47 protein-coding genes and 3 pseudogenes (1 of these 50 running past the window's edge) are annotated in these 57671 nt (G+C 61.6%); 19 read left to right on the top strand and 31 right to left on the bottom strand.

Features of this window, described 5'->3' with window-relative positions; all coding sequences use genetic code 11:
* From ACM6I5_RS28000 to ACM6I5_RS27970, 7 genes are all read right to left on the bottom strand, one after another.
* Positions 1–359, bottom strand: the 5' portion of a protein-coding gene (locus ACM6I5_RS28000; RefSeq protein ID WP_017339982.1) for an exonuclease domain-containing protein. The gene continues 184 nt to the left of window position 1, outside the view; 359 of the gene's 543 nt are visible here — the first part of the coding sequence; it begins with the start codon at positions 357–359; its stop codon lies beyond the left edge, outside the window.
* Between the two features lie 71 nt (positions 360–430).
* Positions 431–2392: an acetyl/propionyl/methylcrotonyl-CoA carboxylase subunit alpha gene (locus ACM6I5_RS27995; protein ID WP_414885108.1), complete on the bottom strand. Its 1962-nt coding sequence runs from the start codon at positions 2390–2392 to the stop codon at positions 431–433.
* Positions 2393–2455: 63 nt separating this feature from the next.
* On the bottom strand, positions 2456–3253 hold the full coding sequence (locus tag ACM6I5_RS27990) for an enoyl-CoA hydratase/isomerase family protein (protein ID WP_414885107.1): 798 nt from the start codon (positions 3251–3253) through the stop codon (positions 2456–2458).
* Positions 3250–4407, bottom strand: coding sequence for a citronellyl-CoA dehydrogenase (atuD, locus tag ACM6I5_RS27985; protein ID WP_414878094.1), 1158 nt, complete (start codon positions 4405–4407; stop codon positions 3250–3252). The genes ACM6I5_RS27990 and atuD overlap by 4 nt, the downstream gene beginning before the upstream one ends.
* A 24-nt stretch (positions 4408–4431) precedes the next feature.
* On the bottom strand, positions 4432–6048 hold the full coding sequence (gene atuC, locus ACM6I5_RS27980) for a geranyl-CoA carboxylase subunit beta (RefSeq protein WP_414885106.1): 1617 nt from the start codon (positions 6046–6048) through the stop codon (positions 4432–4434).
* A gap of 3 nt (positions 6049–6051) precedes the next feature.
* Complete coding sequence (locus ACM6I5_RS27975; protein ID WP_414878096.1) at positions 6052–6921, bottom strand: SDR family oxidoreductase; 870 nt, start codon at positions 6919–6921, stop codon at positions 6052–6054.
* Positions 6922–6933: 12 nt separating this feature from the next.
* Positions 6934–8724 carry an acyclic terpene utilization AtuA family protein gene (locus ACM6I5_RS27970; RefSeq protein WP_414885105.1) on the bottom strand — a complete coding sequence of 597 codons (1791 nt, stop codon included), beginning with the start codon at positions 8722–8724 and terminating at the stop codon, positions 6934–6936.
* Positions 8725–8899: 175 nt separating this feature from the next.
* Here ACM6I5_RS27970 and ACM6I5_RS27965 point away from each other — a divergent pair, with 175 nt between their 5' ends.
* From ACM6I5_RS27965 to ACM6I5_RS27955, 3 genes are all read left to right on the top strand, one after another.
* On the top strand, positions 8900–9526 hold the full coding sequence (locus ACM6I5_RS27965; RefSeq protein ID WP_414885104.1) for a TetR/AcrR family transcriptional regulator: 627 nt from the start codon (positions 8900–8902) through the stop codon (positions 9524–9526).
* A 92-nt stretch (positions 9527–9618) separates the two neighbouring features.
* A complete protein-coding gene (locus ACM6I5_RS27960; protein WP_414885103.1) occupies positions 9619–10413 on the top strand; it encodes a substrate-binding periplasmic protein in 795 nt (264 codons plus the stop codon).
* A gap of 100 nt (positions 10414–10513) precedes the next feature.
* Positions 10514–11518, top strand: a complete 1005-nt coding sequence (locus ACM6I5_RS27955; RefSeq protein WP_414878098.1) for a GNAT family N-acetyltransferase — start codon at positions 10514–10516, stop codon at positions 11516–11518.
* Between the two features lie 106 nt (positions 11519–11624).
* Here the strand turns inward: ACM6I5_RS27955 and ACM6I5_RS27950 are convergent, their stop codons facing one another.
* Positions 11625–12173, bottom strand: a complete 549-nt coding sequence (locus ACM6I5_RS27950; protein ID WP_017339972.1) for an RNA polymerase factor sigma-70 — start codon at positions 12171–12173, stop codon at positions 11625–11627.
* Positions 12174–12559: 386 nt separating this feature from the next.
* Here ACM6I5_RS27950 and ACM6I5_RS27945 point away from each other — a divergent pair, with 386 nt between their 5' ends.
* Positions 12560–25558 carry a non-ribosomal peptide synthetase gene (locus tag ACM6I5_RS27945; protein WP_414885102.1) on the top strand — a complete coding sequence of 4333 codons (12999 nt, stop codon included), beginning with the start codon at positions 12560–12562 and terminating at the stop codon, positions 25556–25558.
* Between the two features lie 177 nt (positions 25559–25735).
* A complete protein-coding gene (locus ACM6I5_RS27940; protein WP_017339970.1) occupies positions 25736–26548 on the top strand; it encodes an alpha/beta fold hydrolase in 813 nt (270 codons plus the stop codon).
* 71 nt (positions 26549–26619) lie between these two features.
* Here the strand turns inward: ACM6I5_RS27940 and dsbG are convergent, their stop codons facing one another.
* From dsbG to dsbD, 3 genes are read right to left on the bottom strand one after another with little or no spacing between them, the layout of a single operon-like run.
* Positions 26620–27390, bottom strand: coding sequence for a thiol:disulfide interchange protein DsbG (gene dsbG, locus ACM6I5_RS27935; protein ID WP_017339969.1), 771 nt, complete (start codon positions 27388–27390; stop codon positions 26620–26622).
* Positions 27366–28232, bottom strand: coding sequence for a prolipoprotein diacylglyceryl transferase family protein (locus ACM6I5_RS27930; protein WP_414878101.1), 867 nt, complete (start codon positions 28230–28232; stop codon positions 27366–27368). Before ACM6I5_RS27930 ends, dsbG begins: the two co-directional genes overlap by 25 nt.
* Positions 28232–29968, bottom strand: a complete 1737-nt coding sequence (gene dsbD, locus ACM6I5_RS27925; RefSeq protein ID WP_414885101.1) for a protein-disulfide reductase DsbD — start codon at positions 29966–29968, stop codon at positions 28232–28234. Before dsbD ends, ACM6I5_RS27930 begins: the two co-directional genes overlap by 1 nt.
* A gap of 153 nt (positions 29969–30121) precedes the next feature.
* Between dsbD and ACM6I5_RS27920 the strand changes: the two genes are divergently transcribed.
* The 5 genes from ACM6I5_RS27920 to ACM6I5_RS27900 all read left to right on the top strand — a co-directional run bounded on the left by ACM6I5_RS27920 (position 30122) and on the right by ACM6I5_RS27900 (position 34566).
* Entirely contained in the window at positions 30122–30805 is a 684-nt protein-coding gene (locus tag ACM6I5_RS27920; protein WP_017339966.1) for a response regulator, read from the top strand.
* Complete coding sequence (locus ACM6I5_RS27915; protein ID WP_414878103.1) at positions 30802–32127, top strand: ATP-binding protein; 1326 nt, start codon at positions 30802–30804, stop codon at positions 32125–32127. Before ACM6I5_RS27920 ends, ACM6I5_RS27915 begins: the two co-directional genes overlap by 4 nt.
* Positions 32128–32286: 159 nt before the next feature.
* A complete protein-coding gene (locus ACM6I5_RS27910) occupies positions 32287–32772 on the top strand; it encodes a GNAT family N-acetyltransferase (RefSeq protein WP_414878104.1) in 486 nt (161 codons plus the stop codon).
* Positions 32773–32847: 75 nt separating this feature from the next.
* Positions 32848–34260: an aspartate aminotransferase family protein gene (locus ACM6I5_RS27905; RefSeq protein WP_414885100.1), complete on the top strand. Its 1413-nt coding sequence runs from the start codon at positions 32848–32850 to the stop codon at positions 34258–34260.
* Positions 34261–34341: 81 nt separating this feature from the next.
* A complete protein-coding gene (locus tag ACM6I5_RS27900; protein ID WP_017339962.1) occupies positions 34342–34566 on the top strand; it encodes an MbtH family protein in 225 nt (74 codons plus the stop codon).
* A 403-nt stretch (positions 34567–34969) separates the two neighbouring features.
* Here the strand turns inward: ACM6I5_RS27900 and ACM6I5_RS27895 are convergent, their stop codons facing one another.
* Genes ACM6I5_RS27895 through ACM6I5_RS27860 form a run of 8 tightly spaced genes read right to left on the bottom strand, consistent with a single transcriptional unit; the run spans position 34970 to position 41203 of the window.
* The gene (locus ACM6I5_RS27895) at positions 34970–35872 is read right to left on the bottom strand and encodes a metal ABC transporter substrate-binding protein (RefSeq protein WP_414885099.1); all 903 of its coding nucleotides are present in this window, start codon (positions 35870–35872) and stop codon (positions 34970–34972) included.
* Complete coding sequence (locus ACM6I5_RS27890; protein ID WP_017339960.1) at positions 35873–36772, bottom strand: metal ABC transporter permease; 900 nt, start codon at positions 36770–36772, stop codon at positions 35873–35875.
* On the bottom strand, positions 36772–37608 hold the full coding sequence (locus ACM6I5_RS27885) for a metal ABC transporter ATP-binding protein (RefSeq protein ID WP_414885098.1): 837 nt from the start codon (positions 37606–37608) through the stop codon (positions 36772–36774). The genes ACM6I5_RS27890 and ACM6I5_RS27885 overlap by 1 nt, the downstream gene beginning before the upstream one ends.
* Positions 37605–38531 (bottom strand): metal ABC transporter substrate-binding protein, encoded by a 927-nt coding sequence (locus ACM6I5_RS27880; protein WP_414885097.1) that lies wholly within the window; start codon positions 38529–38531, stop codon positions 37605–37607. The genes ACM6I5_RS27885 and ACM6I5_RS27880 overlap by 4 nt, the downstream gene beginning before the upstream one ends.
* 35 nt (positions 38532–38566) lie before the next feature.
* Positions 38567–39139: a DUF6162 family protein gene (locus ACM6I5_RS27875; protein WP_414885096.1), complete on the bottom strand. Its 573-nt coding sequence runs from the start codon at positions 39137–39139 to the stop codon at positions 38567–38569.
* Positions 39136–39465 carry a hypothetical protein gene (locus tag ACM6I5_RS27870; protein WP_414879288.1) on the bottom strand — a complete coding sequence of 110 codons (330 nt, stop codon included), beginning with the start codon at positions 39463–39465 and terminating at the stop codon, positions 39136–39138. Before ACM6I5_RS27870 ends, ACM6I5_RS27875 begins: the two co-directional genes overlap by 4 nt.
* Positions 39462–40004, bottom strand: a complete 543-nt coding sequence (locus ACM6I5_RS27865) for a thiamine pyrophosphate-binding protein (protein WP_414885095.1) — start codon at positions 40002–40004, stop codon at positions 39462–39464. The genes ACM6I5_RS27870 and ACM6I5_RS27865 overlap by 4 nt, the downstream gene beginning before the upstream one ends.
* Positions 40001–41203 carry a PepSY-associated TM helix domain-containing protein gene (locus tag ACM6I5_RS27860; RefSeq protein WP_414885094.1) on the bottom strand — a complete coding sequence of 401 codons (1203 nt, stop codon included), beginning with the start codon at positions 41201–41203 and terminating at the stop codon, positions 40001–40003. Before ACM6I5_RS27860 ends, ACM6I5_RS27865 begins: the two co-directional genes overlap by 4 nt.
* Before the next feature lie 338 nt (positions 41204–41541).
* Here ACM6I5_RS27860 and leuC point away from each other — a divergent pair, with 338 nt between their 5' ends.
* Positions 41542–42963, top strand: coding sequence for a 3-isopropylmalate dehydratase large subunit (gene leuC, locus ACM6I5_RS27855; protein ID WP_414885093.1), 1422 nt, complete (start codon positions 41542–41544; stop codon positions 42961–42963).
* A complete protein-coding gene (leuD, locus tag ACM6I5_RS27850) occupies positions 42960–43574 on the top strand; it encodes a 3-isopropylmalate dehydratase small subunit (RefSeq protein ID WP_414885092.1) in 615 nt (204 codons plus the stop codon). Before leuC ends, leuD begins: the two co-directional genes overlap by 4 nt.
* 61 nt (positions 43575–43635) lie before the next feature.
* Here leuD and ACM6I5_RS27845 read toward each other — a convergent pair whose 3' ends face one another.
* The 4 genes from ACM6I5_RS27845 to soxR all read right to left on the bottom strand — a co-directional run bounded on the left by ACM6I5_RS27845 (position 43636) and on the right by soxR (position 46894).
* A complete protein-coding gene (locus ACM6I5_RS27845; RefSeq protein WP_017339951.1) occupies positions 43636–44586 on the bottom strand; it encodes a LysR substrate-binding domain-containing protein in 951 nt (316 codons plus the stop codon).
* An 18-nt stretch (positions 44587–44604) separates the two neighbouring features.
* The gene (locus ACM6I5_RS27840; protein WP_414885091.1) at positions 44605–45480 is read right to left on the bottom strand and encodes an alpha/beta fold hydrolase; all 876 of its coding nucleotides are present in this window, start codon (positions 45478–45480) and stop codon (positions 44605–44607) included.
* 239 nt (positions 45481–45719) lie between these two features.
* Positions 45720–46178 (bottom strand): VOC family protein, encoded by a 459-nt coding sequence (locus tag ACM6I5_RS27835; RefSeq protein WP_017339949.1) that lies wholly within the window; start codon positions 46176–46178, stop codon positions 45720–45722.
* A gap of 248 nt (positions 46179–46426) precedes the next feature.
* Positions 46427–46894 carry a redox-sensitive transcriptional activator SoxR gene (gene soxR / locus ACM6I5_RS27830; RefSeq protein WP_017339948.1) on the bottom strand — a complete coding sequence of 156 codons (468 nt, stop codon included), beginning with the start codon at positions 46892–46894 and terminating at the stop codon, positions 46427–46429.
* Between the two features lie 95 nt (positions 46895–46989).
* Here soxR and ACM6I5_RS27825 point away from each other — a divergent pair, with 95 nt between their 5' ends.
* Positions 46990–47355, top strand: a complete 366-nt coding sequence (locus ACM6I5_RS27825; protein WP_414885090.1) for an antibiotic biosynthesis monooxygenase — start codon at positions 46990–46992, stop codon at positions 47353–47355.
* Here the strand turns inward: ACM6I5_RS27825 and ACM6I5_RS27820 are convergent.
* From ACM6I5_RS27820 to ACM6I5_RS27810, 3 pseudogenes are all read right to left on the bottom strand, one after another.
* Positions 47355–47465, bottom strand: a pseudogene (locus tag ACM6I5_RS27820) (sigma-54-dependent Fis family transcriptional regulator); the annotation flags it as partial. The gene ACM6I5_RS27825 and the pseudogene ACM6I5_RS27820 sit on opposite strands and share 1 nt — an antisense overlap.
* Before the next feature lie 191 nt (positions 47466–47656).
* Positions 47657–47781, bottom strand: a pseudogene (locus ACM6I5_RS27815) (alkanesulfonate monooxygenase); the annotation flags it as partial.
* Positions 47769–47885: pseudogene (locus ACM6I5_RS27810) on the bottom strand (alkanesulfonate monooxygenase); the annotation flags it as partial. The pseudogenes ACM6I5_RS27815 and ACM6I5_RS27810, both read right to left, overlap by 13 nt.
* Positions 47886–47997: 112 nt before the next feature.
* Between ACM6I5_RS27810 and ACM6I5_RS27805 the strand changes: the two are divergent.
* The 4 genes from ACM6I5_RS27805 to ACM6I5_RS27790 all read left to right on the top strand — a co-directional run bounded on the left by ACM6I5_RS27805 (position 47998) and on the right by ACM6I5_RS27790 (position 52172).
* Positions 47998–48267, top strand: coding sequence for a hypothetical protein (locus ACM6I5_RS27805; protein WP_414879296.1), 270 nt, complete (start codon positions 47998–48000; stop codon positions 48265–48267).
* A 98-nt stretch (positions 48268–48365) separates the two neighbouring features.
* Positions 48366–48980, top strand: a complete 615-nt coding sequence (locus ACM6I5_RS27800; protein WP_414885089.1) for a LysE family translocator — start codon at positions 48366–48368, stop codon at positions 48978–48980.
* Positions 48981–49140: 160 nt separating this feature from the next.
* Positions 49141–50298 carry a cysteine desulfurase family protein gene (locus ACM6I5_RS27795; protein ID WP_414885088.1) on the top strand — a complete coding sequence of 386 codons (1158 nt, stop codon included), beginning with the start codon at positions 49141–49143 and terminating at the stop codon, positions 50296–50298.
* Positions 50299–50363: 65 nt separating this feature from the next.
* Entirely contained in the window at positions 50364–52172 is a 1809-nt protein-coding gene (locus ACM6I5_RS27790) for an aminopeptidase P family protein (protein ID WP_414885087.1), read from the top strand.
* Here the strand turns inward: ACM6I5_RS27790 and ACM6I5_RS27785 are convergent.
* The gene (locus ACM6I5_RS27785) at positions 52165–53085 is read right to left on the bottom strand and encodes a LysR family transcriptional regulator (RefSeq protein WP_414885086.1); all 921 of its coding nucleotides are present in this window, start codon (positions 53083–53085) and stop codon (positions 52165–52167) included. The genes ACM6I5_RS27790 and ACM6I5_RS27785 overlap by 8 nt on opposite strands.
* A gap of 104 nt (positions 53086–53189) precedes the next feature.
* Here ACM6I5_RS27785 and ACM6I5_RS27780 point away from each other — a divergent pair, with 104 nt between their 5' ends.
* Positions 53190–54188: a zinc-dependent alcohol dehydrogenase family protein gene (locus ACM6I5_RS27780; protein ID WP_414885085.1), complete on the top strand. Its 999-nt coding sequence runs from the start codon at positions 53190–53192 to the stop codon at positions 54186–54188.
* On the opposite strand, the gene ACM6I5_RS27775 is transcribed toward ACM6I5_RS27780, so the two are convergent.
* A complete protein-coding gene (locus ACM6I5_RS27775) occupies positions 54185–54775 on the bottom strand; it encodes a 2-hydroxychromene-2-carboxylate isomerase (protein WP_414885084.1) in 591 nt (196 codons plus the stop codon). The two genes, ACM6I5_RS27780 and ACM6I5_RS27775, sit on opposite strands and share 4 nt — an antisense overlap.
* A 36-nt stretch (positions 54776–54811) precedes the next feature.
* Complete coding sequence (locus tag ACM6I5_RS27770) at positions 54812–55540, bottom strand: SDR family oxidoreductase (RefSeq protein WP_017339938.1); 729 nt, start codon at positions 55538–55540, stop codon at positions 54812–54814.
* A 92-nt stretch (positions 55541–55632) separates the two neighbouring features.
* On the opposite strand from ACM6I5_RS27770, the gene ACM6I5_RS27765 reads away from it, so the two are divergent.
* The gene (locus ACM6I5_RS27765) at positions 55633–56193 is read left to right on the top strand and encodes a TetR/AcrR family transcriptional regulator (RefSeq protein ID WP_017339937.1); all 561 of its coding nucleotides are present in this window, start codon (positions 55633–55635) and stop codon (positions 56191–56193) included.
* A gap of 15 nt (positions 56194–56208) precedes the next feature.
* On the opposite strand, the gene ACM6I5_RS27760 is transcribed toward ACM6I5_RS27765, so the two are convergent.
* A complete protein-coding gene (locus ACM6I5_RS27760; RefSeq protein ID WP_017339936.1) occupies positions 56209–56490 on the bottom strand; it encodes a hypothetical protein in 282 nt (93 codons plus the stop codon).
* A gap of 170 nt (positions 56491–56660) precedes the next feature.
* Positions 56661–57548, bottom strand: a complete 888-nt coding sequence (gene rhtA / locus ACM6I5_RS27755) for a threonine/homoserine exporter RhtA (protein ID WP_414885083.1) — start codon at positions 57546–57548, stop codon at positions 56661–56663.
* Between the last annotated feature and the right edge of the window lie 123 nt (positions 57549–57671).

Below are 57671 nucleotides of genomic sequence, written 5' to 3'. Positions count from 1 at the left end.
TCGCTGTCGAGTTGCAGCGTCTGCCATTCCTGCAGCAGTTGCTTGCGATCGTAATCGCCCCAACTCGCCCAGCCTTCCAGGCGCGAATGATGTTGGCCGAGCCAGCGCTCGAAGGCTGGCCAGACCTCGGTCAGCGGTTGTGCGCTGTCGATACTGGCCTGGGTGATGCGGGTCAGCTCGCGGCAAAACGGCGTGAGCAGGGGCCGGCGCAACGGGCGCACGAAACGCTGGAAATGATCCAGCTCCCGACCCTGGCGGTCCACCAGCGTGGCACCGATTTCGATGATTTCCATTTCCGTAACCGGCCAACCCCCTTCATCGGTGGTGGCTTCCAGATCAATGACCAGCCAGTGAGGCATTGCAGGGTTCCTGGTATCCGCATCCTGATAGGGTTTGAGCGTAGCCAAACCCGGCGGATCCGCCTAGCGGGTTATTCGACCTCCAACAAAATCTGACGATTTTTCACCTGGTCGCCGACCCTGACCTGCAGCCGCTTGAGCACGCCGTCGATGCCTGATTTCAACGGGTGCTCCATTTTCATGGCTTCCAGCACCACCAGCAGCTGGCCTTTGCTGACCATGCTGCCTTCAGTGACCAGCACATCGACGATGGCGCCGTCCATCGGAGCCTTGAGCGTGCCGGAGCTGGCGCTGGCCTCGCTACTGACCAGCGCCTGTGTGCAATCCATCAGCCGCAGACTCCCGGGACGGGTGAAAAGCCAGAGTTGCCCGGCGTCGAGACGGTAGGCATGACGCCGGCGGATGCCATCGATTTCCAGGCTGGCCCAGCGCCCGTCGCACTGGATGACACTCAGTTCGAAGGCCTGTCCGGCGGCTTGAATCCGATAGGGTTCGCCCGGTACCGCGTTCAATTGCACCGGCCAATCCTGATCCTCCAGACCGATGCGATAGTGCAGCGGCACACTGGCGTTATTGCGCCAACCGGCCAGCACGGCGGGATGAGCCTGGGCTGAAGCCTGATAGAACAGCGCAGCGGCAATCGCCAGTTCTTCGGCGCCGGGCACATAAGGATGCAGGCAGGGATGATCGGAAAAATACGTCGGGATGAACCCGGTGCTGAACTCGCCACTGATGAATTGCGAATGTTCCAACAGGCTGGCAAGCAGGCGCTGATTACTGGCAAGACCGAGCAGCACGCTGTCCTGCACCGCCCGCAGCAACTTGCGCCGGGCTTCCTCGCGAGTAGCGCCGTGGGCGATGATTTTGCCCAGCAGCGGGTCGTAGAACGGGCTGACCTGCTGACCCTCGATCAGACCATGATCGATCCGTACGCCGCCCTGCGATGCCGGTTCCCAGGCGGCGATCCGCCCGGTTTGCGGCAGAAACGTCTGGGTCGGGTCTTCGGCGTACAAGCGCACTTCGATGGCATGGCCGCTGAGTTGCACCTGCTCCTGGCGCAACGGTAACGGCAGCCCTTCGGCGACGTGCAGTTGCCAGGCCACCAGATCCAGGCCAGTGATCAGTTCCGTTACCGGGTGTTCCACCTGCAACCGGGTATTCATTTCCAGAAAATAAAACTGTCCGCGCGCATCCAGCAAAAACTCCACGGTGCCAGCGCCGACGTAATTCACCGCGCGACCGGCCTTGAGCGCTGCTTCGCCCATGGCCTGACGCAGCTCGGCGGTCATGACCGGGCAGGGCGCTTCCTCGATGACTTTCTGGTGGCGACGCTGGATCGAACAGTCGCGCTCGCCGAGGTAGATCAGGTTGCCTTGCTGGTCGCCGAACAGTTGAACCTCGACGTGACGCGGGTCGATCAACGCTTGTTCGAGAATCAGCTCGTCGCTGCCAAACCCATGCAGCGCTTCGGAGCGTGCGGTGCGGATCTGCGCCAGCAACTCGCCGGCCTCGTGCACCAGGCGCATGCCCCGCCCGCCACCGCCGGCACTGGCCTTGATCATCAACGGAAAACCGATGCGTTCGGCTTCGCGGCTCAGCGTCGCATCATCCTGCTCGGCGCCCTGATAGCCTTTGATACACGGCACACCGGCGTCGAGCATGGCGAGTTTCGACAGGCGCTTGCTACCCATCAGTTCGATGGCTTCGGGGCTGGGGCCGATGAAGGTCATGCCTGCGTCTCGGCAGGCGCGGGCGAACCCGGCGTTTTCCGAGAGGAAACCGTAGCCGGGGTGGATCGCGTCGGCGCCGGTGCGGCGGGCGGCATCGAGAATGGCCGGGATGTTCAGATAGGATTGCTGCACCGGGGCCGCGCCGATGTTGATGGCTTCGTCGGCGATCTGTACGTGCAGCGCGTCTGCATCTGCGTCGCTGAATACGGCGACGGTGCGGTAGCCCAGGGCCTGGGCGGTGCGCTGGATGCGACAGGCGATCTCACCGCGGTTGGCGATCAGGATTTTGCTGAGTCCGGGCATGGGTTGTTCTCTTGTTTTTGCGGTGAATGTGATGGCCTCATCGCGAGCTTGCCCGCGATGCTTTTAAAGGGCCCACCCCGGTTTACGCTTCTGCACGAAAGCCATGGTCCCTTCGACCCCTTCAGCCCCGGTCACCGCTTCGCTGAACCAATCAGCCGCTTCATCCAGCAGCGCATCCGAAGGCTGTCCGGCACTCGCCAGCAACAGCTTTTTGGTCGTTGCATTCGCCTCCGGCGCGCAGCACAGCACATGGGCCAGGACTTCATCGAGACGCTCGGCCAGCGCTTGCGCGTCATGCTCGACAAAATGCACCAGCCCCATGCGGCGGGCGTGGGTTCCATCAAATCGCGCTGCAGTCAGTGCCAACCGTCGAGCCTGGGTCAAACCGATACGCTGCACCACGAACGGTGCAATCTGCGCGGGCAGCAAGCCGAGGCTGGTTTCCGGCAAACCGAATTGCGCCTGATGATCCGCCAGGGCGACATCGCTGACGCATGCCAGCCCCAGACCACCGCCGAGCACCGCGCCTTGCAGCACCGTGATCACCACTTGTGGCGCGTGTTGCACTTCCTGCAGCAGCGCGCCAAACGCCCGGTTCAAATCGCGGTACGCCGATGGTCCCTGAGCACGGGCATTGGCCATGTCCTTGATGTCGCCACCGGCGCAGAAGTGCCCGCCGGCACCGCCGATCACCAGGGCCCGAATCTCGCGATCATCGCGAACTGCCGACAGCACCGAACGCAACTCGGTGACCATCAGCAAGCTCATGGCATTGCGGCTTTCCGGGCGGTTGAGGGTGATGTGCAGCACACCGTTATGCAATTCGAGCAATAACGTCTGGCAAACCGGCAGGGTGCTCATTTCTTTTTCCCCGGCAGGATGCCCATGAGTTTGCAGATGATCCCCAGCATGATTTCGTCGGCGCCGCCGCCAATCGATACCAGCCGCACGTCGCGGTAGGCGCGGGCCACCGGGTTGTCCCACATGAAGCCCATGCCGCCCCAGTATTGCAGGCAACTGTCGCTGACTTCGCGGCCCAGTCGCCCGGCCTTGAGTTTGGCCATCGACGCCAGGCGCGTGACGTCCTGACCTTTGATGTATTGCTCGGTGGCCTGATAGACCAGCGCGCGCAGGCATTCGACTTCGGTTTGCAGCTCGGCGAGGCGGAAGTGGATGACCTGATTGTCGATCAACGCATTGCCGAAGGTTTTGCGTTCCTTGCAGTACTCGATGGTGCTGTCGATGCAGTATTCCAGGCCCTTGATCATGTTCGCGGCGCCGAACAGACGTTCCTCCTGGAATTGCAGCATCTGCATCATGAATCCCGCACCTTCATGCCCGATGCGGTTGCGTTGCGGTACGCGCACGTTGTCGAAAAACACCTGGGCGGTTTCCGAGCTGCGCATGCCGAGCTTGTCCAGGTGCGAACTGAGGCTGATGCCTGGGGTGTTCATCGGCACCATGATCAGCGATTTGTTGATGTGCGGCTTGTCGTCCGAGGTGTTGGCCAGCAGGCAGATGAAATCGGCGCTCGGCGAGTTGGTGATCCACATCTTGCTGCCGTTGATCACGTAGTCGTCACCGTCCTTGCGAGCGGTGGTTTTCAAGCCGGCCACGTCGGAGCCTGCACCGACTTCCGACACGCCAATGCAACCGACCTGTTCGCCGGTAATCGCCGGCCGCAGGAACTCTTCACGCAGTTCATCGGAGCCGAAGCGTGCCAGCGCCGGCGTGCACATGTCGGTCTGCACGCCGATGGACATCGGGATCCCGCCGCAATGGATGGTGCCGAACTCTTCGGCGGCGACGATCGAATAGCTGTAGTCGAGCCCCATGCCGCCGAATTTTTCCGGTTTGGAAATCCCCAGCAGGCCGAGCTCACCCGCCTTGCGAAAAATGTCGTGGATCGGAAAACGCCCGGCTTTTTCCCACTCATCGACGTGCGGGTTGATTTCGTGCTCGACGAATTGGCGAACGGTGCGGCGCAGTGCTTCGTGTTCCTGGGTGAAGATCATTTTTATTGTTCTCCTCTGGCCGGTTCAGAACCGGGCGACGCCAAAACTGTTGGTTTGCAGCGGCCGCAGGTCGGCCTCATGGCAGATGTCCAGCAAATAGCCGAGCAACGTGCGGGTATCCCGGGGATCAATCAGCCCGTCGTCCCACAGGTTGGCACTGCCGTACAGCGCGGTGGACTGGCTGTCGAGTTTCTGCGCGGTGACCTGCTCCAGCATGTCGAGCATCTTCGGGTCAGGCACCAGACCGTCCTTGAGCTGTTTGGCCTCGGTGACGATCCGCAGGACCTTGCCGGCCTGAGCACCGCCCATCACCGCCGTGCGGCTGTTGGGCCAGGCGAAGATGAAGCGCGGGTCGAGGCCGCGGCCGCACATTGCATAGTTGCCAGCGCCATAGGAGCCACCGACAACGATCGTCAGTTTTGGCACCCGGGCGTTGGCCACCGCCTGGATCATTTTGGCGCCGTGCTTGATCACGCCTTGTTGCTCGGACTCGGTGCCGACCATGAACCCGGTGGTGTTGTGGAAGAACAGCAGCGGCGTGCGGCTCTGATCGCACAGCTGAATGAACTGCGCAGCCTTGCTCGCGCCTTTGGGCGTGATCGGGCCGTTGTTGCCGATGAAGCCGCAGGCGCGACCCTGAATCTGCAGATGACCGCAGACGGTCTGTTGATCGAACTCACCCTTGAACTCGAGGAAGTTCGAACCGTCGGCGATTCGCGCGACGATTTCGCGCACGTCATAGGGTTTTTTCGGGTCGTCGGGGATCAGCCCGAGCAGTTCGTCGATGGGGTAGAGCGGTTGCTGGTAGTGACGTTCGGGGACCCACTGCAATTGATCATTCCACGACAGCAGGCTGACAATCTCCCGGACCCGACGCACGCCATCGGCATCGTTCTCGGCCAGGTATTCAGCGGTGCCGGCGGTTTGCGCGTGCATCTCGGCGCCGCCCAGCTCTTCATCGGTGGCGACTTCGCCGGTGGCCGCCTTGAGCAGGGGCGGTCCGGCGAGAAACAGCTTGGCTTTGCCGCGCACCACCACCACGTAATCCGACAGCCCCGGCTGATATGCGCCGCCTGCCGTGGCGGAGCCATGGACCACCGTGATCTGCGGCAACCCCATGGCCGACATCCGCGCCTGGTTGGCAAAGCTGCGCGCGCCTTCGACAAAAATCTCCGCAGCGTAATTAAGGTTGGCGCCGCCGCTTTCGGCGAGGGTGATCACCGGCAATTTGTTTTCCATGGCGATCTGTTGCAGGCGCAGGGATTTTTTCAAACCGCTGGGGGAGATGGTTCCGCCCTTGATCGCGCTGTTGTTCGCCACGACCAAAACACGAACACCCGACACGTAGCCAATCCCGGCGATCAAGCCGCCGCCCGCCGAGCTGCCGTCCTTGTCGTCGTGCAACTTGTAACCGGCCAGGCTTGCCAGTTCGAGGAACGGCGCACCGGGGTCGAGCAACAGGTTGAGGCGCTCACGGGGCAGCAATTGCCCGCGCTTGTCGAACTTCGGTTTGGCTTCGGCTGCTTTGTTCAGCAGGTTTTGTTCGAGCTGACGGACCTGCTCGATACCTGCCAGCATCGCGGCACGGTTCCGGGCGAACTGTTCGCTGTTCGGGTCGATTTGCGACTGAATCACCGGCATGACTTATTCCTTGTCCTTGAGCACTTCTGGTAAGTACGCGCGGTGGAAACCGTTGTACGACTTGCTGTTGGTCGCCTTGTGAATCGGCCACGCCCGGCCGCCCAGGCTCGCGGCGCCGTCGATACGCAAGGTGCTGCCACTGACGAACGCCGCGGCCGGGCTGAGCAGGAATACGATCGCCGCACTGACTTCCGATTCGGTGCCGATGCGTTTCAGCGGCACGTGTTCGCGCAAGGTCGGAATCACCGCTTTGAACGCGCCTTCGTAAGTGTCCATGCCGCTGGAGGCGATCCAGCCCGGCGCCACCGCGTTGACCCGCACCCCGGCATAACCCCATTCGAACGCAGCGGTCTTGGTCAGGTTGTCCATGCCCGAGCGCGCCGCGCCCGAGTGGCCCATGCCGGGCATGCCGCCCCACATGTCGGCGAGCATGTTGACGATGGCGCCGCCGTGTTTGCTCATGGATTGATTGAACACTTCCCGGGCCATCAGGAAACCGCCCACCAGGTTGGTGCGCATCACGGTTTCGAAGCCCTTCTGATTGATCGAGGCCAGCGGCGAAGGGAACTGGCCTCCGGCATTGTTGACCAGTCCGTGGATCGGCCCGTGCTTGCGGATCAGTTCGCTGACCAGATGCTTGACCGCTTCTTCCTCGCGAATATCGCAGGTCTGCCAGTCAGCCTTGCCGCCATCCTCGATAATTTCGGCGGTCACGGATTTCAGTTTGTCGGCATTGCGCCCGATCAACAGCACATGGGCACCGAGCGCCGCCAGTTCATGAGCGGTGCAGCGGCCGATGCCGCTGCCGCCACCGGTGACGATGATGTTTTGGCCGGCAAACAGATCGGCTTTGAAAATCGAATCGTAGGCCACGGCGGCAGTCCTCTAGTTGACCTGGTCGGCGATGCGCTGAGGCACCGGAATCTGGATGTCCAGCAGTTGTTGGGCGAAGGCTTTGCCTTGGGGATCGATCCGCAGGCTGGCCACGCCGCCCCCGCCCAGCGCGTTCTCCAGTAGAAAGTTAAGGCTGTGGGTCGCGGGCAGGTACCAGCGCTCGACACGCCCGTGAACCGGGTCGAGCACGTGGCTCATCCAGTCGACGATCACGGCCGGGGTCAAGGCTTCGGCAATCCAGGGCAGGTATTCCGGCTCGCGGGCCATGACGCCGATGTTGCTGTGATTGCCCTTGTCGCCGGAACGTGCGACCGCAAGCTTGATCAGCGCCACGCTGGCATCGGCGCGACCCGTGGGCTTCGGCGGTTCGAACGGCACCGGCAGGTCCGCGGTGGTGAGCACGTCGAGAGCGGGCAGGGCACACGGGTGACGCTGACCGTTGAGATCAATGTCCAGCGTGCAGGCGCTTTTGTCGATGAGGAACGAGAACAGCCGGATCAGCGGATACACCGTCGGCCGCCCGCCGACAATCCCGGTCAGCCCCGGCGCCATGCCGGTGGCAGCCTGGGCAATTTCCCGGGAGAACACGATCAACGCCTGTTTGCTCGGGTGACGCACGGCGAGTTTGATCACCACTTCGCGGCTGTCCTGTCGCTGGCCATGGGGGCCGTAGGTCGCTTCGCTGCCCAGGAGCTCGATGTTCACTTCGCTGTAGGGCGCCCAGCCGCGCTGGCTGAAGATTTCCGAGGTCTTGTTGATGATCGCTTCGCTGACACGCCGGGCCTTGTCCACTGCATCGATGCCGGCAATCAGGCAACTGGCAGTGCAGCGGAAACCATCCGGATAAGTCGCGCTGACCTTGTATTGGTCCGTTGGAGGCAAACCCTTTGCACCATGCACCTGAACCGCATTTTTGCCTTGTTGCTGAAGTTTGACCTGGGTGAAATCGCAGACTACATCGGGCAAGAGATAAGCCTGCGGGTTGCCGATTTCATAGAGCATTTGCTCGCCGACGGTAAGGGGCGTCACCAGGCCGCCGGAGCCTTCGGGTTTGCTGACAATGAACTGGCTGTCGGCGCTGACTTCGACGATGGGGAAACCGATGTGTTCGTAGTCAGGCACGTCGCGCCAATCGGTGAAGTTGCCGCCGGTGCACTGGGCGCCGCATTCGATGATGTGGCCGGCGAGGGCGGCTTGGGCGAGTTTGTCGTGGTCGTGCCAGGACCAGCCGAATTCATGCACCAGCGCCGCGCTGACCACGGCACTGTCGACCACACGCCCGGTGATCACGATGTCCGCGCCCAGACGCAAGGCTTCGACAATGCCCGGCGCGCCGAGGTAGGCGTTGGTGGAAACGCACATCGGTGGCAAGGGGGCGCCGCTGAACATTTCATGGAGGCCGCGGCTGCTCAGCTGTTTGAACTGCGGTTGCAGGTCATCACCCAGCAGCACCGCGATTTTCAGCGCCACGCCAGCCTTGTCGCAGGCCGCTTGCAACGCAGCCGCGCAGGCGTGTGGATTGACGCCGCCGGCGTTGCTGATGACGCGGATTTTCTGTTCGGCGAGTGGCCCCAACAGAGGGCTGAGGACTTCGATGAAGTCACTGGCGTAGCCGGCCTGTGGATCTTTCATCCGCGCACCGGCCATGATCGACATTGTGATCTCGGCCAGATAATCGAACACCAGATAGTCCAGGCGCCCGCCTTCCACCAGTTGCGCGGCGGCGGTCGAGGTGTCGCCCCAGAAGGCGCTGGCGCAACCGATGCGTATCGTTTCAGGCACAGCCCTTTCCATAGCCACCTCCGACAATCGTGAATCGAGACTACCAAGCAAGCGCTTGGTTTGTAAACGACTGAAATATCTTAGGGCCGAGCGCTTGCTTGGTTGCCTGCGTCAGCTTAAATTGCCCGCGCAACCCCGCTGTTTTAGCGGTGAATACGACTGTAGGAGAGAACGGGTGGACGAGCAAAAAGCCCTGAGGGTCATGCGCGAACTGGTCGACAGCGGCCAGTTGACCGACCCGGACAGCGCCCGTGGCAAACTGCTGCAAGTGGCGGCTCACCTGTTCCGCAATAAAGGCTTTGAACGCACCACGGTGCGCGATCTGGCCGGTGCCGTGGGCATTCAGTCGGGGAGTATTTTTCATCACTTCAAAAGCAAGGACGAGATCCTGCGGGCGGTGATGGAGGAAACCATTCGCTACAACACCGCGTTGATGCATGCCGCGATCGCTGAAGCCGGCAACGTGCGCCAGCGGGTGCTGGCGCTGATTCGCTGCGAATTGCAGTCGATCATGGGCGGCAGCGGCGAGGCCATGGCGGTGTTGGTGTATGAATGGCGTTCGCTGTCCGAAGACGGCCAGGCGAAGGTCCTGGCGCTGCGTGACATCTATGAGAACCTCTGGCTGCAAGTGCTGGGTGAGGCCAAAAACGCGGGTTTCATCCGTGGGGACGTGTTCATCACCCGCCGTTTCCTGACCGGCGCGCTGTCCTGGACCACGACCTGGTATCGCGCGGGTGGCAGCATGAACCTCGATCAATTGGCCGATGAAGCGTTGATACTGGTGCTGAAAGAACAACAATAATTTCGTTCAGGGCCGCAGGAAACTGGCTAAGTGGCCGAAACCGCCTAGCTTGAATGGATTGATGCGTATTTTTTGGGGAGTGGGAAGTTTTGATGTCTTCGCCAATTCGGACGGCCTCGCGGCTTTTGCTGGCGGCGCTTGCGGCGTTGTGGGTATTGCCGTCCCCGGCTGCACAACTAGTGCGGGTCGGTGCAGCGCATTTTCCGCCTTATACCGTGCGCCCGGAATCCGGTGCCGACACCGGTCTGTTGCCACAGTTGGTCGAAGCGCTCAATGCAGTACAAAGCGACTATCAGTTCGTGCTGGTGCCGACGTCCATTCCGCGACGCTTCGGTGACTTCAAGCAGGGTCGGGTGGACATGGCGATTTTCGAGAACCCGGGCTGGGGCTGGAAGGACATCCCCCACATCAGCGTCGACATGGGACTGGAGGACGCGGAGATTTTTGTTGCGCAACGAATACCGAATCGTCAGCAGAACTACTTTACCGATCTCGCCGGCAAGCGTCTGGCGCTGTTCAGCGGTTATCACTACGAGTTCGCCAACTTCAATGCCGACCCGAAAGTCCTCGCGCAAAACTACAACGCCACGCTGACCTATTCCCACGACAGCAACCTGCTGATGGTACTGCGCGGGCGGGCCGACGTTGCCCTGGTGACGCGCTCTTACCTGAGCGATTACCTGCTGCGCAACGAGAAGGTCGCCGATCAGTTGCTGGTGTCCGAGCGCATCGATCAGGTCTATCACCACTACGCCATTCTTCGTCCTTCAGCGCCCATCAGCGGCGAGGCATTTGGCAAGTTGTTGCAAGGATTGCGCGACAACGGCCAGATGCTGAAGATTTTCGATCCGTACAAGATCGCGGTGGTGCCGGTTCCGGGCAATTGAATACGCGTCAACCGTCGCGTGTTTGCCTGAGTCGCTTAAATTTTCCCCGCTGGCTGACGTCACATCGTTGAACTGTCGACGATTACCGTGAGCCCGACCCATGTCCAATCTGAATAATCTGACTGCCCTGGCCTTGCCGACGGGCAGTCGTCTTGTCGCTGAAGAAAGTGAAAACCGACTGAGTCTTAGCCAGGACGCGCAACCGCTGATTACCTTGCGCCTGGCACGCGAGCCCGAATTGCAGGTGAAAGTCGAGGCGCATCCCGACATTCAGGCATTGTGGGCCGCCTGTTATTGGTTGTTTGCCCGTGATCCCGTGTGTCAGCACCTGACCTGGCACCTCGATGAAGCCCCCGCTGAAGCCTTGCTCACTGGACTGCTGATCCCGACCGGGACCGCCGGCCAGTATCGCTGCGAGCGCACGCTCTTCTGGCAATTGCCGCAACCTTGGTTGTGCACCTCGCAGACCAACAGCTACCCACAGCAAATGGTGATCAGCGACGGCAAGCGTCATCCGTTGCGGCCAGTGAAGCCTCGCGGTGAGGTCTATCGGCGTTTCGATGCACGGCTGGGGGCATGGATTTCCCTGCGAACGGTAGATATCGACCTGGATCTTGCGCGGTTCAACCGCTGGCAGAACAGTGCGCGGGTGGCGAGTTTCTGGCAGGAAGAGGGCAGCCTTGAACAGCATCGCGAGTACCTGGGCAAACTCGAAGCCGATCCACACACCGTGACGCTGATCGGCTGTTTCGATGACCAGCCGTTTGCCTATTTCGAAGCCTACTGGGCCAAGGAAGACCGCATCGCGCCGTTTTATGAGGCGGGTGATTACGACCGTGGCATTCACATGCTGGTCGGCGAAGAAAATCATCGCGGCCCACACAAGGTGGCGAGCTGGTTATCGGCGTTGACGCATTACCTGTTTCTCGACGATCCACGCACCCAACGGGTGGTCGCCGAGCCGCGCGCCGATAACGCGAAGATGATCGGGTATATGCAGGGTCAGCGTTTTCACTGCGAGAAAGAGTTCGACTTCCCGCACAAGCGTGCAGCGTTGATGGTGTTGGGGCGGGAGTGGTTTTTTGAGCGGTGTGTGTTGGCCTGATTTAGCGTTAAACCTGAAAGATCGCAGCCTTCGGCAGCTCCTGCAGGGTTATGCATTCCATGTAGGAGCTGCCGAAGGCTGCGATCTTTTGATCTGACGTTGCCAGTCAACGACGGGCAAACGTATCCGCGCGACTGCCCGACACCTTGCGGCAATGCACCAACGCATCGCGAATCATGAAGTTCACCAGGGTCGGCGACACGCCGAGCTCCTTGGCGATGTCCTTTTGCGGCACACCGTGCAGACGGTACATCTCGAAAGCGTAACGGGTACGGCTCGGCAGCTCCGTCAACGCGTCGGCGATGTTTTCCAGGGTCGAGAAGTTGATGTGCGAGGTTTCCGGCGAAGCACCTTGGATCACCACGTTCAGCCCTTCCTCTTCAGGCCCCGAATACTTCTGTTCCAGTGCCTGTTTGCGGTAGTGATCGATCGCCAGGTTGCGCACGATCTGGAACAGGTAACTGAGCTGAGCCTTGATCGAGGAGGTGATCTGCGGCGCCGATTGCAGGCGGAAGAACGCATCCTGAACCACATCTTCGGCACGTGACCGGCAGCCGGTGATACGGGCAGCAATCTTGACCAGAATCAGTCGATTGTCGACGAATGCCTGAAGTAGCGGTGAATCGCACCTGCTTGTGGATACTTGTTCCGTCATGGAAATCACCTTGCTGCAAATAGGGTCGTGGGACAGCAAGGGAATCGGAGCCGTCCTACACATCGAGCGACAAATTATTCTGAATGATAATGATTGTCAATTGAGAAAGAGAAGTAATGCTCTTCAAGGGTGCACAGTGAGAACTGCGACACGCTGTCGCGCCCGCTTGCGGCAGCCGCGCCCCCGTTGACGATCAAACCTGCGGACTAATTATTTCAAGACGCCATCCGTTCTCATTGGTGAATGGCTCCGGGCGTACGCCCCGGCCAAAACAGCATTCCCAATGCCTTGCGCGGTCGGCGAAGACCGCGTCCTGCATGCCCCTGAAGGGGCGTGACGTCAGAAAACCGATTCCATTTGCAAGCCGAATTCAGGCAGGAAACCTCATGACCGACGCGTTCGAAATACCTGGCACACTGGTCCAAGCCCTTCAGCGCCGCGCGGCCCTGACGCCGGATCGGGTGGCCTTGCGTTTTCTCGCCGAAACCCCGGATCAGGCCGTAGTGCTCAGTTATCGCGAGCTGGATCAACGGGCGCGCACCATTGCCGGTGCATTGCAGGCCGAGACGGATTTCGGTGATCGCGCGGTGCTGTTGTTTCCCAGCGGGCCGGATTACGTCGCGGCGTTTTTTGGTTGCTTGTATGCGGGTGTGATTGCGGTGCCGGCTTATCCACCGGAGTCGGCCAAGCGTCATCATCAGGAACGCCTGCTGTCGATCATCAGCGACGCCGAACCGCGCCTGCTGTTGACCAGCGCCGACCTGCGCCACGCGTTGCAGCACATCGATGGCGCGCCGCCGCTGCTGTGCGTCGACACCCTTGATGTCGCACTGGCGCAGCGTTGGGCCGAGCCGAACCTTGACGGCGATCACATCGCGTTCCTGCAATACACCTCCGGCTCCACCGCGTTGCCTAAAGGTGTGCAAGTCAGTCACGGCAATCTGGTGGCCAATGAATTGCTGATTCGCCAGGGTTTCGGCATCGACCTGAACCCGGATGACGTGATTGTCAGCTGGCTGCCGCTGTACCACGACATGGGCTTGATCGGCGGTCTGTTGCAACCGGTTTTCAGTGGTGTGCCGTGTGTGTTGATGTCGCCGGCGTACTTCCTCGGCCGGCCGTTGCGCTGGCTGGAAGCGATCAGCGAATACGGCGGCACCATCAGCGGCGGGCCGGATTTTGCCTATCGACTGTGCAGCGAGCGGGTCAGCGAATCGGCGCTGGAACGCCTCGACCTGAGCGGCTGGCGCGTGGCGTATTCCGGTTCCGAGCCGATTCGTCTCGACACCCTGGACCGTTTCGCCGAGAAGTTCGCGAGTTGCGGTTTCACCCCGGACAGTTTCATGGCGTCCTATGGATTGGCCGAAGCCACCTTGTTCGTCGCTGGCACAGCGCGTGGCGAAGGCATCGGCAATCTGCGGGTGGACGATCAGGCGTTGGCACAAAACCGTGCCGAACCGGGCGAAGGCAGCGCGATCATGAGTTGCGGCATCAGCCAGCCAGATCACGCGGTACTGATTGTCGAGCCATTGGCGCTCAACGAACTGGCCGACAACGCGATCGGCGAAGTCTGGGCCACCGGGCCGAGCATCGCCCATGGCTACTGGCGCAACCCCGAGGCCAGCGCCAAGACCTTCGTCCAGCTTGCCGGAAAAACCTGGCTGCGCACCGGTGACCTGGGTTTCATGCGCGACGGTGAATTGTTCATCACCGGGCGCCTGAAGGACATGCTGATCGTTCGTGGGCACAACCTGTACCCGCAAGACCTCGAGCAGACCGTCGAGCGTGAAGTGGAAGTGGTGCGTAAAGGTCGCGTCGCCGCGTTCGCGGTGAACATCGACGGTCAGGAAGGTATCGGCATCGCTGCGGAAATCAGCCGCAGCGTGCAGAAAATCCTCCCGCCCGAAGCGCTGATCAAAGCCATTCGCCAGGCGGTGGCCGAGGCATATCAGGAAGCACCGAGCGTGGTGGTGTTGCTCAATCCGGGCGCCTTGCCCAAGACCTCCAGCGGCAAACTGCAACGCTCGGCGTGCCGCAATCGCCTGGCGGAGGGCAGCCTCGACAGCTACGCGGTGTTCCCGTCGGCGAGCACTGAAAACGAGGCCACAATCGAGTCGGATTCCGAGCTGCAAACCCTGATCGGCCAGATCTGGTCCGAGCAATTGCAGGTCAAGCAGGTCAATGCCGATGACCACTTCTTCCTGCTCGGCGGCAACTCCATCGCCGCCACTCAAGTGGTGGCGCGCCTGCGCGAAGCGCTCGGTCTGGAGCTGAACCTGCGCTTGCTGTTCGAAGCGCCGACCCTCGGCGCATTCACCGTCGCGGTCGTGCAGCAACAACAGGACGGCGGCCTGGCCCAAGGCGCGATCAGCACGCTGTCGCGCAGCGAAGCGCTGCCGCAATCCCTCGCGCAAAACCGCCTGTGGATCACCTGGCAGCTCGACCCGCACAGCAGCGCCTACAACATTCCCGGCGCCTTGCGTTTGCGCGGTGAGCTGGACGAAGACGCCTTGCGCGCCAGTTTCCAGCAACTGATCGAACGCCACGAATCCCTGCGCACACGTTTCTTCGAGCGTGACGGTGTGGCGCTACAGCAGGTCGATGCCGCTGTCGAATTCAACCTGCAACGGATCGACATCAGCGATTTGCCCGTCGCCGAGCGTGAAGCCCGTGCGCAACAAATCCGCGAGGACGAAGCGCGTACCCAGTTCGATCTGGAAAAAGGTCCGTTGCTGTGGGTGACGCTGGTGCGCCTCGATGATGAAGATCACCAGTTGCTGGTGACGCTGCATCACATCATCGCCGATGGCTGGTCGCTGAACGTGCTGATCGACGAATTCTCGCGCCTGTATGCCGCTGCGTCCCAAGGGCAAACGGCAACGCTCGCGCCATTGCCGACGCAGTACGCCGACTACGGCAGTTGGCAGCGTCAATGGCTGGCGCAAGGTGAGGGCGAGCGGCAACTGGCCTACTGGAAAACGCAGTTGGGCGAGGAGCATCCGCCCCTGAGCCTGGCCACCGATCACCCGCGTTCGGCGCAACACCTGCACAGCGCCGCGCGCCACACCGTCCGGTTGAGCGCGACCCTCTGCGATGCGATTGGCCAGACCGCCCAGGCCCACGATTCCACCCCATTCATGCTATTGCTCGCGGCGTTCCAGAGCCTGCTGCATCGCTACAGCGGCCAGACCGACATCCGCGTCGGCGTGCCAAACGCCAACCGTCCACGCCTGGAAACCCAGGGCTTGATCGGCTTCTTCATCAACACCCAGGTGCTGCGTGCCGAAGTGGATTCACGGTTGCCGTTTGTTGAGTTGCTGGCGCAAACCCGACAGAGCGCGTTGGGCGCACAAGCGCATCAGGACCTGCCGTTCGAACAACTGCTCGAAGCCTTCCCGCAGGCCCGCGAACAGGGCTTGTTCCAGGTCATGTTCAACCACCAGCAACGGGACCTGAGCGCACTGCGTCGCTTGCCCGGCCTGCTCGCCGACGAACTGCCGTGGCACAGCCGCGAAGCCAAGTTCGACTTGCAACTGCACAGCGAAGAAGACCGTAACGGTCGCCTGAGCCTGTCCTTCGACTACGCCAGCGAACTGTTCGACGCCACCACCATCGAGCGACTGGCCGAGCATTTCAGCAACCTGCTGCGCGCCATCTGCGATCAACCGAAAACCGCCATCGGCGACCTGCAATTGTTGGCGCCCAGCGAACACGATCAGCAGGAAAACTGGAGCGCCGCACCGTGCACACCGGCCAGCCAATGGCTGCCGGAACTGCTCGGCGAACAGGCCCGCCTGACCCCGGAGCGTACCGCGCTGATGTGGGACGGCGGCAGCCTGGACTTCGCTGAACTGCACGCCCAGGCCAACCGCCTCGCGCATTACCTGCGCGACAAAGGCGTCGGCCCGGACGTGTGCGTGGCCATCGCTGCCGAGCGCTCGCCGCAGTTGCTGATCGGCCTGCTGGCGATCATCAAGGCCGGCGGTGCCTACGTGCCGCTGGACCCGGATTACCCCGCCGAACGCCTGGCCTACATGCTCAGGGACAGCGGCGTGGAATTGCTGCTGACGCAAACCCAATTGCTTGATCGCTTGCCGGCCATCGATGGCGTCAGCGTGATTGCCATGGATGCGCTGCACCTGGAGAACTGGCCGAGCCAGGCACCGGGTCTGCATCTGCACGGCGACAACCTCGCTTACGTGATTTACACCTCCGGTTCCACCGGCCAACCGAAGGGCGTCGGCAACACCCACACGGCCCTTGCCGAACGCCTGCAATGGATGCAGAACACCTATCGCCTGAACGATACCGATGTGCTGATGCAAAAAGCGCCGATCAGTTTCGACGTGTCGGTGTGGGAATGCTTCTGGCCGCTGATCACCGGTGCACGCTTGCTGATCGCCGGTCCCGGTGAACACCGCGATCCGCACCGCATCGCGCAGCTTGTTCAGCAATACGGCGTGACCACGCTGCACTTTGTGCCACCACTGCTTTCGTTGTTCATCGACGAGCCGCTCACCGCCGAATGCACCAGCCTTCGCCGTGTGTTCTCTGGTGGTGAAGCCTTGCCGGCGGAACTGCGCAACCGCGTTTTGGAACAGCTGCCGGCGGTACAACTGCACAACCGTTATGGCCCGACCGAAACCGCGATCAACGTCACCCATTGGCAGTGCAGCGCGGCCGATGGTGAGCGCTCGCCGATTGGCCGTCCGTTGGGCAACGTGATCTGCCGGGTGCTCGACAGCGACCTCAACCCGGTGCCGGCCGGTGTGCCGGGTGAACTGTGCATCAGCGGCATTGGCCTGGCCCGAGGTTATCTGGGCCGTCCGGGCCTGACTGCCGAACGCTTTGTCGTCGATCCGTTGAGCGAGCAGGGCGCACGTTTGTACCGCACCGGCGACCGTGCACGCTGGACCGCCGAGGGCGTGATCGAATACCTCGGCCGTCTCGACCAGCAGGTCAAAGTGCGCGGCTTTCGCGTTGAGCCGGAAGAAATCGAAGCGCGTCTGCTGGCTCAGAACGGCGTCGCCCAAGCGGTGGTGCTGGTGCGCGAAACAGCGGCCGGGGCTCAACTGATCGGTTACTACACCGCCACTGCAAACAGCGAAGCCGAAGACACGCAAACCGCACGCCTGAAAACTGCGCTGGCGGCCGAGCTGCCGGAATACATGGTCCCGGCACAACTGATGCGCCTGGGCGAAATGCCCCTCAGCCCCAGCGGCAAGCTCGACCGTCGCGCCTTGCCCGAACCCCGGTGGCAAGTGCGCGAACACGTTGAGCCGGTCACTGAGCTTGAACAGCAGATCGCCGCGATCTGGCGTGAAGTGCTGGGCTTGAAGCAGATCGGTCTGCGCGATGACTTCTTCGCCCTCGGCGGCCACTCGCTGCTGGCCACGCAAATCATCTCCCGCACCCGTCAGGCGTGCGACGTCGAGTTGCCGCTGCGAGCCTTGTTCGAAAACAGTGAACTGGGCGCATTCGCCGGGCAGGTCCGACAGATCCAGGCCAGCGGCAATACCAACAAGCAACCACCGATCGAGAAAGTCGACCGCAGCCAACCGGTGCCGCTGGCCTATTCTCAGCAGCGCATGTGGTTCCTCTGGCAGATGGAGCCGGACAGTCCGGCCTACAACGTCGGTGGCATGGCGCGGTTGCGCGGGGTGCTGGATGTCGGGCGCTTCGAGGCGGCTTTGCAAGCGCTGATCATGCGTCACGAAACCTTGCGCACCACGTTCCCGAGCGTCGACGGCGTGGCCCAGCAACGGGTGCACCCGGAAACCGGGATGCGCATGGACTGGACAGATTTCTCCGCGCTGGACACCGGCTTGCGCGAACAGCGGGTTCAGGCTCTGGCCGACAGCGAAGCTCATCAGCCCTTCGATCTGGAAACCGGGCCGCTGCTGCGCGCCTGTCTGGTCAAGACCGCTGAACAGGAACATTACCTGGTGCTGACCCTGCACCACATCGTCACCGAAGGTTGGGCGATGGACATTTTTGCCCGGGAACTCAGTGCGCTTTACGAAGCGTTCGTCGATGATCGCGAGTCGCCCCTGGCGCCGCTGCCGGTGCAATACCTCGATTACAGCGTGTGGCAGCGTCAGTGGCTGGAGTCCGGCGAACGTCAGCGTCAGCTCGACTACTGGATGGCCCAACTGGGCCGCGAACATCCACTGCTGGAACTGCCCGCCGACCGCCCGCGTCCAGCCTTGCAAAGTCATCAGGGCGAGCTGTTCCGTTTCGACCTGAGCGACGACCTCGCCGCACGGGTTCGTGCGTTCAATGCGCAAAACGGTCTGACCCTGTTCATGACCATGACCGCCGCGCTGGCGGTGCTGCTTTACCGCTACAGCGGCCAGGCAGACCTGCGCATCGGCGCGCCGGTGGCCAACCGTATTCGCCCCGAAAGCGAAGGGTTGATCGGTGCATTCCTCAACACCCAGGTGCTTCGGTGTCAGCTCGACGGGCAGATGTCGGTCGGCGAATTGTTCGAGCACGTGCGTCATACCGTGATCGAAGGCCAGTCCCATCAGGACCTGCCGTTCGATCATCTGGTGGAGGCGTTGCAGCCACCGCGCAGCGCTGCGTATAACCCGCTGTTCCAGGTGATGTGCAACGTGCAGCGCTGGGAATTCCAGCAAAGCCGCAGGCTCGCCGGCATGACTGTCGAGTACCTGGCCAACGATGCGCGGGCGACCAAGTTCGACCTCAACCTGGAAGTCACCGACCTCGATCATCGTCTCGGTTGCTGCCTGACCTACAGCACCGATCTGTTCGATGAACCGCGCATTGCGCGCATGGCCGGGCACTGGCGCAATCTGCTGGAAGCGTTGCTGGCCGATCCGCGACAGCGCCTCAGTGAGCTGCCGTTGCTCGAAGCCACGGAACAGCAAAACCTGCTCGACAGCCTTGGCGTCGAGCCGGGCGAACACCGACTGGATCAGTGCATCCATCACCTGTTCAGCGAGCAGGCCCTGGCGCGCAAGGATGCGCCGGCGCTGACGTTCGCCGGCGAGACCTTGAGTTACGCCGAACTCGACAGCCGCGCCAATCGCCTGGCCTGGATGCTTCGCGAACGCGGTGTCGGCCCGCAGGTTCGCGTCGGGCTTGCACTTGAGCGGTCGCTGGAAATGGTCATCGGTCTGCTGGCGATCCTCAAGGCCGGGGGCGCCTACGTGCCGCTCGATCCGGAATACCCGCTCGATCGCCTGCATTACATGATCGAAGACAGCGGCGTCGGTTTGCTGCTCAGCGATGCGGCGATGTTCAACGCCCTCGGCGAGCTGCCATCCACCGTCGCCCGTTGGTGCCTGGAGGACGATGCTGGGGAACTGGCCAATTACCCGACCACCGAACTGCCGTTCATCAGCTTGCCGCAACACCAGGCGTACCTGATTTACACCTCGGGCTCCACCGGCAAGCCCAAAGGCGTGGTGGTGTCCCACGGTGAAATCGCCATGCACTGCCGCGCCGTGATCGAGCGTTTCGGCATGCGCCCGGACGACTGCGAGCTGCACTTCTATTCGATCAACTTCGACGCCGCGACCGAGCGTTTGCTGGTGCCGTTGCTGAGCGGTGCTCAAGTGGTTTTGCGTGCTCAGGGTCAGTGGGACGCGGAAGAGATCTGCGGGTTGATCCGTCGCCATCACATCAACATCCTCGGTTTCACCCCGAGCTACGGCAGCCAACTGGCGCAGTGGCTGGCGACACAAGGCGAAACCCTGCCGGTGCGCATGTGCATCACCGGCGGTGAAGCGCTGACCGGCGAACATCTGCAGCGGATTCGCGCAGCGTTCAAGCCGAGTCTGTTCTTCAACGCCTACGGCCCGACGGAAACCGTGGTCATGCCGTTGGCCAGTCTCGCGCCCGAGCAGCTTGAAGAGGGCATGGGCAGCGTGCCGATCGGCAGCGTGATCGGTGCTCGCGTGGCGTACATTCTCGATGCCGATCTGGCGTTGGTGCCGCAGGGCGCGACCGGCGAGTTGTACGTCGGCGGTGCCGGCCTGGCGCAGGGTTATCACGACCGTCCGGGCATCACCGCGGAGCGATTCGTGGCCAACCCGTTCGTGGCCGATGGCGGGCGGATCTATCGAACCGGCGACCTGGTGCGTCAGCGCGCCGACGGGCTGGTGGAATACCTTGGGCGCATCGACCATCAAGTGAAAATTCGCGGTTTCCGCATCGAGCTGGGCGAAATCGAAACCCGTCTTCTGGAACATGAATCTATCCGCGAAGCCGTGGTGCTGGCGCTGGATGCGCCGAGCGGCAAACAACTGGCTGGCTATCTGGTGACGGAGGTCGCCGATCGGGACGACGCGCAACAAACCGAACTGCGCGACGCCCTCAAGGCTCATCTGAAATCGCAACTGCCGGACTACATGGTGCCCCCGCACCTGATCCTGCTGGCCAGCATGCCGCTGACCGCCAACGGCAAACTCGACCGTCGTGCATTGCCGGCGCCGGACCCTGAGCTGAATCGTCAGGACTATGTGGCGCCGAGCAATGAGTTGGAACTGACGCTGGCGCAGATCTGGTGCGACGTGCTGAACGTGGCGCAGGTCGGTCTCAACGACAACTTCTTCGAACTGGGCGGCGACTCGATCCTGTCGATCCAGGTGGTCAGCCGTGCACGGCAGCAGGGCATTCACTTCAGCCCGCGTGACCTGTTCCAGCACCAGACCGTACAGACACTCTCCGCTGTGGCGAGCCGCACCGAACAGGTCACGGCCGAGCAAGGTTTGCTCGCCGGCGAATCGCGTCTGACGCCGATCCAGCACTGGTTCTTCGACACCGACATGCCCGAGCGTCAGCACTGGAACCAGGCATTGCTGCTGGAACCGACCGTTGCGCTGGAACCTCATCGTCTCGAGCAAGCGTTGCTGGCGGTGATCGAACAGCACGATGCCTTGCGCCTGCGTTTCACTGAAACGGCGGGCGAATGGACGGCGGCGCACCAGAAGGTGGGCGGCGCGCCGGTGCTGTGGCAGGTGCGTGTCTCGGCGATGGATGAATGCGCGGCACTGTTCGCCGATGCCCAGCGCAGCCTCGACCTTGAACAGGGGCCGTTGATGCGTGCGCTGCTGGTCGATGGTCCCGAAGGCCGGCAACGGCTGTTCTTCGCGATCCATCACTTGGTGGTGGACGGCGTTTCCTGGCGCGTATTGCTCGACGATCTGCAAACGGTGTATCGCCAACTGGCGGCTGAACAGTCGGTCAAACTGCCGGCGAAAACCAGCGCCTTCAAGGATTGGGCTGCACGTTTGCAGGCGTATGCCGGCAGCGAATCCCTGCGTGAAGAGCTGAGCTGGTGGCAGTCGCAACTGGCCGGGCCGAGCGTCGAATTGCCGTGCGACCGGCCTGAAGGCGGCCGGCAGAATCGTCACGCCGACACCGTCAGCGTGCGCCTCGATAGCGAGTACACCCGGCAACTGTTGCAACAGGCACCGAGCGCCTATCGCACCCAGGTCAACGACCTGTTGCTGACGGCGCTGGCCCGGGTGCTGTGCCGCTGGAGCGGTCATGAGTCGGCGTTGATTCAACTCGAAGGCCACGGTCGCGAGACGCTGTTCGACGAGATCGACCTGACCCGTACCGTTGGCTGGTTCACCAGCGCTTATCCGTTGCGCCTGACACCGCTGAACATTGAAGAGGCCGCCGGGCAGGGCGCTTCGATCAAGGCGATCAAGGAACAACTGCGTGGCGTACCGCACAAAGGACTGGGTTTTGGCGTGCTGCGCTACCTCGCCGATGAACCGAGCCGTGAGGCCATGGCTGCGTTGCCAGTGGCGCCGGTCACCTTCAACTACCTCGGCCAGTTCGACCAGAGCTTCGGCGCGGACGCGTTGTTCCGTCCGCTCGATGAAGCCGTCGGCGCCGCCCACGATCCGAAAGCACCGCTGCCCAACGAACTGAGCGTCGACAGTCAGGTCTATGGTGGTGAGTTGGTGCTGCGCTGGACCTTCAGTGCCGAACGCCACGACGCGCAAACCATCTGCGAACTGGCGGACGCCTACCTCGGTGAATTGCAGAGCCTGATCGACCATTGCCTGCGTGACGAGGCGGGCGGCCTGACGCCGTCGGACTTCCCGCTGGCGAAGCTGACCCAGGCGCAACTCGATGCACTGCCGATCCCGGCCGCCGCCATCGAAGACGTCTATCCGCTGACCCCGATGCAGGAAGGCATGTTGCTGCACACCTTGCTCGAACCGGGCACCGGCCTCTACTACATGCAGGACCGTTATCGCATCAACAGCGAACTCGATCCGCAACGTTTCGCCGCGGCCTGGCAAGCGGTGATCGCCCGGCACGAAGCCTTGCGTGCGTCGTTCTGCTGGAACATCGGCGAAGACATGCTGCAAGTTATCCACAAGCCGGGCAGCACGCCAATCGAGTTTCTGGACTGGACGGCGATTGCTGACGCCGAGCAGGAACCGAAACTGCAAGCCTTGCTGAAAAGCGAGCGCGAAGCCGGGTTCGATCTGCTCAACCAGGCACCGTTCCACCTGCGTTTGATCAAGGTTGGCGAAGCACGCTACTGGTTCATGATGAGCAACCACCACATCCTCATCGATGCCTGGTGCCGGTCGTTGCTGATGGCGGATTTCTTTGAGATCTATACCGCGCTGGGTGACGGACGCGAAGCCAAACTGGCCGTGCCGCCACGTTATCGCGACTACATCGGCTGGCTGCAACGGCAGAGCCTGGCGCAAGCGCGGCAGTGGTGGAAAACCAACCTGCAAGGCTTCGAACGCACCACGCCGATCCCGAGTGACCGGCCGTTCCTGCGTGAACATGCGGGCGACAGCGGCGGCATGATCGTCGGCGACCGCTACACCCGTCTCGATGCCCGTGACGGTGCACACCTCCGTGAACTGGCGCAGGCCCATCAGCTGACCATCAACACTTTCGCCCAAGCGGCGTGGGCCCTGGTGCTGCGGCGTTTGAGCGGTGATCGCGACGTGCTGTTCGGCGTCACCGTGGCCGGCCGTCCGGTGGACATGCCGGAGATGCAACGCACCGTCGGGCTGTTCATCAACAGCATCGCGCTGCGGGTGAAAATGCCCGAGGACGATCAGCGTTGCAGTGTTCGCCAGTGGCTCAGCGGCTTGCTCGACAGCAACATGCAACTGCGCGAGTACGAATACCTGCCGTTGGTGAGCATTCAGGAAAACAGCGAGTTGCCCAAAGGCCAGCCGCTGTTCGACAGCCTGTTCGTGTTCGAAAACGCCCCGGTGGACGTCTCGGTACTGGACCGCGCGCAGAGCCTCAACGCGACCTCGGATTCGGGCCGCACCCACACCAACTTCCCGCTGACGGCGGTGTGTTATCCGGGTGATGACCTGGGCTTGCACCTGTCTTACGACCAGCGCTATTTCGACGAGTCGACCGTCGAGCGCATGCTGGGTGAGTTCAAGCGTTTGTTGCTGGCGCTGGTCGACGGTTTCCATGGCGACATGGCGGACTTGCCGCTGCTGGGGGCCGAGGAACAGGATTTCCTGATCCATGGCTGCAACCAGAGCGAACACGATTACCCGCTGGAGCAGAGCTACGTCGCGTTGTTCGAAGCGCAGGTCGCGCGGCATCCACAACGGATCGCCGCCAGTTGCCTCGACCGGCAACACACTTACGCTGAGCTGAACCAGCGCAGTAACCGCCTCGGCCATGGGTTGATCGCGGCGGGTGTCGGGCTGGATCAACCGGTGGCGTTGCTGGCCGAACGTAACCTCGACCTGCTCGGGATGATCATCGGCAGCTTCAAGGCGGGCGCTGGTTATCTGCCGCTGGACCCGGGGCTGCCGAGTCAGCGTCTGAGCCGCATCATCGACCTGAGCCGTACGCCGTTGCTGGTCTGCACGCAGGCCTGCCGTGAACAGGCTGTCGCGCTGCTGGAGGCATTCGGTTGCGCCAATCGGCCACGGTTGCTGGTGTGGGAAGAAGTTCAGGCGAGCGATGTTTCGGTGGCGAATCCGGGCCTCTACAGCGGTCCGGACAACCTCGCTTATGTGATCTACACCTCGGGTTCCACCGGTCTGCCCAAAGGTGTGATGGTCGAACAGCGCGGCATGCTCAACAATCAGTTGAGCAAGGTCCCGTACCTCAATCTCAGTGACACTGATGTGATCGCCCAGACCGCTTCGCAAAGCTTCGACATTTCGGTCTGGCAGTTCCTTGCCGCGCCGTTGTTTGGCGCGCGGGTGGACATCGTGCCGAACACCATCGCCCACGATCCACAGGGCTTGCTGGCGCACGTGTCGGCCCAGGGCATCACCGTGCTCGAAAGCGTGCCGTCGCTGATTCAGGGCATGCTCGCCCAGGAACGCATGCGCCTGGACGGCCTGCGCTGGATGTTGCCGACGGGCGAAGCGATGCCGCCGGAACTGGCGCATCAATGGTTGCTGCGCTACCCCGACATCGGGCTGGTGAATGCTTACGGACCGGCGGAATGCTCCGACGACGTGGCGTTCTTCCGCGTCGACATGGCCTCGACCCGCGGCAGTTATTTGCCGATCGGTACGCCGACCGACAACAACCGTTTGTACCTGCTCGACGGCGCGCTGGACCTGGTGCCGCTGGGGGCGGTGGGCGAGTTGTGCGTGGCCGGCACCGGTGTCGGGCGCGGTTATGTCAGCGATCCGTTGCGCACGGCGCAGGTGTTTGTGCCGAACCCGTTTGGCGAGCCGGGGGATCGTCTGTATCGCACCGGCGACCTGGCCCGGCGTCGCAGTGACGGCGTGCTGGAATACGTCGGGCGCATCGACCATCAGGTGAAGATTCGCGGTTACCGCATCGAACTGGGTGAAATCGAAGCGCGTCTGCACGAACAACCGGAAGTGCGCGAAGCGGCGGTCGGGGTGCAGGAAGGCGTCAATGGAAAGCATCTGGTCGGTTACCTTGTGGCGGCCGAATCGGCGCTCAATCCAGGCGAACGCCTGGAGCGCATCAAGCAACGCCTGCGCGCCGAACTGCCGGAATACATGGTGCCGCTGCACTGGTTGTGGCTGGAGCGGATGCCGCTCAACGCCAATGGCAAACTGGATCGCAAGGCACTGCCGGCGCTGGAGATCGGCCAGTTGCAGAGCCAGGATTACCAGGCACCGCGCAATGAACTGGAGCAGACATTGGCGGGCATCTGGGCCGAGGTATTGAAGGTCGAGAAGGTCGGTGTGCGCGACAACTTCTTCGAGCTGGGCGGGCATTCGCTGCTGGCGACGCAGATTGCCTCGCGGGTGCAGAAATCGCTGCAACGGGATGTGCCGCTGCGGGCGATGTTCGAGTGCAGCACGGTCGAGGAGCTGGCGGAGTACATCGACGGGTTGGCGGCGAGCGATATTACCGAGGAGAAGGTGGATCGGTTGAATGATCTGATGGCGGAGTTGGAGGGGCTGTAATTCTCTAGCGTCTGTGAGGCCTCATCGCTAGCAGGATAGCTCCCACAGGGTCAATGCTGACCTGTGGGAGCTAGCCTGCTAGCGATGGCGTGGTCATTTTCGACACGATTTGTGCGTTGACTGTAGATCCGACCCGTCGCAGTCTGCCTCTTCCCTTTTCGGCAGAGGAAACAGTCAATGCCCTTCGTTACGATTGACGGACAACCCCTTCACTACATCGATCAAGGCACCGGCCCCGCAGTGCTGCTCGCTGGCAGCTACCTCTGGGACCAGGCCATGTGGGCGCCGCAGATCGCCGCGCTGTCGCGGCAATACCGGGTCATCGCCCTGGACCTGTGGGGTCACGGTGAATCAGGCCCGCTACCGGACGGCACGCAATCGCTGGATGACATTGCCCGTCAGGCACGGGGGTTGCTCGATCATCTGGACATCGACCGTGTCACGCTGGTCGGTCTGTCGGTAGGCGGCATGTGGGGCGTACGCCTGGCACTGTCAGCCCCGCAACGAATCAACGGCCTGGTGCTGATGGACACCTACGTCGGTGTCGAACCGGAACCGACCCGCCAGTACTATTTCTCGCTGTTCAAGCAGATCGAAGACAGCGGGGTGATTGCACCGCAATTGCTCGACATCGTCGTGCCGATCTTCTTCCGTCCGGGTATCGATCCGCAGTCGGCGCTGTATCAGGATTTTCGCGCGAAACTGGCTGCGCTGCCGCCGGAGCGCCTGCGTCAAAGCATCGTGCCGATGGGCCGGATTACGTTTGGTCGGGATGATCTGTTGCCGCGTCTGGGCGAGTTGAATGCTGGCGCCACGCTGGTGATGTGTGGCGATCAGGACAAGCCGCGACCGCCGTCGGAGGCGAAGGAAATGGCCGAGTTGATCGGTTGCCCGTGTGTGCTGGTACCGGAGGCGGGGCATATCTCCAATCTGGAGAATCCGTCGTTTGTGACCGAGGCCTTGCTGAAGTTTCTGGCTGAGAGAAATTAGTCGATCGTACTGACGTCATCGCGGGCGAGCCCGCGATGACGTTACTGCTGCCACCACGAATCAAACGGCCCTTACTTAGGCCCGAGAATCTTCACCAGCTTGTCCGGTGACGGCGCGCCTTGCTGTTGTTGCAGTTCACCCTTGTCGTCCATGTAGAAAATCGCCGGTGTCGCCTGCAACTCCAGGTCTTCCATCAACTGCATGTTCGCCGCCAGTTTCGCCTGAATCGCCGGCGGTACGTCTTTCAGGGCCTTGAGCGAACTGGCCTTGCCGGCACCTTCGTGGTCTTGCAGGGCTTTTTGCGGGTCCTTGGCCGCGAGCAGCGCCGCGGATTTGCCCGGACTGTCCTCACGAATGATGCCGACCATGATGTGCCGCAATTGCACCTTGCCGGCCTTCACCCACGGCCGCGCCTGTTCCCAGAACATGTTGCAGTAAGGGCAGTTCGGGTCGCTGAACAGGTACACCACGCGGGGGGCGTCCTTGTTGCCGTCACCGATCCAGTTGCTGGTTTCCAGCTTGCCCCAGATTTCCTTGGCCATCGGCGCGTAAACCAGCTTCTGCAAGGGCGCGCTGCTCAGATCGTTGCCCTCGGCGTCGTACAAACTGCCCAGCAACACATGTTTGCCATCGGGCGTCAGGTACAGCGCCATGCCGCGGTTCTGGTACTGCGCGGCATAACCGCGCAGGCCGTCGGGTGCGTCGAACTGGCCAACGATTTTGGCGCCCTTGGCTTCGATCTTCTTGATCGCTTCGGGCAGTTCTTCAGCGGCCTGTACCGACGGCAAGTGCAGCAGGGCGGCGCCCAGGGTCAGCGTCAACAGGTGGCGGAGGCGGGGCATGGCAGTTTCCTTGAAGAGGTGGCCGGTACGGCGGGATTCGGGGTATCGAAGTTTTCCAGGGCGCGAGCCAGGCTGGCTTCCGACAGTTCGCCCAGGTGGCTGCCCAACAGACGACCGTCAGGGCTATAGAACAGCGTAGTCGGCAACGCCATCGAGCCGACGGCCTGGCCCAATCGGCCACTGCCGTCGAACAGCACGTTGGACAGGCTCAGGCCCTGGGTTTCCAGGAACGTGCTGACGCTTTGCATGCTTTCGGCCTGATTGACGAACAGGAAAGTCAGGTCCGGGCGGTGTTGCTGGGCATTTTCCAGGACCGGCATTTCCCGACGGCACGGCGGGCACCAGGTGGCCCAGAGATTGATCACCAGCGGCCCGCCCTTGTAGTCCGCCAGTTGCACGGTTTCACCGGCGGCATTGCGCAGGGTAATGTCCGGCAGGCGCGTGCCCTGTTCGTAAATTGTCAGCGAGAAGGTGGCCAGCACCCAGAACGCCAGGCCGCTGGCCACGCCGAAGCCCAACGGGCGGCGCAAGCCCGGCCGACGCCAGCCGCGATACAACGCGGCGAGCAACAGCACGATCACCCCGGGCAGCGCGAGAAAACCGCCGTCGCGCAAGTCGATGACTTGCCACGGATCATTGCGATAGTGCGCCCAGTAGAGCGCCACGAAGCTGATCCGGGCGGCCAGCATGCCGATCAGGAACAGGCTGAACAGCACCGACTCGGGGTTCTCGCCGCCACGTTTGGCCGCCCGCCAGCCGACAAACGTCGCCAGCGCCAGGGCACTGATCAGCAGCAGGTGGTTAAGCGCGATGGCAAAGGTGCCGAGGGTAAAAGTCAGCATTAACGGGCGTCTCGGGTGGTGGTCCAGCGTTGCAGGAAGGTGTCGGCATCGACCTCGCCGGTGATGCGCTGGCTGCGACGCTCGATGCCGTCGGCGCCGATCCACAGAAAACTCGGCGGCCCCGGCACTTTATAACGGCCGAGCAGTTCGCGGCTGGCGGCATTGTCGGCGGTGACGTCCAGCCGTAGCAAGCGCACATCGCTCAAGGCGTCGAGGACGCGGGTTTGGCCGAAAACCTGTTTTTCCATGACTTTGCACGACACGCACCAGTCGGCGTAGTAGTCCAGCAGCACCCACTGGCCCTGAGCCTGAGCCGCGTCGAGTTCCCGTTGCAGCGCGGCCGGGTCCTTGATCGTGGTGAAGGCGTCGTGGCCGACCGGGCGGGTGACATTGCTCGCATTGGCGGTGCTAAAGACCTGTAGCGGTTTCAACAGGTCATCACTGCCGCCCGCCGCACCGATCATCAACAGGCTGCCCCAGACGCCGAGCAACAATGAGCTGGCACCGAACAGATGCGCGACGCGTCCGAAACCTTCCGACTGTTTCCAGGCGCTGTAGGCGGCAATCAGCAACAACGCACCGCACAGACCGACCCACAACGACTCATCCAGCACCGGACGCAACATCAACAACGCGGTGGCGAGGAACAGGAAGCCGAACACGCCTTTGAGCAGGTTCATCCAGGCGCCGGGTTTGGGCAGGAAGCGATTGCCGACCGTCACCAGCAACAGCAGCGGCACACCGATGCCGATGCCCATGGCGAACAGAATCAACCCGCCGTGCAGCGCATTGCCGCTTTGCGCGATGTAGAGCAGGGCGCCCGCCAGTGGAGCGGTCATGCACGGGCCGACCAGCAAACCGGACAACGCGCCCAGCACGCCCGCGCCGAGCAGGTTGCCACCACGCTGATTGCGCGACACGTTTTCCAGCCGATCACGCACGGCCACCGGCAGTTGCAGTTCGAAGAACCCGAACATCGGCAGTGCCAGCAACACGAACACCGCAGCGAAACTGCCCAGCAGCCAAGGGTTTTGCAGCAGCGCCTGAAGGTTCGCACCCAGCGACGCGGCTAGAACGCCCATCGCCGCATACACCAGCGCCATGCTCACGACATAACTGGTCGCCAGCGCAAAACCACGTTTGGGCGTGGCGCCACTGCCCACGATCAAACCGGCCAGAATCGGCAGCATCGGCAACGAACAAGGGGTGAAGGCCAGCAGCAGGCCCAGACCGAAGAACACCAGCAGGCTCCAGCCCAGCGCCCGTTGTTGCAGGCTGCTGGCCAGGGCTTGATCCGGGGCTTCGGTCGTCGTGGAAGTGGCAGCGCTGCCGCCCAGATCCACCACCTGGGTTTGCGGTGGATAACACAAACCGGCATCGGCACACCCCTGGAAGCCAACCTTGATCGTGCCCGTCGCACCGGCCGGAATCTTCAGTTCCAGGCCCTGGCGATAAACCGGCTGTTCGCCGAAGAATTCATCACTGTGAGACTCGCCTTCGGGTAGCACAGGATGCAGCTCGGCGGGTAACCCATCGAACTTCAGGCGTTTCTGATAAAGGTAGTAACCGTCGGAGACCTGCCAATAGAGCTGTGTTTCCCCTGAGTCGAGGCGCTCGGAGGTGAAGACAAACGCCTTTTCCACCGGCAGGAATTCAGGTTTGGTTTCGAACGGATTGGTCCCTGCCTGGGCCACACCCGAGATCAAGAGAAGAAAAAACAAAAACAGTCGACGCATGGGTAAGCCTTATCCCTTTGCAAGTGAGGTGCACAATGGGAGGCGGCGATTAACCGATGATTAACCGCGATAACCTTGTGGACGTGGCGCTTGCGGCATAATGTCCGCTTAATCGGCCACCGGCCTAATCAGCTTTTTTCAACAGGGTTGACCATGCACGTACTGGTTTGCGAAGACGACGAGCTGATCGCCAGCGGCATTGTCGCCGGTCTCACCGCTCAAGGCCTGACGGTCGAGCACGTGGCGACGGCCTCGGCTGCGCGCGCCATGCTCAAGGTCGCCGAGTTCGACGTCATGGTGCTCGACCTCGGCCTGCCCGACGAGGACGGTCTGAAGCTGTTGCAGCAGTTGCGCCACAACGGTCTGGAAATCCCGGTGCTGATTCTCACCGCGCGGGATTCGGTCACTGACCGCGTCGACGGTTTGCAGGCCGGTGCCGACGATTACCTGCTCAAGCCGTTCGACTTGCGTGAACTCGCCGCACGCCTGCACACGTTGTTGCGGCGGGTCGCGGGGCGCAGCGTCAACCTGATCGAGCACGGCGCCCTGACCTATGACCCGAGCAGCCGCGAAACCACGCTCGCCGGACAACCGGTGGACCTTTCCCGTCGCGAACAGTCGCTGTTGCAAGCTCTGCTGCACAACCGTGGCCGGGTGCTGTCCACCGAGCAGTTGAAGGACAGCGTCTACGGCTTCAACGACGAGCTGGAAAGCAACGCCCTCAACGTGCATATCCATCACCTGCGGCGCAAGCTGGGTAACGGCATTGTTGAGACCGTGCGCGGCCTGGGCTATCGCCTGGGGCCGGCCGATGGTGCAGAGGAACTGAAAAAGTGATGAGCCTGCGTTTGCGCCTGAGCCTGACACTCGGCGCCGCGTTTGCGCTGATCTGGGCCCTGGCGGCAGCCTGGATGCTCAGCGACCTGCGCAACCAGATGATGTTTTCCCTCGACCAGCGGCTGGTGGCGTCGGCGCGCATGGTCGCCGGCCTGATGGAGCAATTGCCCGCCTTGCCGACCAAGGGCGAGGGCACCCATTTCAGCGCGGAACAACTGAACATCCCGGGTGGCATGGCGTGTCAGGTCAGCTCCTTGCGCGGGGAAATCCTGGCCCGCAGTCACACCGATCCGCAACAAACCCTGGAAGCCGAGAAAATGGGCTTCCACGATCAGATGATCGACGGCGCGCCGTGGCGCAGCTTCACCCTGGCCCGTGGCGATCTGCGTATCACCACCGCTGATCGGCAGATCGAGCGTGAAGCGCTGAACATGTCGATTCTGCTGGCCGCCTCGGTGCCGGTGGGCGTGGCATTGCTCGGTTGCCTGTGCCTGCTCTGGCTGGGCATCGGTCAGGGATTGGCGCCGTTGAACCGCATGCGCGATGCCTTGATGCGCCGCAGCGCCGACTCGCTGGAACCTTTGCAGATCCAGCCGCTGCCCAGCGAATTGCAACCGTTGCTGGATACCCAGAACCAGTTGTTCCAGCGCATCGGCAAGACCATCGAGCGCGAACGCCGCCTGACCGGTGATGCGGCGCATGAACTGCGCAGCCCGCTGACGGCGATCAAGACGCACCTGCAAGTGGCACGCATGACCGACGGCGCGGCGCGGGATCAATCCCTGGCCCGGGCCGAGGAGGGCGCCGACCGCCTGCACCGGACCCTTGAGCAACTGTTGTTGCTGGCACGGGTCGAGGGCAGCCTGTCGTTCGACGACGGTGTGCAATGCAGCGCCGAGCAAGTGGCAAAACTGGCGATTCAGGATGCCGCCAGCGGTGATCGTCAGCGGATCACATTCAAGTTGCCGACGAAGATCTCTCACGCACCCGTGCAAATGCCCGCCGTGCTGTCGATTGCCGCGCTGCGCAACCTGCTGGACAACGCGCTACGCCATACCCCGAATGACGGACCGGTGGAACTGAGCCTGGAGACTACCGGCAGCCGCGTACAGTTCGTAGTACGCGACCATGGCCCGGGCATTGCCGAAGACGATCTGCAACACCTGACCCAGCGCTTCTGGCGCAACGGCCAGAGCACCGGCTGTGGCTTGGGGCTGGCGATTGTCCAGGCCATTGTTCAGCGATGTGGCTGCACGCTGCGTTTCGACAGCCGGCCGGATGGCTTGCGGGTTGAGTTGACCATGCCGTTGCAACCGGTCTGAACACACCACAAAACCCTGTGGGAGCGGGCACGTCGCACCGCCGCTCCCACAGGATTCTGTGGTGCACATCAAATGTAACCTCTCTCCATTGGCATTGCTGGCACCTGCGGGGCTATCGTCCCCGACGGCTTTTTCTCAATGGATTGAGGTCACAGTGCCATGGATGCATCCCTGCACGTCTGCAAGGCAACCCCCGCCGACGCCGGCATCATCAGCCGGATCGTCGAGCGTTCGATCCGCATCGGCTGTGCGCTCGACCACCGCAACGACCCGCGAACCGTCGCCACCTGGACTCACAGCAAAACCACTGAACGCATTCAAACGTGGCTGACCGACCAACGGTTGTACCTGAATATCGCCCTGTTGCAGGACAAACCGGTAGGCGCCGCGATGGCGGCGATCAGCGGCAAGGTTGCGTTCTGTTACGTGCAGCCGGAATGGTTTCGACGCGGTGCCGGGCAGGCACTGGTCCACGACCTCGAACGCTGGCTGATTGAACGCGGTGTGGCCCAGGCCCGACTCAACAGCACCCGAACCAGCGAAGCCTTTTACCGTCATCTGGGTTATCAGCCCTGCGCCGAAACCTTCACCGTCGCCGGGCTCCACGCCATCCCCATGTACAAGGCGCTGACGCCACCTTCATAAAAGCTGATCAAGGGTCTAAATCCTCGGCGCGCTGATGCGTTTCCAGAACAGGAAAACCTATTGAGGGGTCGAGAGATGTCAGTCGCTACCAGCCTTATGGAAGATCAGTCGGCCCGGATCACTCCGGCGCCGGCCGAGACGCTGTATCAGTTCAACGAATCGCCGTTGCTGGCACGCCAGAGTCAGCAGGAATCGAATGCCCGTAGCTATCCGCGACGCATTCCCCTGGCCCTCAAGCGTGCCAAGGGCATTTATGTCGAAGACGTTGAAGGCCGCCGTTTCATTGACTGCCTGGCCGGCGCCGGGACACTGGCCCTGGGGCATAACCACCCGGTGGTGATCGAAGCGATCCAGCAAGTGCTGGCCGATGAACTGCCGCTGCACACCCTCGACCTGACCACGCCGGTCAAGGACCAGTTCGTCCAGGACCTGTTCGGACTGCTGCCGCCGGCGCTCGCCGCTGAAGCAAGGATCCAGTTCTGCGGCCCGACCGGAACCGACGCGGTGGAAGCCGCGCTGAAACTGGTGCGCACCGCCACCGGGCGCAGCACCGTGTTGTCTTTCCAGGGCGCTTATCACGGCATGAGCCAGGGCGCGTTGAGCCTGATGGGCAGCCTGGGTCCGAAAAAGCCCTTGGGCGCATTGCTCAGCAGCGGCGTGCAGTTCATGCCGTATCCCTACGATTACCGTTGCCCGTTCGGCCTCGGTGGCGCCCAAGGCGTGCAGGTCAACCTCAACTATCTCGATAATTTACTGAACGATCCCGAGGCCGGCGTGCAATTGCCGGCTGCCGTGATTGTGGAAGTCGTCCAGGGCGAAGGTGGGGTGATCCCGGCCGACCTCGACTGGTTGCGCGGCGTGCGGCGCATCACCGAGAAGGCGGGCGTGGCGCTGATCGTCGACGAAATCCAGAGCGGTTTTGCCCGTACCGGCAAGATGTTCGCCTTCGAGCACGCCGGGATCATTCCGGACGTGGTGGTGATGTCCAAGGCCATCGGCGGCAGCCTGCCGCTGGCGGTGGTGGTGTATCGCGACTGGCTCGACACCTGGTTGCCGGGCGCGCATGCCGGGACCTTCCGTGGCAATCAAATGGCGATGGCCGCGGGCTCTGCGGTGATGCGTTATCTGGTTGAGCACAAGGTCTGCGAACACGCTGCGGCCATGGGTGAACGCTTGAGCGAGCACCTGCGCATTCTTCAACGAGACTTCCCGCAACTGGGCGATATTCGCGGTCGCGGCCTGATGCTTGGCGTCGAACTGGTCGACCCGACAGGCGCGCCGGATGGTCAGGGGCATCCACCGATTTTTGCTCGTCTGGCGCCGCTGGTGCAGCGTGAATGCCTCAAGCGCGGGCTGATTCTTGAGCTGGGGGGCCGTCATGGCGGCGTGGTGCGTTTCCTGCCGCCACTGGTGATTACCGCCGCGGAAATCGATCGGGTCGCGGAAATTTTTGTTCGAGCCATGGCTGCTGCCACCGCCAGCCTCTAAATTTTCCGGGCCCCGGAACGTTCTTTCTACATAACGGCTGCGCACGCAGTGCAGCTCACCTTACAGCGATGGAGAGACACCATGACGTCAGTATTCGACCGCGAGGACATCCTCTTTCAGGTCGTGGTCAACCACGAAGAGCAGTACTCGATCTGGCCCGACTACAAAGCTGTGCCTGAAGGCTGGCGCACCGTGGGCAAGAGCGGGCTGAAGAAGGAATGCCTGGCTTACATCGAAGAAACCTGGACGGACATGCGTCCCTTGAGCTTGCGCAAGAAGATGGAAGAACAGGCTCTGGCTCACTAGATTTCACGCAAAGAGAAGCCCGCTGGACCGGTAAGGTCAGCGGGCTTTTTTTTGCTTTGGAGTTTGTGTTGTCTGGAGGTGTGTTTCGTGAGCAAGCCTTGATTTGCCTCGCTCCGGTCCTGCTCCGTGGGCCCACTACGCAGAACCTGCTCTCGGCTTTCCGATGGGGCAGATCAAGATCAAAAACCAGATCAAAAGCCAAAGCCAAAGCCAAAGCAGAACGCGTTCCCCTGTGGGAGCCAGCCTGCTAGCGATGGATGTCCAGGCAACGCGTTCATTCAGACAATACGCGTTATCGTGAGCGTCCATCGCTAGCAGGCTAGCTACCACAGGGGGAACGCATACGCTTCAAATGACAGGCAGGACCGGGAGGAGGGCATGGCGAGCCTTAGCAAACCGCCGGCTACACCCCACTCAACGCCCTGATCACCAAATCCACATTCCCCTCCAGCTCACCCACCGGATCCGCCGCATCCACACTCAACACCACCAACCGGCTCCCGGCCTCATCAATCACCGCTTTCACCGCCTCCGAAGGCTGCCGATGATGCAGCACCACCGCCACCTCATTGTCCTTCAGCGTCTCGCCCAATTGCTTCAGCGCTTCGGGCGTCCACTCAGCATCCGGCCGCGCATCGAGCCCAATCAACTCCAGGTTGAGCCCACCAATCAGATAGCCAAAATGATCGCTCAGGGACATCACACTCAGGTTGTCGGCACTGGCCAGCCGCGCTTCGCTGTCGGCACTGAACTTGAGCAAGCGTTGCTTGAGCGCCGCCAGGTTCTCCTCGATTTTCGGCTTGGCCTCCGGCGCCAGGCGCACCAGATCCGCCGCCATCACATCCGCCATGCGTCCCATATTGTTGCTGGAAAACCACGGCTGACTGTTCAAGCCATCGACCTTGTTGCCCGGCTGCACGGCGATGCCGGGGAGGGCGCCGTCCACCGGGCGTGCGGCATCGACTTCGACGATACGAATGTTGCTGCGCCGTGAGATCGGGTACAGCGGGTCATCCGCCCACAACGAACGCAGACCAATCACTGCATCGGCGTCCGTCGCCAGTTTCGCTAGCGCCGGCGCGCCACGCCCGGTGAAATAAGCGGTCTGACGGCTGCCGGGCAGGTTCGCCGGCGCCGCACGTTCAAGCTTGACGTTGGTGCCCTTGAGCAGCACTTCGCCCAGTCCGTAAGTGATCGGCAAGGACGCCAGCACATGCAGCGGCCTGGCGCTGTCTGCCGCAAACGAAGTGTTAACCAGCCCGCAGAGGGCGACGACCAGGGTCAGTTGACGCAAAGAAAATGACATTTATCCAAGGTTCCCTTTCAGACTGGGGACAACACCGCGCGCAATGGCGGCGAGGGCGAAGGCGATACCGGCCACCAGAATGATCGCGGCGCCGGACGGGATAGGCAGGTCGAAGACAATCGGCGCAAGAATCCCGCACAACGTACTGACCGTAGCGATCACGACCGAGCACCAAAAGAACCCCTTCAGCGACTGGCTGAGCAACCGCGCCGCCGCTGCTGGAATCACCAACAGGGCACCGACCAGAATCGCACCGATGACTTTCACCGCCGCCACGGTGATCAGCGTCACCAGAATCACGAACAGGTAATCCAGGGTCTTCACCGCCACGCCGCGCACCGCCGCCAGTTGCGGGTTGAAACTGGCGAGCATGATGCGGTTGTACAGCGGCAACGCCAGTGCCATGACCAGCGAACCGACGATGGCCAACACCAGCAAATCATTGCCGTTGACCGTCAGCACCGAGCCGAACAAGACGTTTTCCAGAATGTGCACATTGATCTTGCCCGCCAGGATCAGCAGCAGACTCGCACCCAGCGCCAACGACACCGACAGGAACACGCCGATCAAGGTATCCGGCGCCAGACCCGTACGGTTGCGCAGGTAGTTGAGCAAAATGCCGAACAACAGGCAGTAACCGAACAGGCTGCCATAAGGCCCGGTGTAGGGCTCGCCGAGCAGAATGCCGATGGCGACACCGGTCAGTGCGGCGTGACCCACCGCTTCAGAAAAAAACGCGAAGCGCTTGACCACCACCAGCGTGCCCAAACCACCGAGCACCGGGCCGATCAGCAAACCGGCGAGCAGGGCGTTGACCACGAATCCGTAGGCCAGCGCTTCAGGCAGATAACCCGAAGACGCCCAGCCCTGGACCATCAAACGAAAGGCTTCGTAACTCATCAGGCAGCGCTCCGTGGATGGGTTGAAAACAGCGTCAACAATGTTTCGGGGGTCAGTGCCTGCTTCGGTGTGGAATCAAACAAGACCCGGCGATTGAGCCCGGTGACGCGATCCGCCAGACGCCCGACTGCTTCCAGATCGTGCTCGATCCACAGCACGGTAATCCCGCTCTTGCGCCAGTCGCCGAGTAACCGTTCAAACACCTGAATGCCCGCCTCATCAAGGGCCGACATCGGTTCATCGAGCACCAGCAACTGCGGTGCCGGGATCAGCCCCTGCGCCAGCAACACGCGCTGACGCTCGCCACCGGACAAGGCGCCCATGCGCCGCTTGCGTTTGTCCTGCATGCCGACCCGCTCCAACGCCTCACCGATCGCCGTCGCGTAATGCTTGCTCAACCCGAGAAACGCCGGGCGCCGCTGACACATGGCGGCCATGAAATCGTCGACGGTCATCGGCAGCCCGCGATCGAATTCCAGCGCCTGCGGCACGTAACCGATGGTGCCGGGATCGCCCGGCCACTGCAGGCTCAGGCGGCCCTGATGCGGCATTTGCCCGAGCAGGGTCTTGATCAACGAACTCTTGCCGCCACCGTTGGGGCCGACCAGCGCATGCACGCTGCCGGGCTGGACCTGGAAGGTCACCTTGTCGAGGATCGTCGTGCGGCCCAGCGTCAGGCTGACTTCCGCAAAGTCGAGGGTTGGTCCCGAAACCTGTGGGAGCTGGCTTGCCAGCGAAAGCGGTGTGTCATTTAACGAATGTGCGGACTGACCTGACGCTTTCGCGATCAGGCTCGCTCCCACAGGGGATTCGCTGAGCGTTTCTTTAGCCGTCATGCGCCAGACTCCTGAATCGCCCGGACCACGGTGTTGAGGTTGCCGGTCATTTCCTTTTCATACTTGTCGGCGGTGTATTCACCGTAGGAAATGTGCGACAGCGGGTACAGCTTCACCCCGGATTCACGCTGGATGGTCTCGACGTAGGTGGACGGGAAATCCATCTCCGAGAAGATCACTTTCACGTCCAGTTCGCGCAGTTGATCGATGGTCTTTTTCAACTGGCTCGGGCTCGGTTCGATGCCGTGCGCGGGCTCGACCACCGCGGTCACTTCCAGGCCGAATTCGCGCAGCAGGTAGTCGTAAGCCGCGTGAACCGTGGCCACCCGCAACTCGGCATTCGGCGCCTGGGTCAGTTTCGCCAGGGCATCGGCGCGCATCTGCCGCAGGCGTTTGCCGTAGGCGCGGGCATTCTGGGTGTAGGTCCTGGCGTTGTCCGGGTCGAGCTTGCCCAGCTCGCGGGCGATGTTGTTGACCTGAGCAATCGAGGCGCTGATCGAGAGGAAGGTGTGCGGGTTCACGACCTTGCCGGCACCGCGAGCGGCGACACCGGTGGCGGCCAGCAGCGGCACATTTTCGTTGGCTTCGATCACTGGCACGTTCGGCGTTTCGCTGGCAGCGATCATGCGGTCGGCGAAGTCGTCATGACCGACGCCGTTGAGCACGACCACGTCCAGCCCGCTGATGCGCTTGATGTCTTCGGCGCGGGGTTCGTAGGCATGGGGGTTGAAACCGGCTGGAATCAGCGGCACCACCTCGGCCTTGTCGCCGACGATGTTGGCCACGTAGCTGTAATAAGGGTGCAGGGTGATGCCGATGCGCAGGCGCTTGGCTTCGTCGGCGTTGGCCACGGGCATCAGCAGGCAGGCGAGCAGGCCGACCAGCAGCGGTCGCCAAAAAGAGCGTTGAGATGAAATAGGCATGGGAAAGCGGTCTTCTCTCGGGTGAAGGCGAGGGTTCAGTGCCGGTGCTGGCGGGTCACGCCGGCATCGAATTGCGCGACGATCTGCCGCCAGCCAGCGCTTTCCAGCGCGGCGTCGGTGAGGTCGGTCGGGGCCTTGAGGTCGGCGGCACGGTTGAGCCAGATGTCTGGCGCCTCATCGTCAGCGGTCAGGCGCATCAGAAACGAACCGGCCACGGCGGGCGCCTGGCTCTGGCCGAAATACGCCTTGGCGTCGAGCAATTGCCAGGCATGAGCGCCACGGCTGACGGAACTGGCGTCCTGGGCAAACGGCGCAAAACCCTCGTCGGCAAGCGCTTCGGGTGTCGGCAGGGTTTGCTGTTCCTGGCGCAGCAGGTGAATCTCGTCCAGCGTCACCCGCAAATCGGCGTAGATGCCCTGCTCGGAAGCGCTCAGGTCGCGGCGGGCATCCAGTTGATGGCTGCTGACGTTGCTGGTTTCCTGGGACTCATGGCGCCAGGCGACCACCGAGCCGGCGACCGTCAGGATCATCAGGCACAACAGCAGCACATAGAGGGTTTCATGGCCGGCACCGGCCGGGCGGACGACCTGCGTAGTAGGCGTACTCATGGGGCCTCGATGTCCGCTTGGTCGATCTCGACGACGTGGCCGGGGCCGGCGTCGAACAGCACATAAAACTCGGCGCTGGGCTTTTTGAAGGTCACTGTGGAATCGGCACCGAGCTTGCCCGGCACCAGAATGGTTTCGTCGTAGCCGATCACATCGAGGGTCACCCCCGGTGCGCCGCTGCCGTCGGAGAAACCGCCGGTGCACTGGATCTGCTCGGCGTCGATGGCCTTGCACTCGCACATCGGGTTGTGGGCCAGGGCGCTGGTGCTGAAACCGGCGCACAGCATCAGCAAAACAGCGTGGAGAGGGCGAAAGGTGTTGCTCATGGTTTGCCTCCTTGTTTGTTCAGCCACTCAAGGGTGGCGGGGGATGCCTGGCTCAGCGGAATGGACGCTTGATGCATCGCGCCGTCCCAGCCTTCCATGGTGATCCACAGCTCGGCGTCGGCCTTGGTCTTTTCCGGAATCGGCAACATGGCGCCCATGCGGTAAGGCGTGCCAAAGAAAATCACCCCGGCGGCGCGCAGGCTGCGGGGTTTGCCAATGCGCAGGTACGTCGCCTTGACCTGCTCGCGGCAGCTGTCGCACAACGCCGCATTGAAGCTCTTCATGTGCCCGGCCGGGCCATCGAGGCGCGGTGCTTCGTTGCGCAATTCCGCCAGGCGCAGGCTCCATGGCCCGACCTGAACGTCCCCGATTTCCCGCTCACCCAGGCCCGTGTCCCCGCGAAACAGCGCGGCATCGGCGAAGTATTTAGGCATGAAGCCCAGTGGCACCAGCAACAGCAGAACGTTGATGTGGAAGCGCCATTTGTGCCAGAAGCGACTCAGTTTCGACCCCGGTTTTTCGGCGGTGAACAGGCTCATTGGTTGACCTCCGTGGTGTCGCGGCTCGTCACTTGAGCGGCCTCTGCTGCGCGAGGACGTCTGTTGCTGCGCTTGAGGGCATTGGCGGTGGCCAGGGCAGTGCGCTTGGTCCAGATCAGCAGGCCGCTGAGCACCATCATGCTCAGGAGCAGACCGAAGAAGAACCAGATCAGCTTGATCCAGATCCCGCCGAAATCACCGGTGTGCAACGGACGCATCGATTCGGTCACCAGCTCCAGCCCCGAGCGGTCCGAGAGCAGGCGGGTGACGGCGACGTCGCCGGTGTAGGGGTTGATCTCGGCGGTCTGGAACATCAGCGGATACCAGCTGCGGCCGCCCACCGAGAGGTAACTGTAGGCATTGGCGGGCAGGCTGACGAAGCTGTCTTCAAGGCCGGGAATGCGTTCCTTCGCTTCGCGAATCGCGGTTTCCAGGCTGATCATCGGTGCCGGCGAACCATCGGCGGTGAGGGGCACGCTTTCCCGCGGGACTACGGGCGCCACCGGGGCGGTGGAAATCGTGATCTGGTTATCGAACATGAACGCTTCGATCAGGAACCAGGTGCTGGTCACGGAAATCACCGCAATGAACCAGATCGACCAGATACCGCTGAGGCGGTGAAAGTCGCCCCAGAAAATCCGCGCACCGTGCCGAATGCGCAGGGTCGGTCGCAGAAAACCTTTCCAGAAGCGCTTGTAGACCACCAGCCCGGTAATCAGCGAAGCCAGCAGCGGCAGGCTGAGAAACGACACCAGGTACCAGCCCCAGCTGTAGCCATTGGTGAAGGGCACCAGCCACCAGCCATGCAAGGCTCGGGTGAACGCCCTGAAGTTGAATTGCGGGGCGGTGCCCTGGATCACGCCGCTGTACGGGTTGACGTAAACCACCACCGAACGGCCGTCGGGGTAGGTGACTTCCACGTCCAGGGCGAAATGCGATTCGTCGGGGCGGCTGATGCTTTCGACCAGGATCTGCGGCTCGGCCTGTTTGATCGCCGCGATGATCTGGTCGTAGCTCAGCAGCGGCGCATCACCTTCGGGTTGGCTGGCGCGCATCTGCGGGTTGGCCAGCCAGACGATTTCCTGGCTGATCACCGCCAGCGTGCCGGTCACACAGACGATCAGCACAAAAAACCAGATGGGCAGTGCCAGCCAGCTATGGACCAGAAACCAGAGTTTTGAGCGGGACTTCTTCGACATGATCAAGGTCTTGTAGTGATGAGAGGGCCTTGGCTGCGGGCTTCCCAGCGTGGGGTCCATGAAAAGTACGGTCGTGGCTTTTGCCTACGCGAACCGACTGCATCTATATAAGACGAATGAGAATCAGAAATCCCGAAGCGGGATATGAAAGTAAATGTTTCCTATTGCTGAAAACGCATAACCCACAGGGGCGTTGCATTCATTTCAGATTGCTGTGCTGCCTTGATCCAACACGAAACATGGTTCACGGGATCACTCTCCGGCCATTGATGGGGCGGGGCGACTGCCTAAGATGGGGCGCAGACGCCTGAAACCCGCGAGCCTGAGCGAACAATCCCATGACTTCAGCAAGAACCCTTTACGACAAACACATCGATTCCCACACGGTGTGTCGTCTCGATGACCAGGGCCATGTCCTGCTGTACATCGATCGCCAGGTCATCAACGAATACACCAGTCCCCAGGCATTCAGCGGTCTGCGCGAGGCCAGGCGCGGAGTCTGGCGTGCCGGCACCGCGCTGGCGGTGGTCGATCACGTCAACCCCACGGCACCGAATCGCGTGGCCGCCATGCCGGACGCCGGTGGGGCGCGGCAGGTGTCGTACCTGGCGGAAAACTGCCGGGACTTCGGCATCGAATTGCTCGACATCCTCGACAAGCGCCAGGGCATCGAACACGTCATTGCCCCGGAGCAGGGATTCATCCTGCCGGGCATGGTGATTGCCGCGGGCGACAGCCACACCACCACGTACGGCGCCCTCGGCGCGTTCGGTTTCGGCATCGGCACTTCGGAAATCGAACACCTGCTGGCGTCCCAGACCCTGGTCTACAAACGGCTGAAAAGCTTGCGCGTGACGGTGGACGGTGAACTGGCACCGGGGCTGACGTCCAAGGACGTGATCATGGCGCTGATTGGCCAGATCGGCGCTTCCGGGGCCACCGGCTATGCCATCGAGTTTTGCGGTTCGACCATCGATGCGCTGAGCGTCGAGGCGCGCATGACCATCTGCAACATGGCGGTGGAGGCCGGGGCGCGTGGCGCATTCATGGCGCCAGATGAAAAAGTCTTCGCTTACCTCAAGGACAAACCCCGTGCGCCCAAAGGTGCGTTGTGGGACCAGGCGGTTGAGCAATGGCGCGTCCTGCACAGCGACGCCGATGCGCAGTTCGACCGTGAAGTGTTTCTCGACGCCAGCGCGCTGGAGCCGATGGTCACCTGGGGCACCAGCCCGGACCAGGCATCACCGATCGGCGCCCGCGTGCCGGACCCGCAAGACGTCAGCGACCTGATCCTGCGCCAGGACATGCGCCGCGCCCTGAACTACATGGGCCTGGAAGCCGGGATGGCGCTGAGCGACATTGTCATCAGCCACGCCTTCATCGGTTCCTGCACCAATGCGCGCATCGAAGACCTGCGCGATGCCGCCAGCGTGGTGCGTGGCAAACGCGTCGCCGGGCATGTGCGGGCGATGATCGTGCCGGGCTCCACCGAAGTGCGCAATCAGGCGGAAGCCGAAGGCCTGGCGGCGATCTTCATCGAAGCCGGGTTCGAGTGGCGTCAGTCCGGCTGCTCGATGTGCCTGGCCATGAACGACGACGTGCTGGCGCCGGGCGACCGCTGCGCGTCCAGCACCAACCGCAATTTCGAAGGCCGCCAGGGGACTGGCGCCCGCACGCATTTGATGAGCCCGGCGATGGTCGCCGCTGCCGCGATTACCGGCCGCCTGACCGACATCCGCCACTTTGGAGACCGCGCATGAGCCTGCAACCGTTCACCCACGTCAGCGGCAAGGCTGCGCCGATGCTGGCGGCCAATATCGACACCGACGTAATCATGCCCAAGCAGTTTCTCAAGGGCATCGACCGCGCCGGGCTGGATCGAGGGTTGTTTTTTGATTTGCGGTTTTTGCCGGATGGTCAACCCAACCCCGAGTTCGTGCTCAATCAACGGGCGTGGCAGGGCGCGAGTTTCATGGTGGTCGGGCCGAACTTCGGTTGTGGGTCGAGTCGGGAACATGCCGTCTGGGGCTTGAAGCAGATGGGCATCCGCGCGCTGATCGGCAGCAGTTTTGCCGGGATCTTTTATGACAACTGTCAGCGCAACGGCGTGTTGTTGATTACCCTCGATGAGTCGATGTTGCAGCGGCTCGGCCGGGTTGTCAGTCAGCCTGAGGGGGCGCAGATCAGTGTTGATCTGCAGGCTCAGGAGATTCGCCTCCACGACGGCGAGGTCATTCTGTTCGACATCGACACTCTGCGTAAAACCGCTCTGTTGCTCGGCCTCGACGCCATCGGCAGCACCTTGCAACGCAGTGAGCAGATCAAAGCCTTCGAACTAAAACACCTGGCCGCCAATCCCTGGTTAAGCTAAACGCAGATCAAAATGTGGGAGCGGGCAAACCCGCTCCCACATTAGAATTGTGTTGGCTCGGCTACACCGACAACCCCTCGAAATGCGCCTGTAAAAACTCCACGCACGCCCGCAACTTTCCCGAGTATGCCAGTCGCGTCGGGTACACCGCCCAGACGTTGGCGCTCTGACTGTACTCGGGCAGCAACTGCACCAACCGCCCTTGATCCAGCAAGGGTTTCACATCCCACAATGACCGCAGCACCACGCCGCGCCCGTCCAGTGCCCACTGCAAGACAATCTCGCCGTTATTGGACGACAACGGTCCGCTGACCCGCACGCTTTCTTGCACCCCGTTGCGTTCCAGGTTCCAGATGCCGAACGCGTTGTCCCGCTCCTTGATCACCAGGCAATGATGCTGCTCCAGTTCGCCTAACGTCTGCGGTACACCCTGGCGCTGCAGATAATCGGGGGCCGCACACACCACCCGCCGATTGCTCACCAGGCGCCGGCCGATGTGCTGACCGGGAATGTCGTCGCCGACACGAATCTCCAGATCGAAGCCTTCACTGACGATGTCCACCACCCGGTCGAACAGGTCGAGGCGAATCTCCAGGTCCGGATATCGCTCGGCCAGCAACGACACGGCCGGCGCCACGTGGTGACGGCCGAAACCGAAACTGCTGCACAGATGCAAACGCCCGCGAGGGCTGTCGTGGGCGTCGGAGAGTTCGTCGTGCAGTTGCTGGAAGTCATCGAGAATGCGCAACGCCCAGCGCTGCACGCGCTCGCCGTCCTCGGTCAGGGCAATGCGGCGACTGGTGCGGTGCAGCAGGCGCGTGCCTAGGGTGGTTTCGAGAATCTGGATGCGCTTGCTGACGTAGGCGGGCGACAGGCCCAGCTCATCGGCGGCCGCGGCGAAACCGCTTTTGCGCACGACGGTGAGGAATACACGCAGGTCTTCGGGAAGGGGCACGGTGTCTTTCTTGGTGGTCATGACAGAACGGGCACTGGCGGCATGAGCCGCCAGCATAGCAGCGCGACGCGGGTGTCAGCGCAGGAAACCCAGCACTTCGGCGAGCAACAGTTCCGGCGCTTCTTCGGCGATGTAATGACCGGCGGGCAGCGCTTTGCCGCGCACATCGGTGGCGACGAGTTGCCATTCCTTGAGCGGTTCGAAACAGCGCCCGACCGTGCCTTCGGCGCCCCAAAGAACCAGCAACGGCAGGTTCAGATGATGGCCGGCGTCGAGGTCGGCGCGGTCATGCTCCAGGTCGATGCTGGCACTGGCGCGGTAATCCTCGCAGATCCCGCGCGCCGAGCCCGGCAGTTTCAGGCAACGCAGGTATTCGCCAAAGGCTTCGGCGGTGAAGGGTTTGAGTCCGGCGCTGCGACTGCCCATCACGCTGCGCAAATAGGCTTCGGGGTCTGCTTCAAGCAGGGTTTCCGGCAACGGCGCCGGGCGGATCAGGAAGAACCAGTGCCAGTAGGCGCGGGCAAAGGCTTCGTTGGTTTGTGCGTACATCGACAGCGTGGGGGCGATGTCGAGCAGCACCATGCGTTGCACCGCGTCCGGATGATCCAGCCCCAGGCGATGGGCCACGCGGGCGCCGCGGTCGTGGGCCAGGACCGAAAACCGATCGAAGCCCATGGCGTTCATCAGCGCCACGGCATCCTTGGCCATCTCGCGTTTGGAGTAAGGGGTATGGTGATCGTTGGCCGGCGGTCTGGCACTGTCGCCGTAACCGCGCAGGTCGGCGGCGACTACGGTGAAGTGCTCGGCCAGTTGTTCGGCGACCTTGTGCCAGATGACGTGAGTCTGCGGGTGGCCGTGCAGCAGCAGCAGGCCCGGCCCGCTGCCGCCGACGCGGTAGGCAATGTCGACACCGTTGACGTGGCGCTGGTCTTTGAGGAATCCGGCGAACATGGAGGGCTCCTTGTTGTAGTTGCCTGCATCCTGAAAGTGTTGGGCGGGGAGGGCAAGGCGCAAAGCGTGGTGGGCTTGTTCATGAAGTGTGTTCGAGGGAGGTGTGGTGTGGCTGATGGCCTCATCGCGGGCGAGCCACGCTCCCACCGGTGTTGTGTCGTTCGCCATTTTTTCCTACGACACAGGACCCTGTGGCAGCGGGCAGGCCCGCGATGAGGCCGGGGCAGGCACCAAAGCGCTCAACCCTGCTGAAACATCTCCTTCGCCCGCTGCTCGATCTGCTCCTGGGTCAGATCCTCCTTGCGCGTGGCCAGAAACCACAGATGCCCATAAGGATCCTTCAAGGTCCCCGAACGGTCGCCATAAAACTGATCCTTGACCTCGGACACCACCGTGCCGCCCGCTGCAATCGCCTGTTTGTAAGACGCGTCCACATCGTTCACATACAGGTGCAAGCCCACGGACGGTGACTTGTCCGGATTGCTCAACGGCCCCTGATCGCAGGGCGTGCCGAGCATGATCGGGCAATCGCCGATGCGCAGTTCGGCGTGACCGATGCCGCCATCGGGCATGGACAGGCGCATGACTTCAGTGGCGCCGAAGGCTTTCTTGTAGAACTCGATGGCTTCCGCCGCTTTCTGGATCCCCAGATACGGGGTGATGCTGTGATAACCCTCTGGAATGGGTTTGACGCTCATGATCAGTCTCCCTGATTTCGTTATGGGATAAAGCTGTCGCGAGCCTACAAAGATAGTAGGAGCTGCCGCAGGCTGCGATCTTTTGATCCTGACCCTTCGTCGGTCGCGCCCACACCAAGATCAAAAGATCGCAGCCTGCGGCAGCTCCTACCGGTGCAGGGCATAACAACGCCACTGTTCAGCCTTCAACATTGAAGCAACAGAATGCTCGGATCGCCATCGCGGGCAAGCCCGCGATAGCCGCGCCGCTATTCAGGATCAACCCCCGATTCCAACAGCTGCGCCCCCGGTCCCTGTTCCCCAAGCACATCCCCAAAATTACGCAACGGACACGCCTCCATCGATAAACACCCACAGCCGATACAACCGTTGAGCTTGTCCCGCAGCAAGGTCAGTTGATTGATCCGCTCATCAAGCTCCCGACTCCACTGCGCCGACAACACCTTCCAGTCCGCCGCCGTCGGCGCCCGGTTATCCGGCAGGGTTTTCAATGCCTCACCAATCTCTGCCAACGGAATCCCCAACCGCTGCGCCACCTTGATCAACGCCACCCGCCGCAACACTTCCCGTGGATAGCGCCGCTGGTTGCCCTGATTGCGATTGCTTTTGATCAGCCCCCTGGCTTCATAGAAATGCAGCGCCGTGACCGCCACGCCGCTACGGGCGGCCAATTGGCCGACGGTAAGTTCCTTATGCAGGTTTTCCGAGGTGATCATTTGAAAAATGCCTCTTGACCTCTAGTTAACTCGAGGTTTTACCCTGCAGGCCTTCGGATCGCAAGATCCGTCTTACACGTCAGTGGGGACTTTTCATGCAAGCGCCAGAGAAAAATCGCAGCTTCACCCAGTTGATCGAATTCGAGATCGAACCCCATCAGCAACCTGCATTGGTGTCGGCGTTATCGAAGCAGACCGAACGTCTGGCCCAAAGCTACAGCGGATTTCTGAGCGCCAGTATCCAGGCCAGCGACGATGGCCGGCGGGTGCTCAATTACCTGCAATGGCAATCTCGCGAGGCGGGGGAAGCGGCGTTTCAAAGTTTTGAAAGCGGCGAGCAGAATTTCTGGCAGCTGATTCGCGCCCATCAGGCGAAAACCGTGACCTTCGGCTCGTTCCAGGTGCTGCACAGTCTGGAACGTAGCCACGATGACGCGTTGCACTGCAATCTGGTGGGTTGAATCGACAAGTGCATCAGACGCTCGTCCTGCACGTTTTCGGTCGGTCGGCGCTTGTTCACTGCCAGTTCGCCGATCTTGATCAGTCGCATGCGCGTCACGTTACGGCGCAAGCTGTCACGCGGGGTTCCTCAGTTAATTCAACACAAACCTCTTGGGGCGGCCTTTGTGGCGAGGGAGCTTGCTCCCGCTCGGCTGCGCAGCAGTCGTAAACAGGTTGACGCGGTCTTTCAGAAAAAACGTGCGGGCCTGTTATGGGACTGCACCGCAGCCCAGCGGGAGCAAGCTCCCTCGCCACATCGTTTCAGGCCGTGGCTTTGGCGGGCAGCACGTCATTGGCGATCGATTCGCCAAACAGCCGGTGAGGTTGGTGACACCGCGGCCCGCCAGGCTGGCGTACGGTTCAGGCAACAACGGAATAACGCATTGGCGTTCTTCATTTGCGAGTGTTTGCCTTCGAAATCCACGGCTTCGCCTTGCAGCACGCGGCGCCAGATCTTCAGGAATTCGTCGGTAACTTCGGCCTGGACGGAAGGTCATCAGGCAAAGTCGATAGCCACTATCGAAAGCGTTGATTTCTGCCCATCGAGAGGCGGGGGTAGCCTGTGTTCATTGACCCGAACCCAGATGCCAGGACGCCACATCATGAAAACCCTACTCACCACTTTCTTGCTGCTTGCGGTCTCCGTTCTCGCCGGATGTGCCAGCCATGTTTCCCCGGAATTGCGGCCCTACACTGCTGAAGAAAGCAGGGAACTGGCGCTGGAGGCGTTGAATCGTCGCGGTTTGTCCTTCGACGAATACCACGCGAAAAAAGCCGAATTGCTCGGCGAACCGCAGAAGACCTTCAGTTTTGACAAGCAAGGCGAGATGAACGCCGAGCGTGCCGTTCAGCTTCACGGCCGTCCAAGCTGAGCGACTGTACCGCTCGAAGTTTCACCCAACTGTCCATGGGTTTCCTTCAGGGTGTGCGATAGGGTCAATACCTGACTGACCCTGATGGACTGCCGCTCATGACGCTCTCGCTCGACCTGCTGCTGGGTTTTGCCCTGTTTGCCCTCGTCACCTCCATCACTCCCGGCCCGAACAACACCATGTTGCTGGCATCGGGCGTGAACTTCGGCTTTAACCGCACCATTCCCCATATGCTTGGGATTACCTGCGGCTTCTTCGTGCTCGTCGTGGCAGTCGGTTTCGGCCTGGGCGCAGTGTTTCAAACCTATCCGTTGTTCTATACCGTTTTGCGTTACGTTGGAGCCGCGTATTTGTTGTACCTGGCGTGGAAAATCGCGCATTCCGGGCCGGTGTCCGACGGCGGGCAGGGGGAGAGCCAACCCATCAGTTACCTCGGCGCCGCAGCTTTCCAGTGGGTCAATCCCAAGGCGTGGATCATGGCCATCGGTGCGATCAGCACCTACACGCCGATGCAGGGCTATTTCACCAATGTGCTTGTGATTGCAGCGGTCTTCGCCCTGATCAACCTGCCGAGCGTCGGTGTCTGGGCGGCGTGCGGCACGTTGTTGCGCAACGTGCTCAAGGACCGTCGCTGGTTGCGCCTGTTCAACTGGGGCATGGCCGCGCTGCTGGTGGTTTCGCTGTATCCGTTGTTGCTCGAAAGCTTTAGCTGACGCATTGCTTCATCCGGTTGCCCGATGCCTGTTAAGCTCGACTTCAGGAGCGTTCCTACGCACTTTTCAATGAAGTCGTACTTCTATTACGCATCCGATCAGGTATTGCTGGTTGACTGGTTCCCAGCACTGATCCCGGAACAAGCTCTGCGAGTCTTTTATGAATAAACGTCCGTTGTATTTCGACTACGCCGCCACCACGCCGGTGGATGAGCGGGTCATCGTGGTCATGGTCGAGTGTCTGGGTTTTTCCGGTAACTTCGGCAACCCGGCGTCCAGCTCCCACGCGTTCGGCCAGCAGGCCCGGCAAACGGTCGAGCAGGCGCGGCAGCAGGTGGCAGGACTGGTCGGCGCGCAAGCAAATCAGATCGTCTGGACCTCCGGCGCCACCGAATCGAACAACCTCGCCCTCAAGGGCGTGGCCCAGGCCCGGGGCGTATCCGGTGGCCATGTCATCACCAGCCAGATTGAACACAAGGCGATTCTCGACACGGCGAAGCAGTTGCAGGACGCGGGCGTCGCAGTGACGTATCTGGTGCCGGACGAGGAAGGTCTGATCACCGCGCAAGCCGTCAGCGAGGCGATGCGCGAGGACACCTTTCTGGTGTCGCTGATGCTGGTCAACAACGAGCTGGGCACGGTCAATGACATCGCGGCCATCGGCGAAGTGGTGCGTGCCCGCGATGCGTTGTTCCATGTCGACGCCGCTCAGGGCGCAGGGAAAGTGGCGATTGACCTGACGCGGTTGCCGGTGGACCTGATGTCGTTTTCGGCGCACAAGATCTACGGCCCCAAAGGCATCGGCGCGTTGTATGTCGGTCCTCGCGCGCAGCCGCGTTTACAGGCGCAGATTCACGGCGGCGGCCACGAGGGCGGTTTGCGCTCCGGTACGTTGGCGACTCATCAGATTGCCGCCATGGGCGAGGCCTTCGCGTTGGCGGCGCAACTGTTCGATGAAGAGAAAACCAGGATCGCGCGTCTGCGTGAACGCCTGCTGGAACCGTTGCTGACCATTCCCGGCGTTCGCCTCAACGGCAGCGCCACCCAGCGCATTCCCCATACCCTGAGCCTGACCTTCAACGAAGGCGATTTCAACCCGGCGGCATTGAGCGCCTCGATCGCCTTTTCCGCGACTTCGGCCTGCAACTCCGCCAGTAATGCGCCATCCCACGTGCTGCTGGCCCTGGGGCATGACGCTCGTTCGGCAAGTCGCACCATTCGCCTGAGCCTGGGCCGGTTTACCACCGAACAGGATATCGACCAGGCGGTACATCTGATCACAGCCGCCTGCACCAGTGCTCCGGCATTCTGGCAGTAGCGCTTTTACGCGCCGACTGAGATCGGCACTCAACAATAATGATGAAGTGATTAGCAGGAGACACGATGAGTACGCAGCCTTCGATCAATGGATCGGTGCCCGAGCGCCTGGCGCACACCCGCGAGCTGATGAGCCGGGAGGGTATCCATGCCCTGCTGGTGCCGTCGGCCGATCCGCACCTGTCTGAATATCTGCCCGGTTACTGGCAAGGGCGGCAATGGTTGTCGGGTTTTCACGGCTCGGTCGGCACGCTGATCGTGACGCCGGATTTCGCCGGCGTCTGGGCGGACAGCCGTTATTGGGAGCAAGCGACCAAAGAGCTCAAGGGCAGCGGCATTGAGCTGGTCAAGCTGCAACCGGGGCAACCAGGCCCGCTGGACTGGCTGGCCGAGCAAACCCCTGAAGGCGGTGTCGTCGCGGTGGACGGTGCGGTGATGGCCGTGGCTTCGGCGCGTACGCTGGGGGGCAAACTCGAAGAGCGCGGCGCCCGACTGCGTACCGACATCGATCTGTTGAGCCAAGTCTGGAGCGATCGTCCGACGCTGCCGAACGAGCCGATCTATCAGCACCTGCCGCCTCAGGCGACGGTCAGCCGTGGCGAAAAACTCGCCAACCTGCGCGAGGTGTTGAAAGAGCGGGGCGCCGATTGGCATTTCATCGCCACCCTCGACGACATCGCCTGGCTGTTCAACCTGCGCGGCGGCGATGTGTCGTTCAATCCGGTATTCGTTTCATTTGCGCTGATCAGCCAGCAACAGGCCACCCTGTTCGTGGCGCTGGGCAAAGTCAGCGCCGAGCTACGCGCGATCCTCGAACAGGACGGCGTAACCCTGCGCGACTACAGTGAAGTGGCCGACGCGTTGCGCGCGGTACCGAGCGGCGCGAGCCTGCAAGTCGATCCGGCGCGTGTCACGGCTGGCCTGCTGGACAACCTGGACAGCGGTGTAAAACTGGTTGAAGGCCTGAACCCGACGACACAGGCCAAATCGCAGAAAAGCCTGGCCGATGCCGAGCACATCCGCAAGGCCATGGAACAGGATGGTGCGGCGCTGTGCGAATTCTTCGCCTGGCTGGAGTCGGCGTGGGGCCGCGAGCGCATCACCGAGCTGACCATCGACGAACACCTGACCGCTGCGCGTACCCGTCGTCCGGACTATGTGTCGCTGAGTTTCAACACCATTGCCGCGTTCAACGCCAATGGTGCGATGCCGCATTACCACGCCACTGAAGAAGAGCATGCGGTGATCGAAGGCGACGGTCTGTTGCTGATCGACTCCGGCGGCCAATACCTGGGCGGCACCACCGACATCACGCGGATGGTACCGGTCGGTACGCCGACGGATGAGCAGAAGCGCGATTGCACCCGCGTGTTGAAAGGTGTGATTGCATTGTCCCGTGCGCAATTCCCTCGGGGTATCTTGTCGCCGTTGCTGGATTCCATCGCCCGTGCGCCAATCTGGGCGGAAAGCGTCGATTACGGTCACGGCACCGGGCACGGCGTGGGCTACTTCCTCAACGTTCACGAAGGCCCGCAAGTCATTGCCTATCAAGCCGCGGCGGCACCGCAAACCGCGATGCAGCCGGGCATGATCACCTCCATCGAACCGGGCACTTACCGTCCGGGCCGCTGGGGTGTGCGGATCGAGAACCTGGTGTTGAACCGTGAAGCGGGCAAGAGCGAGTTCGGTGAGTTCCTGAAATTCGAAACCCTGACCCTGTGCCCGATCGACACCCGTTGCCTCGAGCCGTCGCTGCTGACGGCGGACGAAAAACAATGGTTCAACGCGTATCACGCCGAAGTGCGCGAGCGCTTGAGCCCGTTGCTCGACGGGGCAGCGCTTGAGTGGTTGAACACTCGAACCGCCGCTATCTGATCGGCCTGAGTTCAGGCGCTGCTTCCAGCGCTTGACTCATATAGTCGACAAAGGCTTTGACCCTGGCGGATTGGCGACGATTCGCCGGGGACACGGCATGGATCGGCAGCGACTGCGCAACGTAGTCCGGCAGAATCGCCGTCACTCGCCCGGTTTTCAGATCCTCGCTGAACAACCACACCGGCGACAGCGCAATCCCCAGTCCCCCCAACACCATCTCGCGGATAGCCTCCGAGTTGTTGCTTTGTGCGTTGCCTTTGATCCGCACTTCGTGGCGCTGGGCATCTTTCTCATAAACCCACAGGTTCTGGCTGTTCAGCAGGTTGAACTGCAGGCAGTTGTGCCCGCTCAGTTCTTCCGGTGATCGCGGTTCGCTGTGTTGCTTGAGGTAGTCCGGCGCTGCGACGGTCACTCGATACGTGGTGCCGACGTGGCGGGCGATCAGGCCGCTGTCGTGCAGTTCGCCGATTCTGAACGTGACATCCAGCCCTTCGCGGACCAGGTCCTGGTTTTGATCACTCAGTTGCAGGTCAATGTCGATACCGGGATGGTGTTTCAGAAATTCCGCCAGGCGCGGGGCAATCTGCAAGCGCCCGAAACTCACCGAGGAACCGATGCGCAGGTGACCGGCGATGCGCTCTCTGCCGGACTGGAAGCTGTGTTCCGCCGCATCGACGGCCGCGAGGATTTGTCGACATTCGTTGTAGTAACGCTGACCTTCATCGGTCAGGGAAAGCTGACGGGTGCTGCGGGCAATCAGTTTTCCACCCAGTTCGGTTTCCAGCGCTTTCAAGACTTTGCTGATGGTGGGCTGGCTGGTCTGCATCTCTCGGGCAACGGCAGAAAAGCTGCCGCGTTCGACGACCCGGACGAAGATCGCCATTGCAGTGAGTTTATCCACAGGGTTTCTCATTGATGCTAAATAGGCATGATCACTATAGCTATATAGCGTCTTATCAGCATGAGTGAGATGGAGGAGGATTTATCCCACAGCCACCTCTGACGGGAATATGCGAAATGACAGACATAACTGAAATGCGCGCTCTGATTGTCGACTCGGCTAATGCGCCGCTACGCTTGGCTTCCATTCAACGGCCGGAGCCCGAAGCGGGGCAGGTGCTGGTCCGCATCAAAGCCAGCGGGGTGAACCCGCTGGACGGGAAAATCCGTGCAGGCCTGGCGGCTCATGCGCGTCAGCCGTTGCCGGCGACAGTGGGCATTGATCTGGCGGGAATCGTTGAAGGTGTGGGGGCAGGTGTTACCGGATGGCAGCCGGGCGATGAGGTGTATGCCATGGCCACCGGCATTGGCGGTGCGCAGGGTTCTTTGGCGGAATACGCAGCGGTCGATGCCCGGTTGTTGGCGCGCAAGCCAGGCAATTTGAGCATGCGTGAGGCGGCGGGGTTGCCGCTGGTGCTGATCACTGCGTGGGAAGGATTGGTGGATCGGGCGCGGGTGCGGGAGGGCCAGAAGGTGCTGATTCACGGCGGGGCGGGTGGTGTAGGTCATGTTGCGATACAGATTGCCCGGGCCTTCGGTGCTCAGGTGTTTGCGACCGGTTCTGCAAGGCATCAGGCAATCATCGAAGGTTACGGTGCGACGTTTATCGATTACCGCCGGTCTTCGGTTGAGGAATATGTAGCGCAGCATACGGATGGGGAGGGCTTCGATATCGTCTATGACACGGTAGGCGGCGAAACCCTGGATGCTTCCTTCAAGGCATCGCGGATTTATCACGGTCATGTGTTGAGCTGCCTTGGCTGGGGGCAGCACAGTCTGGCGCCTCTTTCGTTTCGCGGGGCAACGTACTCTGGCGTGTTCACGTTGTTGCCCTTGCTCACCGGTGTCGGGCGCGAGCATCACGGGGAGATTCTTCGAGAAACGGCGCGGTTGATAGAGGCGGGCAAGCTGATGCCCTTGATGGATCCTCGGACGTTCACACTGGAAACGGCCGAGGCTGCCCATGAGTTGCTCGTCTCGGGAGGGGCTCAGGGGCGGTTGGTCATCGAGATTTAAGCCAGGGCTTCAAGGACGAAGTCCAGTCGATCCTGGCCGAAGAACAGCTGGTTATCGACAAACATGCTGGGTGCGCCGAACACACCGCGTTGCACGGCTTTCTCGGTGTTGTTCTTGAGCGCGGTTTTGACCTCTTCGTCAGCCGTCAAAGCCAGCACTTCGGTCGGATCAAAACCATTTTGCGTCAGCACGGTGGCGACGGTCGCCAGGTCATCGAGGTTGCGTCCTTCAACCCAAATCGCCTGGAACAGGCAGTCGATAAAAGCCTGGAAGCGTTCCGGATGGCGCAGTTGCATGCCTGTGACTGCGCGCATCAGCATGAGTGTATTGATGGGAAAGTTCGGATTGAACTTCAGCGGCACGCCGTAGCGTCTGGCGTAACGATCAAGGTCCTGAAACATATAGGCGCCCTTGGCCGGAATGGTCGCGGGTGAGGCGTTGCCTGTGGCCTTGAAGACCCCGCCCAGCAGGATCGGAATATAGTTCAGCTGACTGTCGGTCTGCGCACAGATTTTCGGCAGTTGGGTGTAAGCCAGGTAGGTGGCGGGGCTGCCAAGGTCGAAATAGAACTCCACGGTTTTGCTCATGGTCGATGCTCTCTGATTATTGTTGTAGGGGAGGGCTTACCAGCGTTCGTTCCAGGGGCGCAGGTCCAGCTCAAAGGTCCAGGCGTCACGAGGCTGACTGTGCAGGTACCAGTAATTCTCGGCAATGTGTTCAGGGTTGAGGATGCCGTCCTGATCCTTGGTCGCATACTTCTCGGGAAAAGCATCGCGAATGAAATCGGTATCGATGGCGCCGTCGACGACGACGTGAGCAACGTGAATGTTCATCGGCCCCAGTTCGCGGGCCATGCTCTGGGCCAGCGCGCGAATGCCATGCTTGGCGCCGGCGAACGCCGCGAAACCTGCCGCGCCACGCATGCCGGCGGTAGCACCGGTGAACAGGATCGTGCCCCGTTGACGCTTGGCCATGCGCTTGGCCACTTCACGGGCGTTGAGAAAGCCTGAGAAACAGGCCATTTCCCAGATCTTGAAATACTTGCGCGCCGTTTCTTCGAGAATGCTGCACGGCACGTTGGCGCCGATATTGAACACAAAAGCCTCGATGGGACCGATCTGGCTTTCAATCTGTTCGACCAGCGCGATCACGTCCTCTTCCTTGCGTGCATCGCAGGCAAAACCATGGGCTTCACCGCCAACAGCGTTGATGGCGTCCACCAGCGGCTGGAGTTTTTCTGCACTGCGCCGGGTAACGCACGCGACAAAACCTTCTTGCGCAAAACGTTTGGCGATAGCGCCACCCGTGGCATCACCCGCGCCGACTACCAGTACGACCTTCTTGTTATTCATGGGTAGTTCCCTTTGCTAAACGATCGTTAACTAAACGAACGTTATGCTACGATCGGGCAGGCGTCAAGACGATCAATCCTGAGGGGAAGGCAATGCGTTACTCGGCCAGTCATAAACTGGAAACCAGGGAGAAGCTGCTGGAAAGCAGTGCGGTGTCGGCGAAGAAGTCCGGTTTCTCTACGGTCGGCGTCGATGCCCTGATGAAAGCTATTGGCTTGAGTGGCGGAGCGTTCTACAGCCATTTTTCGTCGAAGGATGAACTGTTCGCTTCAATCGTCGAGAAGGAGCTGGGTCAAAGCCTGGAACGCCTGGGGGCCGATCAGGACCGTGACAGGCTCGAACGCTGCCTGAAGCACTACCTGAGCATGTCCCATGTCGAACATCCGGAATCCGGTTGTGCGTTACCGGCACTGGGCGCGGAAATTGCCCGTTCAGACGTGATGATTCGCCAGCAGGCAGAGAAATGGATTTGTCGGCTTCAGGAGAGTTGGGCACAGATACTGGAGAGCGACAGCCTGGCCTGGGCCATTCTGTCGCAATGCATTGGTGCATTGGTGGTGGCGCGAATGTTGGCCACTCCAGAGATCCAGCGCACGGTGTTGAAGTCCAGTTACGATGAGATTGGCCGTCAGATCGCAGGCCCACGAACCTGAAGCGACGGCATCAACCTATTTGCAGATCACGATCATGCTGCGGCTTGTATAGCCGGCAGGATTGAGGCCAAACGGATAGTCGCCTGGTTCTTCCACGCCATCCCCTGACTTGGCGATGACTTTGTAGCCCTTCGGCGCACACGAATTGGCGGCGCTGGTGTAGCACTTGTCCCAGGATGACGACAGTCCGGAGCAGTTGACATGCAACCCTTTCTTGCCACGTTTGATATGGGTTTCCGAAGTCGCCGCGCAGCCCGCAACTGCAAGTACGGCGATGAGTATCAAAATTCGTTTCATTGCTGTCCTTAAAGCGTCCCCGGATCTTTGTGCCCGGGTCTGGCTGCACTCGCTTTCGTTCGAAGCGTTTCTGATATCCCTATCCTGAAAAGTCCATGTCCGACATTGGGTTACGGGCCTAAACATGGCCTAAATGCGCGGTAAATACCAGAGTTTCGTCAAATCCTGTATCAATCCGCCGCGACGGCGGGCTTGGCGGCGCTTCCCATGGTCATGGTCGCGCCGACGGAGGCCAGAATGATGCACAGAATAGCCATCCACTGTGACAGTGAGAGGAACTCATGAAGGAACAGCAAGCCTGACAATGCGCCGAACGCAGGTTCAATACTCATCAGCGTACCGAACGTGCGGGCCGGCATTCGGGTCAGGGCGACCATCTCCAGCGTATAGGGCAGGGCAGTGGAAAGGATGGCAACGCCGATGGCCACAGGAATCAACGACGGCGTCAACAGCGCGGCACCCGCATGAACAATGCCGATAGGCGCGACGAACAGCGCGGCGATCATCACCCCCAGTGCAGCAGTCTGCACGCCGTTATCGGCACCGGCCTTCTGGCCGAAGAGGATATATAGCGCCCAGCAGACACCGGCGCCCAGGGCATAGCCCGCTCCGAGGAGATCAAGACTGGCACTGGTTGCTCCTGTCGGTATCAACAGCAGCAATCCGACGGCGGCCAAGGCGATCCACAAAAAGTCGATCGCTCGACGCGAGGCATAGATGGCGACAGCCAAGGGGCCGGTGAACTCCAGCGCTACCGCAATGCCCAGAGGAACGGTGCGCAAGGACATATAGAAGAGGAAGTTCATGCCGCCCAGCGCCATTCCGTAAACGATGACGGTACGCAGGGATTTTGTGGTGAGCGTCGCTCGCCACGGACGTAGAAGCACGATCATGATCAGGCTGGCGAAGATCAATCGCAGGGTAGTCGTTCCTTGAGCGCCGATAACAGGAAACATGCTTTTGGCCAGGGAAGCTCCGGACTGGATCGACGCCATTGCTATTAATAGCAGGCCCACCGAGAACAGGGTCGAGGCAAGGCTGCGAGGGTGGTCATTCATTGCGTGGCATCGTCCAAGGCAGGGAGCGAAAGAGTTATATCGTGTATTGGGCAATATACTGCGCATTCAAGGCGGCCGCGTCTATATATAAGCGGTGATTTTGAGATTCGTGATAGAAAAGCC

Source organism: Pseudomonas sp. IT-P171 (genome assembly GCF_949767765.1).
Taxonomy (GTDB): domain Bacteria; phylum Pseudomonadota; class Gammaproteobacteria; order Pseudomonadales; family Pseudomonadaceae; genus Aquipseudomonas; species Aquipseudomonas fluorescens_B.
This window is presented reverse-complemented; position numbering and strand designations above follow the sequence as displayed.

Coding starts and splice junctions, on each gene's coding strand:
- ACM6I5_RS27995 (WP_414885108.1), bottom strand. CDS start 2,392: ATGCCCGGACTCAGCAAAATCCTGATCGCCAACCGCGGTGAGATCGCC.
- ACM6I5_RS27990 (WP_414885107.1), bottom strand. CDS start 3,253: ATGAGCACCCTGCCGGTTTGCCAGACGTTATTGCTCGAATTGCATAAC.
- atuD (WP_414878094.1), bottom strand. CDS start 4,407: ATGATCTTCACCCAGGAACACGAAGCACTGCGCCGCACCGTTCGCCAA.
- atuC (WP_414885106.1), bottom strand. CDS start 6,048: ATGCCGGTGATTCAGTCGCAAATCGACCCGAACAGCGAACAGTTCGCC.
- ACM6I5_RS27960 (WP_414885103.1), top strand. CDS start 9,619: ATGTCTTCGCCAATTCGGACGGCCTCGCGGCTTTTGCTGGCGGCGCTT.
- ACM6I5_RS27955 (WP_414878098.1), top strand. CDS start 10,514: ATGTCCAATCTGAATAATCTGACTGCCCTGGCCTTGCCGACGGGCAGT.
- ACM6I5_RS27950 (WP_017339972.1), bottom strand. CDS start 12,173: ATGACGGAACAAGTATCCACAAGCAGGTGCGATTCACCGCTACTTCAG.
- ACM6I5_RS27945 (WP_414885102.1), top strand. CDS start 12,560: ATGACCGACGCGTTCGAAATACCTGGCACACTGGTCCAAGCCCTTCAG.
- ACM6I5_RS27940 (WP_017339970.1), top strand. CDS start 25,736: ATGCCCTTCGTTACGATTGACGGACAACCCCTTCACTACATCGATCAA.
- dsbG (WP_017339969.1), bottom strand. CDS start 27,390: ATGCCCCGCCTCCGCCACCTGTTGACGCTGACCCTGGGCGCCGCCCTG.
- ACM6I5_RS27930 (WP_414878101.1), bottom strand. CDS start 28,232: ATGCTGACTTTTACCCTCGGCACCTTTGCCATCGCGCTTAACCACCTG.
- dsbD (WP_414885101.1), bottom strand. CDS start 29,968: ATGCGTCGACTGTTTTTGTTTTTTCTTCTCTTGATCTCGGGTGTGGCC.
- ACM6I5_RS27920 (WP_017339966.1), top strand. CDS start 30,122: ATGCACGTACTGGTTTGCGAAGACGACGAGCTGATCGCCAGCGGCATT.
- ACM6I5_RS27910 (WP_414878104.1), top strand. CDS start 32,287: ATGGATGCATCCCTGCACGTCTGCAAGGCAACCCCCGCCGACGCCGGC.
- ACM6I5_RS27905 (WP_414885100.1), top strand. CDS start 32,848: ATGTCAGTCGCTACCAGCCTTATGGAAGATCAGTCGGCCCGGATCACT.
- ACM6I5_RS27900 (WP_017339962.1), top strand. CDS start 34,342: ATGACGTCAGTATTCGACCGCGAGGACATCCTCTTTCAGGTCGTGGTC.
- ACM6I5_RS27895 (WP_414885099.1), bottom strand. CDS start 35,872: ATGTCATTTTCTTTGCGTCAACTGACCCTGGTCGTCGCCCTCTGCGGG.
- ACM6I5_RS27890 (WP_017339960.1), bottom strand. CDS start 36,772: ATGAGTTACGAAGCCTTTCGTTTGATGGTCCAGGGCTGGGCGTCTTCG.
- ACM6I5_RS27885 (WP_414885098.1), bottom strand. CDS start 37,608: ATGACGGCTAAAGAAACGCTCAGCGAATCCCCTGTGGGAGCGAGCCTG.
- ACM6I5_RS27880 (WP_414885097.1), bottom strand. CDS start 38,531: ATGCCTATTTCATCTCAACGCTCTTTTTGGCGACCGCTGCTGGTCGGC.
- ACM6I5_RS27875 (WP_414885096.1), bottom strand. CDS start 39,139: ATGAGTACGCCTACTACGCAGGTCGTCCGCCCGGCCGGTGCCGGCCAT.
- ACM6I5_RS27870 (WP_414879288.1), bottom strand. CDS start 39,465: ATGAGCAACACCTTTCGCCCTCTCCACGCTGTTTTGCTGATGCTGTGC.
- ACM6I5_RS27865 (WP_414885095.1), bottom strand. CDS start 40,004: ATGAGCCTGTTCACCGCCGAAAAACCGGGGTCGAAACTGAGTCGCTTC.
- ACM6I5_RS27860 (WP_414885094.1), bottom strand. CDS start 41,203: ATGTCGAAGAAGTCCCGCTCAAAACTCTGGTTTCTGGTCCATAGCTGG.
- leuC (WP_414885093.1), top strand. CDS start 41,542: ATGACTTCAGCAAGAACCCTTTACGACAAACACATCGATTCCCACACG.
- leuD (WP_414885092.1), top strand. CDS start 42,960: ATGAGCCTGCAACCGTTCACCCACGTCAGCGGCAAGGCTGCGCCGATG.
- ACM6I5_RS27845 (WP_017339951.1), bottom strand. CDS start 44,586: ATGCTGGCGGCTCATGCCGCCAGTGCCCGTTCTGTCATGACCACCAAG.
- ACM6I5_RS27840 (WP_414885091.1), bottom strand. CDS start 45,480: ATGTTCGCCGGATTCCTCAAAGACCAGCGCCACGTCAACGGTGTCGAC.
- ACM6I5_RS27835 (WP_017339949.1), bottom strand. CDS start 46,178: ATGAGCGTCAAACCCATTCCAGAGGGTTATCACAGCATCACCCCGTAT.
- soxR (WP_017339948.1), bottom strand. CDS start 46,894: ATGATCACCTCGGAAAACCTGCATAAGGAACTTACCGTCGGCCAATTG.
- ACM6I5_RS27825 (WP_414885090.1), top strand. CDS start 46,990: ATGCAAGCGCCAGAGAAAAATCGCAGCTTCACCCAGTTGATCGAATTC.
- ACM6I5_RS27805 (WP_414879296.1), top strand. CDS start 47,998: ATGAAAACCCTACTCACCACTTTCTTGCTGCTTGCGGTCTCCGTTCTC.
- ACM6I5_RS27800 (WP_414885089.1), top strand. CDS start 48,366: ATGACGCTCTCGCTCGACCTGCTGCTGGGTTTTGCCCTGTTTGCCCTC.
- ACM6I5_RS27795 (WP_414885088.1), top strand. CDS start 49,141: ATGAATAAACGTCCGTTGTATTTCGACTACGCCGCCACCACGCCGGTG.
- ACM6I5_RS27790 (WP_414885087.1), top strand. CDS start 50,364: ATGAGTACGCAGCCTTCGATCAATGGATCGGTGCCCGAGCGCCTGGCG.
- ACM6I5_RS27785 (WP_414885086.1), bottom strand. CDS start 53,085: ATGAGAAACCCTGTGGATAAACTCACTGCAATGGCGATCTTCGTCCGG.
- ACM6I5_RS27780 (WP_414885085.1), top strand. CDS start 53,190: ATGACAGACATAACTGAAATGCGCGCTCTGATTGTCGACTCGGCTAAT.
- ACM6I5_RS27775 (WP_414885084.1), bottom strand. CDS start 54,775: ATGAGCAAAACCGTGGAGTTCTATTTCGACCTTGGCAGCCCCGCCACC.
- ACM6I5_RS27770 (WP_017339938.1), bottom strand. CDS start 55,540: ATGAATAACAAGAAGGTCGTACTGGTAGTCGGCGCGGGTGATGCCACG.
- ACM6I5_RS27765 (WP_017339937.1), top strand. CDS start 55,633: ATGCGTTACTCGGCCAGTCATAAACTGGAAACCAGGGAGAAGCTGCTG.
- ACM6I5_RS27760 (WP_017339936.1), bottom strand. CDS start 56,490: ATGAAACGAATTTTGATACTCATCGCCGTACTTGCAGTTGCGGGCTGC.
- rhtA (WP_414885083.1), bottom strand. CDS start 57,548: ATGAATGACCACCCTCGCAGCCTTGCCTCGACCCTGTTCTCGGTGGGC.